Consider the following 56,676-nt stretch of genomic DNA (forward strand, 5'->3'; position numbering starts at 1 on the left):
TCGTGATCACGGCGCCGACTGGGCATGTCTACACCACGGAGGCCCTGGGTGGGCTGCTGTTCCCCGGGTTGGCGGTATCGACCGGCACCGTAACGACGATGACGCCGGTCGAGGGCGCTGGGCGCACCGCGATGATGCCGATGCGCAAGACCACCCGAGAACAGGACCGCCGCGACCGGATCGCACAGGAACGCCGGCGCCGCCTGGAACTCAACGCCGAACAGGAACGCCAACGACAAGCCTGGCTGGCCGCCACCTACGAACCCCCACCGTTCTGAGTCGACGGTCTGGCATGCTTGGGGCATGACCGAGCCGCAGTTCAGTGGCAGTGAGGGTGGCAATCCCTACACGCCTCCGCCGCAGCAACCGGGATACCCGCCGCCCGGCCAGCAGTACGGTCCGCCGCCGGGGCAGTACCCGCCCCCGCTCGGCCAATACCCGCCGGCCTACATGGACCCCGCCGCACCCTACGGTCGGCACCCGCTGACGGGGGAGCCGCTGTCGGAGAAGTCGAAAGTGGTCGCGGGACTCCTGCAGCTGCTCGGCCTCCTGGGACTGGTCGGCATCGGCCGCATCTACCTCGGCTACACAGGCCTCGGCATCGCTCAGCTCGTCGTCGGGCTCATCACCTGCGGCATCGGCGCCGTCATCTGGGGCATCATCGACGCCGTCCTGATCCTCACCGACAAGGTGCGCGACCCCGAGGGGCGTCCTCTGCGCGATGGCACCTAGCCCGACGTCCACCCGCCGCAACCGGCTGCTCATCGGCCTCGGCACCGGGGCCGCACTGGTGGGCAGCCTTGCCTACATCGGCATCGGCGATCCGCACAATCCCCGCTTCCTGTTCCCGGCCTGTCCCTTCAAAGCCCTCACCGGCTGGAACTGCCCGGCCTGCGGCGGACTTCGCATGACGCACGACCTTCTCCACGGTGATCTGGCGGCGGCGTTCGTCGACAACGCCTTCCTGCTCATCGGCCTGCCCCTGCTGCTCGTCTTCGTGATCGTGCAACGCTCCCGCGGGAAACGGGTGTCCAGCATGCCTGTGCTCACCGTCATCGTCGCGGCTGCCGTCGTATGGACCGTCGCCCGGAATCTGCCCGGATTCCCGCTGGTACCGACCGTTCTCAGCGGGTAGCCGCGCACCCCCGCTGATACACTCGCGCGACGGGCCGGTGCAGTCCCTGACATCGAATTTCAGGACTGCGAGGAGCATCGTCCATGCTGTTCTCGGCATTGCCCGAACCCCAAGGCCTCTACGATCCCGCCAACGAGGCGGACTCCTGCGGTGTGGCCATGGTGACCGACATCCAGGGCCGGCGCTCGCATGGGATCGTCACCGACGGTCTCATCGCCCTGGAACACCTCGAGCACCGCGGCGCGGCGGGTGCGGAACCCAACAGCGGCGACGGGGCCGGCATCCTGATCCAGCTTCCCGTCGAGCTCCTGCGCGAGGTCGTCGACTTCGACCTGCCCGCACCCCACGCCGACGGCACGAACACCTTCGCCGCCGGGATCTGTTACCTCCCGCAGGATCCGAGCGCCCGCGACGAGGCGTGCGCCGCCATCGCCGCCATCGCCGCCGAGGAAGGCCTCGAGATCCTCGGCTGGCGTGAGCTTCCCGTCGACCCCGAGGGCGCCGAGGTCGGTCAGACCGCGCTCGGCTGTATGCCCTACATGGCGCAGTTGTTCGTCGCGGCACCGGAACACCACGGCGTCCGTTCCGGCGGCATCGATCTCGACCGCCGGGTGTACCCCCTGCGCAAGCGTGCCGAGCGCGGCGACGTGTACTTCCCGTCGCTGTCCAGCCGCACCATGGTCTACAAGGGTATGCTGACCACACTGCAACTGCCGCAATACTTTCCGGATCTGCGCGACGAACGCTGCCTGAGCGCGATCGCCATCGTGCACAGCCGCTTCTCCACGAACACGTTCCCGTCCTGGCCGCTGGCCCACCCGTTCCGGTTCGTCGCCCACAACGGCGAGATCAACACCGTGCGCGGCAACCGCAACCGCATGCACGCCCGTGAGGCCATGCTGACCAGCAGCAAGATCCCCGGTGAACTCGACCGGCTGTCGCCCATCTGCACGCCCGGCGCGTCGGACTCCGCGTCCTTCGACGAGGTCCTCGAACTGCTCCACCTCGGCGGCCGCAGCCTGCCCCACGCCGTGCTGATGATGATCCCGGAGGCCTGGGAGAACAGTGCCACGATGGATGCCGCCGAGCGCGCGTTCTGGCAGTTCCACGCCTCGCTGATGGAACCCTGGGACGGTCCGGCGTGCGTCACCTTCACCGACGGCGTCCTCGTCGGAGCGGTGTTGGACCGCAACGGATTACGGCCCGGACGGTGGTGGCGCACGATCGACGACCGCGTCATCCTCGCCAGCGAGAGCGGCGTCCTCGACGTGCCATCGGCGCAGATCGTCGCCAAGGGCCGCCTGCAGCCGGGCAAGATGTTCCTGATCGACACCGCCGCGGGCCGCATCATCTCCGACGACGAGGTGAAAGAGGAACTGGCGCAAGCCGAACCCTACGGCGAGTGGCTGCACGCCGGCCTGCTCGACCTCAAGACACTGCCCGAGCGCGCCCGCGTTCAGCCCAATCACGAGTCCGTCGTCCGCCGACAGATCAGCTTCGGCTACACCGAGGAGGACCTGCGGATCCTGCTCACCCCCATGGCCGCATCCGGTGCCGAACCGCTGGGCTCCATGGGCACCGATACCCCGGCCGCCGTGCTGTCCCAGCGGTCGAAGTTGCTCTACGACTACTTCGTCGAACTCTTCGCCCAGGTCACCAACCCACCGTTGGACGCCATCCGCGAAGAGGTGGTCACCTCGATGTCGCGGGTGATGGGGCCCGAGCAGAATCTGCTCGAACCGTCGGCGGCGTCCTGCCGTCAGATCACGCTGGCGTGGCCCGTCCTCGACAACGACGAACTCAACAAGATCGTCCACATCAACGACGACGGTGAACAACCCGGCCTGCGCACCGCCGTGCTGAAGGCCCTCTACCACGTCGAACGCGGGGGAGAAGGCCTGGCCGACGCCCTCGAGGACCTGCAACTGCGCGCCTGCGACGCGATCGCCAAAGGTGCTCGGACGCTGGTGATCTCGGACCGCGACTCCGACCACACCAAGGCGCCGATCCCGTCTCTGCTGGCCGTGTCCGCCGTGCACCACCATCTCGTGCGGACCAAGCAGCGGACCACCGTGGCGCTGGTCGTCGAGACCGGGGACGCCCGCGAGGTGCACCACATCGCGATGCTCATCGGCTTCGGCGCCGCCGCGGTCAACCCGTATCTGGCCTTCGAGTCGATCGAAGACCTCATCCGCGAAGGCGAACTCACCGGCATCGAGCCCGCCACCGCGGTGCGCAACTACCTCAAGGCGCTGGGCAAGGGCGTCATGAAGGTGATGAGCAAGATGGGCATCTCGACCGTCGCGTCCTACACGGGCGCGCAGGCATTCGAGGCGGTCGGCATCGACAAGAGTGTCATCGACGAGTACTTCACCGGCACCCCCTCCCAACTCGGCGGCATCGGGCTCGACGTCATCGCCGAAGAGGTCAAGTTGCGGCACCGCCGCGCCTACCCGGAGAACCCCACCGAGCGGGTGCACCGTCGCCTCGAAGTCGGCGGCGAGTACGTCTTCCGCCGGGAAGGTGAGTTGCACCTGTTCACCCCGGAAGTGGTTTTCCTGCTGCAACATTCGACCCGGACGGGCCGCTACGAGGTCTTCGAGAAGTACTCCGAGGAGGTCGACCGACTCGCCCGCGAGGGCGGCGCGCTGCGCGGGCTGTTCGAGTTCAAGAAGGGTGTGCGTCCACCGGTGCCGTTGGACGAGGTGGAGTCGGTGGAGTCGATCGTCACCCGGTTCAACACCGGCGCCATGAGCTACGGATCGATCTCGGCCGAAGCCCACGAGACCATGGCCATCGCGATGAACAGGCTCGGTGGCCGGTCCAACAGCGGCGAGGGCGGTGAGGACGCGGACCGGCTGTACGACCCGCTGCGTCGCAGCGCCGTCAAGCAGGTGGCCTCCGGCCGTTTCGGGGTCACCAGCGACTACCTGGTCAACGCCACCGACATTCAGATCAAGATGGCCCAGGGTGCCAAACCCGGTGAAGGCGGCCAACTCCCGGGCTACAAGGTTTATCCGAACATCGCCAAGACGCGGCACTCGACGCCGGGCGTCGGGCTGATCTCTCCGCCGCCGCACCACGACATCTACTCCATCGAGGACCTTGCCCAGCTGATCCACGACCTCAAGAACGCCAACGCCGACGCACGCATCCACGTCAAGCTCGTCAGCTCGGTCGGGGTCGGCACCGTCGCCGCGGGGGTGTCCAAGGCGCATGCCGACGTCGTGCTGATCTCCGGCTACGACGGCGGCACCGGAGCGGCACCGCTGACCAGCCTCAAGCACGCCGGCGCGCCGTGGGAGATCGGCCTGGCCGACACCCAGCAGACTCTGGTGCTCAACGGGTTACGCGACCGCATCACGGTGCAGTGTGACGGCGGGATGCGCACCGCACGGGATGTGATGGTGGCGATGCTGCTGGGCGCCGAGGAGTTCGGTTTCGCCACGGCGCCGCTGGTGGTGTCGGGCTGCATCATGATGCGGGTCTGTCATCTCGACACCTGCCCGGTGGGGGTCGCCACGCAGAACCCGGAGCTGCGCGCCCGCTTCACCGGCAAACCGGAGTTCGTGGAAACCTTCTTCCGGTTCATCGCCGAGGACATCCGCCGGCACCTGGCCGAACTCGGATTCCGCAGCGTGGACGAGGCCGTCGGGCACGCCGAGCTGCTCGACACCGACCCCGGTGTCGCACATTGGAAGAGCAAGGGCCTGGACCTCAGCCCGATCTTCGCCGTGCCCGCGAACACCGAGCAGCGCCGGCGTGTGCGCGGCCAGGAACACGGCCTGGACCAGGCGCTCGACCGAACGCTGATCCAGCTGTGCGAGGGTGCACTCGAGGACGCCCATCCCGTCCGGCTCGAGCTGCCCGTGCGCAACGTGAACCGTACCGTCGGAACACTGCTCGGCAGCGAGGTCACCCGCCGCTATGGCGCCGACGGCCTGCCGGACGACACCATCCACGTCACATTGACGGGCTCGGCAGGCCAGTCGATCGGCGCGTTCCTGCCGCCGGGCATCACCCTCGAGCTCATCGGCGACGCGAACGACTATGTCGGCAAGGGGCTTTCGGGTGGCCGGGTGATCGTCAAACCGCAGGACGACGTTCTCTTCCTGCCGGAGGACAACGTCATCGCCGGCAACACCCTGCTCTACGGGGCCACCTCCGGCGAGGTGTTCCTCCGCGGCCGCGTCGGGGAGCGGTTCGCCGCGCGGAACTCCGGCGCCCTGGCGGTCACCGAAGGGGTCGGTGACCACGCCTGCGAGTACATGACCGGGGGACGTGTCGTCGTGCTCGGTCCGGTCGGCCGCAACATGGCCGCCGGAATGTCGGGTGGCATCGCCTACGTGCTCGGGCTGAATCCGAGGCGCGTCAACACCGACATGGTGGAGTTGCAGGCCCTCGATCCCGAGGACCTGTTGTGGCTGCGCGAGGTGATCGGCCGGCACGCCCACCACACCGGGAGCACCGTCGCGACGTCGGTGCTGTCGGACTGGCCGCGCCGCAGCGCCCAGTTCACCAAGGTCATGCCCCGCGACTACCAGCGGGTGCTGCAGGCCACCCGGATGGCCAAGGCGGAGGGCCGAGACGTCGACGCAGCGATCATGGAGGCAAGTCGTGGCTGATCCGCACGGTTTTCTGGAGGTGGCGAAGGTCGATGCCGCCAAACGCCCCGTCGACGAACGCGTCGGTGACTGGCGCGAGGTCTACGAACAGCAGGATGCGCACCAGCGGGCCGGTGAGGTCTCGCAGCAGGCACGCCGCTGTATGGACTGCGGAATCCCGTTCTGTCACAGCGGAAGTGCGGGTTGCCCGCTGGGGAACCTGATCCCGGAGTGGAACGACCTGGTGCGCCGGGGCCGCTGGGGCGCGGCCAGCGAGCGGCTGCACGCCACCAACAACTTCCCGGAGTTCACGGGCCGGCTCTGTCCGGCCCCGTGTGAAGCCGCCTGTGTGCTGTCGATCGCCGAGGAGCAGACCGGCGGCAGCGTGACGATCAAGCGCATCGAGCAGACCATCGCCGACCAGGCCTGGATGGACGGCATCGTCGAACCCCAGCCCGCCGCGATCGCCACCGGCAAGCGTGTCGCGGTGGTGGGATCCGGACCCGCCGGATTGGCCGCGGCCCAGCAGCTCACCCGTGCCGGCCACGACGTGACGGTCTACGAGCGCGACGACCGCATAGGCGGCCTGATGCGCTACGGCATCCCGGAGTACAAGCTGGAGAAGGCGACGCTCAACCAGCGGCTGGCTCAGATGCGCGCGGAGGGAACACGTTTCGTCACCGAGTGCGAGGTCGGCGTCGACGTGACGATCGACGCGCTACGGGCCCAGTATGACGCCGTGGTGCTCGCGGTCGGCGCGCTGCGCGCCCGGGACAACGAGGTCGAGGGCCGGCACCTGGCCGGCGTGCACCTCGCGATGGAGCACCTCGTGCCCGCCAACAAGGAGTGCGAGGGCGACGGTCCCAGTCCCATCTCGGCCGAGGGCAGGCACGTCGTGATCATCGGCGGCGGTGACACCGGCGCGGACTGCCTGGGCACCGCGCACCGGCAGGGCGCCGCATCGGTGACCCAGCTGGACTACAACCCCGAACCGCCCGAGTACCGCGACGACGCGCAATCGCCGTGGCCGATGTGGCCCGTCGTGCTGCGGACCCGGCTCTCGCCCGCGCACGCCGAGGGCGGCGCGCGCCGCTACCAGGTCGCGGTGCAGCGGTTCCTCGGCGACGATCAGGGCAATCTGCGTGCGCTGGAGATCGCGGAGGTCAAGGTCGAACGCGACGAGACGGGCCGGCGCCGGATCACGCCGGTGGGGGAGTCGCTGGAGATTCCGTGCGATCTGGCCCTGCTCGCGATCGGCTTCGACGGGGTCGAGCACATGCCGCTGCTCGACGGTCTCGGGCTGACCCTGACGGGGCGCGGCACGCTGCGCTGCGGTCAGGACTGGCAGACCGACGCGCCCGGCGTGTTCGTCTGTGGCGACGCTCACCGTGGCGCCTCGTTGATCGTCTGGGCCATCGCCGAGGGCCGCAGTGCGGCCCATGCGGTGGACACCTACCTGATGGGCGAGTCGGACCTTCCCGCGCCGGTCAGGCCGGGTGCGCTACCGCTGGCCGTCATCTGAATCGATTAACGACTATGCTCGGCATCCGTGAGTAGACGCGGAAAGATCGTCTGTACGTTGGGTCCGGCGACCGCCTCCGAGGAGGCGGTCCGCAAACTCGTCGAGGCGGGGATGGACGTCGCCCGGCTCAATTTCAGCCACGGCGACTACCCCGATCACGAGGCCAATTACAAGCGTGTCCGGATGGCGTCGGACAGCACCGGACACGCTGTCGGCATCCTCGCCGACCTGCAGGGACCGAAGATCCGGCTCGGCCGTTTCGCCGACGGACCGACCGTCTGGGAGAACGGCGAGACGGTCCGGATCACGGTCGAGGACGTGGAGGGCACCCACGACCGGGTGTCGACGACGTACAAGCGGCTGGCGCAGGACGCGCGCCCCGGTGACCGTGTCCTCGTCGACGACGGCAACGTCGGGCTGGTCGTCGAGCACATCGACGGCAGCGACGTGGTGTGCACCGTCACCGAGGGCGGCAAGGTCAGCAACAACAAGGGCATGTCGCTGCCCGGCATGAACGTGTCGGCGCCCGCGCTGTCGGAGAAGGACATCGACGACCTGGAGTTCGCGCTGCGCCTGGGTGTCGACCTGGTGGCGCTGTCGTTCGTCCGGTCACCCGCCGACGTCGAACTCGTGCACGAGATCATGGACCGCGTCGGCCGGCGGGTGCCTGTCATCGCCAAGCTGGAGAAGCCGGAGGCGATCGACAACCTCGAGGCCATCGTGCTCGCGTTCGACGCGATCATGGTCGCGCGCGGCGATCTCGGCGTGGAGCTGCCGCTGGAGGAAGTGCCGCTGGTGCAGAAGCGGGCCATCCAGATGGCAAGGGAGAACGCCAAACCCGTCATCGTGGCCACCCAGATGCTGGAGTCGATGATCGAGAACTCCCGGCCCACCCGGGCCGAGGCCTCCGATGTGGCCAACGCCGTGCTCGACGGCGCCGACGCCGTGATGCTCTCCGGTGAGACGTCGGTCGGCAAGTGGCCTTTCGAGACCGTCCGGACGATGGCCCGGATCATCTCGGCGGTCGAGGAGAACTCGGTGGCCGCCCCGCCGCTGACCCACGTGCCGCGCACCAAGCGCGGCGTCATCTCCTACGCCGCCCGCGACATCGGGGAGCGGCTCGACGCCAAGGCGCTGGTCGCGTTCACCCAGTCCGGTGACACGGTGCGCCGGCTGGCGCGCCTGCACACCCCGCTGCCCGTGCTCGCGTTCACCGCGCTGCCCGAGGTGCGCAGTCAGCTCGCGCTGACCTGGGGTACCGAGACGTTCATCGTCCCGCACATCCAGACCACCGACGGCATGATCCGGCAGGTCGACAAGTCGATGCTCGAACTCGGCCGCTACAAGCGCGGCGATCTGGTGGTCATCGTCGCGGGCGCACCTCCGGGCACAGTAGGGTCGACGAATCTCATCCACGTCCACCGCATCGGGGAGGACGACGTCTAGACCCAGGGGGTTGTGTGTCGGCGGACTTCGACGAGCTGCTGGCCATCCTCGACCTGGACCGTGTCGACGACGACACGTTCCGCGGCGCCCACCCGAGCAAGAACCCGGTGCGCACATTCGGCGGTCAGATGATGGCCCAGGCGTTCGTCGCGGCGGGCCGCTCGCTCGCGCATCCGGTGCCGCCCAGTGCGATGTCGGTGCACTTCATCGCCGGCGGCGACCCGGCGCAGGACCTCGAGTTCCATGTGGTGCGGTTGCGCGACGAGCGCCGCTTCGCCAACCGCCGGGTCGACGTGATGCAGAACGGGCAGCTGCTGACCACGGCGCTGGTGTCGTATCTGGCCGGCGGCAAGGGGCTCGAGCACGGCGTGGAGCCGCCTGAGCTTGCCGATCCGCTCACGATCCCGCCGATCGACGACCTGCTGCAGGGTTACGAGGACGTGGTGCCGCACTTCGTCAACGCCCTGCGGCCCATCGAATGGCGCTACACCAACGACCCCGCCTGGATCATGCGGGACAAAGGCGACCGCCTCGCCCACAACCGGGTGTGGATGACGGCGCGGGGGGCGATGCCCGACGATCCGGTCCTGCACGGCGCCGCCCTGGTGTACTCGTCGGACACCACGGTGCTGGACTCGATCATCACCACGCACGGCCTGTCCTGGGGCCACGACCGGATCTTCGCGGTGACCACCAACCACTCGGTGTGGTTCCACCGGCCGGTGCGCTTCGACGAGTGGGTGCTCTACTCGACGTCGTCGCCGGTCGCGGCGGAGTCGCGCGGCCTGGGCTCCGGGCACTTCTTCGACCGGTCGGGAAGGCTGCTGGCCACCGTCGTGCAGGAGGGGATCGTGAAGTACTTCCCGGCCCGCACTACGGCGTCGGCGTGACCGTGATCGAGAACTGGTCTTCGACGCGCTGGGTGAACTCGTCGGCGCACTGCTGCGCGGCCTCGGTGTCGTTGCCGGCGCGGCTCAGGCAGTCCACGTAGTCGGTCCCGCCGACCTGATCGAACAGACCGATGTAGATCGGGATGAACACCAGCGCGGCGACGATCGCGACGGCGCCGAGCACGATGCCCGCGATCGCGACACCGCCGTTGGTCGCCTCGCCGCGCTTGACGCGGCCGCGGGCGACGAACCCGATGATGACCGCGCACAGGCCCAGGATGATGCCGCCGGCGATCGACCAGCACAGCACGAGGCCGACGATCGCGAGGATCAGCGCCGCGGTGCCCAGGCCATTACGCGGCGCGGACGCCGGGGGCGGAACAGGGTAGCCACCGTAGCCGCCGTACTGCGGCGGCGGGGGTGGGTAGCTGCCCGGAGTCGGCCCGTACGGGGGCGGCGGCGGTTCGCTCATGCCGGTGAGATTACTCGCACGCCCGCCGTTTCCGGCAGGTGATGCGTGGCGACGACGACGGTCCGATCCGGGCCGAACAGACCGCCGGGGGTGAGGAGGTCGATGAGCATCGCGTCGGCGTCGGAGGCGTCGAGATGCTCGGTCGGTTCGTCGAGAAGCACGGTCGGCGCGGTCGAGATCAACGCGCGCGCGAGCAGCAGTCGACGCCGCTGTCCCGCCGACACCGAGGCGGCACCGCCGGTGAGCACGGTCGACAACCCGTCGGGCAGGTGGTCGAGCCAGCGGCTCAACCCCACCCGGTGCAACGCGTCGGTCAGTTCGGCGTCGGAGGCGTCGCCGCGGGCGACGAGCAGGTTGTCCCGCACGGTCGTGGCGAACAGGTGCGCGTCCTCGGCGAAGAACGTGCCCTCGGTGCGCATCAGCAGAGTCGTCTTCCCGCAGCCGCTGGGCCCGACGACGGCGACGCGCTCGCCGCGCGAAAGGTGCAGGGGCGCGACGTCGGGTCGGCGGCCGTCGTCGTCGACCGGCTCGGTGAGAGCGCGCAACCGCCGGGCGGCGATGCGGGCCCGAGTCAGCGTGACGGCGGCACCGGGCAGCGCGGTCATGGCCTCGAAGGCGGACAGCGGCAACAACATCAGCACCGCGACGGTGGTCGGTGCGACCGCATTCGACAGCGCGATGCCGGCGATCAGCGCACCGAGGACGCTCACCCCGATCGCCGCCGTCGGAGCAGCGGCAGCCACGGCCGCCGGGGCCGCCGCGCGATCCATCGCGCGTCCCCAGCGGCGCTGCTCATCGCCGGCGTCGGCGATGATGCCGGCCAGCCGGCCGCTGACCCGGAGTTCGGGTGCGTGCTCGAGCGCCAGCATGGCCGCGGTGTCACGCTGCGCATGATGCTGTGCGGCAACCTCTTCGGCGTTCGCGGCGGCGCGCGCGGCAAGCGCGGGCGCCAGCACACCCGCGACGACCATGCACACCGCGAGCACCGCCGCCGCGACGGGCGAGATCACCGCGACCGCGCCGACGGCGGCCACCCCGAGCACGGCGGCGACGCAGATCGGCACGACGGCGCGCACCACGACATCGGACAGTTCGTCGACACCGGCGCCGGCCTGTGCGACGAGTTCGCCGCTGTGCCTGCGCAACACGGTGTCGGCCGGAGCGGCCGCGAGCCGGGAGAACAGCTGCTCGCGGGCCGAACCGGCGGCCCGCAGCGCGGTGTCATGGGAGGCCAGCCGTTCGCAGTAACCGAGCACGCCCCGCGAGATGCCGAACGCCCGCACGGCGACCACCGCGATCGTGAGGTCGAGCACCGGCGGCATCTGCCATGCGCGGGTGATCAGCCACGCCGCCACTCCGGCCAGAGCCAGGGCGCTGCCCAGCGACAGCACCCCGAACGTGACCGCGAGCGCCACCCGCGACACCCGGGGACGCAGCAGCTCATACGCCCACATGGACACCTCCCATGTCGACCACGACGTCGCCGATCGCGAGCACCGGATCCCGGTGGCCGACCACGATCACGGTCGCGCCGTGGGCGGCACGCTGCGCGATCGCGCGCAGCACTCGTGCCTCCGTCGGCGCATCGAGGTGGGCGGTCGGTTCGTCGAACAGCAGCACCCGCGCCGGCGAGCCGAGCACCCGGGCCAACCCGAGGCGCTGCCGCTGTCCCAGCGACAGCCCGAGCCCGCCGCGTCCGATCACGGTGTCCAGTCCCTCCGGCAAGCCGGCCAGCACGTCGTCGAAACACGCTGCGGCACAGGCGCCGGGGAGATCGGGCAGGGCGCCGAACAGGTCCAGGTTCTCCCGGACCGTGCCGGGGATCAGCACGGGGCGCTGCGCGAGCCACGCCACCTCGGCCCACCATCGCTGCGGATCGAGATTGGCGACGTCCACACCGCCGATGCGAATGCGTCCCCCCCGGGGCGGGTCGAGTCCGAGAATCGCCTGCAGCAGCGTGGACTTCCCGATGCCGTTGGGGCCGGTGAGCACCGTGACCCGGCCCGGTTCGGCCACCATCTCGGGGGCGTCCACCTCGATGGTCAGTGCGTGGTCCGGCAGCGCGGACGTTCCCGTCGGCGGCGGCGGTGCGGTGTCGAGGAAGCGGAACGCCGCAGCCACCGCGGTCTTCCCGTCCTGGGCGGAGTGGAACGCGGCACCGACTCGGCGCAGCGGCCAGAACACCTCGGGGGCCAACAGCAGCGCGGTCAGCGCGGCGGTCAGCGGAATGTGTCCGTACACCAGGCGCATTCCGACGCTGACCGCGACCAGCGCGACGCCGAGGGTGGCCAGTAGCTCGAGCACCAGCGCGGACAGGAACGCGATGCGCATCGTCGCCATCGCCGAGCGCCGGTGCGCGGCATTGAGTTCGGCGATCCGGGCCACGGATCCTTCGGCCCGTCCGAGAGCCCGCAGGGTGGGCAGGCCCGCCACGAGGTCGAGCAGGCGCGCCTGCAGCGTGGTCATCGCGGCCAGTGCGGCCACCGAGCGCTCCTCGGTGGCCAGCCCGATGAGCACCATGAAGATCGGGATGAGCGGCAACGCGATCAGCACGATCACCGCCGACTGCCAGTCGAAGAGCGCGATCACCGCGGCGGTGGCGGGGGTGAGGATCGCCGCCAGGAACAGCGACGGCAGATAGGTGGTGAAGTAGACGCGCAGGCCGTCCAGGCCGCGGGTCACGACGGCCGCGGCGTCATCGCGGCGCCGGTTGAGCTCACGCGGGGGCAGCGAGGTGGCCGTCTTCAGCACCTGATCGGTGAGGTCGGCGATCACCGCGCTGGCGCCGCGCTGGGCGAGCCGGCCCTGCAGCCACTGCGCCAGGGTGCGAACACCCCACAGCGCCACCAGGATCGCGATCGGCCCGGCCAGCACGCCCACCGACCGGGACGCCGGATCGGTGATGACGCGGGCGACGATCGCCGCGAGCGCCACCGACGAGCCGATCGTCGCGGCCGCGATGACCACGCCGCACACCGTGGTGGCGGCCAGGAAGCGGCGCATCGCCGTCGAGACCCGCCACAGCCGCGGGTCGACAGGGCCGCGGGAGTTCTCGGTCAGGAGGGGTGCCTCGACAATCCGACGGAGGCCGGGATCGCGTCGGCCGTGATGCGTTTGCGGAACACCCAGTACGTCCAGGCCTGGTAGCCGATCACCAACGGCAGCAACGTCAACGACGCCCAGGTCATGATCTTCAGCGTGTACGGCGTCGACGACCCGTTGTAGATGGTGACGCTCCACTCGGGATTCAGCGTGGAGGGCAACAGGTTCGGGTACAGCGACCCGAACAGCAGGACCGCGACGGCCGCGACGACGAGGATCGTCGAGAAGAACGCGACTCCCTCCCGCTCGTGATTCCACATCAGCCGGACGGCGGTCAGCAGCGCGACGACCGCGACCGCCAGGGCCAGCCACGTCCAGGTCTTTCCGTGGGCCAGTTGCGTCCACAGTCCGAAGCCGCCGGCGAGCACGACCACCGGGGCGGACAGGATCCGGGCGAACCGGAACGCGTCCTCGCGCACCGGCCCCGCGGTCTTGAGGGCGACGAACACCGAGCCGTAGAACGCGAACAGCGAGGCGGTCGCGAGGCCACCGAGCAGGGTGTAGACGTTGACGACGTCGGTCAGCGTGGCCTGGGAGCGTCCGTCGGCGTCGATCGGAAGGCCCTGCACCAGCACGGCGAAGGCGACACCCCACAGGATCGCGGGAAGCCAGGAGCCGACGGCGATGCCCAGATCTGCCCAGCCGCGCCAGCGCGGATCGTCCACCTTGCCGCGCCACTCGATGCCGACGATGCGCACGATCATGCCGACCAGGATCGCCAGCAGGGGCAGGTACAGCGACGAGAACACCGTGGCATACCAGTTCGGGAACGCCGCGAACATCGCTGCGCCGGCGGTGATCAACCACACCTCGTTGGCGTCCCACACCGGCCCGATGGTGTTCAGCGCCGCCCGCCGGTGCTGTTCCCGATCGCCCACCCCGACGGCTCCGAACGGGATCATCAGCATGCCGACGCCGAAGTCGAAACCCTCGAGCACGAGGAATCCGAGGAACAGCGCTGCGATGAGGAAGAACCAGAGTTCCTGCAGTCCCATGGTTTCGCGTCCTCTCAGTAGGCGAAGGACAGGGGAGCGACGTCGTCGTCGCTGGGCGCTTTCGGCGGGGCCGGTTCGGAGTCGTGCTCCTGGGGGCCCTCGACGACGTAGCGGCGCATCAGCCAGAACCAGATCACCGCCAGCACCCCGTAGAGGAGCGTGAAGGTGGCCAGCGAGAACAGCACCAGCCCGGCGGAGTGCCCGGACACGCCGTCCTGCACCGTCATTCGCACCAGCTGATCACCGGTCGGGTTGGGCACCACCACCCACGGCTGCCGTCCCATCTCGGTGAAGACCCAGCCGGCCGAGTTCGCGAGGAACGGGGCGGGAATGGTGAGGATGCCGAACCGCCCGTACCAGCGTTGGTCGGGGATGCGTCCACCGCGGGTGAGCCACAGGGTGGCCAGGGCGAAGGCGACCGGCACCAGCAGCAGGCCGATCATCGCGCGGAACGCCCAGTAGGTGACGAACAGGTTGGGCCGGTAGTCGCCGGGCCCGAACTTCTCCTGATACTGCTGCTGAAGATCCTGGACCCCCTGCAGCGTCACGCCGCTGAACTTGCTCTCAGCGAGGAACGGGAGCACGTAGGGCACCTCGATGAGGTGGGTGACGCTGTCGCAGTTGTTGTGGGTGCCCACGGTGAGGACGGAGAACATCGGGTCGGTTTCGGTGTGGCACAACGATTCCGCCGAGGCCATCTTCATCGGCTGCTGGACGAACATCAGCTTGCCCTGGATGTCACCGGTGAAGAACAGGCCGAGTGCGGCGACGAGGGCCACCAGACTGCCGAGAATCGCGGCGGGCCGGTACATCGCGCGACTGTCGGCCGCACCGGAGGACCGGGCGTCGCGCACCATCAACCACGCCGAGATGCCGGCGACGAACGCGCCCGCAGTGAGGAACGCCCCGGTGACCGCGTGCAGGAACGCCCAGATCGCCGTGTTGTTGGTGAGCAGCGCACCGAAGTCCGTCAGTTCGGCGCGTCCGCTCTCCGGGTTGAAGCGGGCCCCGACGGGGTGCTGCATGAACGAGTTCGCCGCGATGATGAAGTACGCCGAGGCGTTCACGCCGAACGCGACGATCCAGATGCACACCAGGTGCACGGCCTTCGGCAGCCGGTTCCAGCCGAAGATCCACAGGCCGATGAACGTCGACTCGAAGAAGAACGCGATCAGTCCCTCGAACGCCAGTGGCGCACCGAAGATGTCGCCGACGAACTTCGAGTACTCGCTCCAGTTCATGCCGAACTGGAACTCCTGCACGATGCCCGTGGCGACACCGAGGGCGAAATTGATCAGGAACAGTTTGCCGAAGAAGCGGGTCAGTCGATACCACGACGGGTTGCCGGTGACGTGCCACACCGTCTGCATGACCGCGATCAACGGTGCCAGGCCGATGGTCAGCGGGACGAAGATGAAGTGGTAGACGGTGGTGATCCCGAACTGCCACCGCGACACGTCCAAGGCATTCATGGGCCCACTCCCAAGGTCTACGCGGTCAGTCTACGACCAATCTACGACAGAGTGTAGTAGCGAAGTGGGCGGGAATTCCTAGGGGCTTTCGGCCCTCATTCCGGGGACGGTGCGGTGACCTTCTCCCGCCATTCGGCCATGTTCTTGCTGGCCTTGCGGATCCCGAAGGCCGACACGGTCTCGAAGACGCCGATCACGACCAGCCAGATGCCGACGACCAACGACAGCGTGGCCAGTGACTCGAACGGCGAGGCCAGCATCACGACACCCGCGATCAGGCTGATCACGCCGATGAAGATCTCCCAGCCCCGGCCGGGCAGCGTGGGATCGCTGATCGCCGACACCGCCGTGGCGACGCCGCGGAAGATGAATCCGACGCCGATCCAGATGGCCAGCAGCAGGATCGAGTCCTGCAGGCTGCGGAAACACAGCACCGCAAGGATCAGTGCTGCCGCGCCGCTGAGGAACAGCAGCACCCGGCCGCCGGCGGAAACGTGCAGGCTGAAGGCGAAGACGACCTGCGAGATGCCCGAGATCAGCAGGTAGGCGCCGAAGAAGATCGCCGCGACGACGATGGTGATGGCCGGCCAGACGAGCACCATGACGCCGAGGACCACCGCGAGAATGCCCGACAGCAATGCGGACTTCCACAGATGCTGCAACATGCTTGGGGGAGCAGGGGTTTCCATGCGCGCAGTGTGGCACACCGGTGCCCGCCACCTTCCAGTTTCGCGGTACCGCTGTGATGTCTCTACACGGTCGTTAATGTTCCGTTACCGGCGCTGCGCGTCGGGTCATCGGTCGTTAACGTCCTTGGCTGGACATGCCGCAGAGAAAGTAGAGGCAACTGTGTTGGGTGGAAAGCAAGACCGCCGGGCCAAGATCTGGCGGGTCGCGGCCGTGTTCGTCGCAACGGGTGCCCTGGCGTTGTCAGGGTGCGCAAGTGGCTCAAACTCCGGAGGCGGCAGCGGCGGAGGAGGTGAATCCTCGACGAGCTCGGCCCCGGCCGAGAAGGTCGAGGCGATCGCCAACACCGTGCCCGAGGCCATCAAGTCCTCCGGCAAGCTCGTCATCGGGGTGAACATTCCGTACGCGCCGAACGAATTCAAGGATCCCGAGGGCAAGATCGTCGGCTTCGACGTCGACCTGATGAACGCGATCGCCGGCACGCTCGGCCTGACCCCGGAGTACCGGGAGGCCGACTTCGCCAAGATCATCCCGTCCATCCAGGGCGGCACCTTCAACGTCGGGATGTCGTCGTTCACCGACAGCAAGGAGCGCGAGCAGTCGGTCGACTTCGTGACCTACTTCTCGGCCGGCACGCTGTGGGCGCAGAAGCCCGGCGCCGGGATCGATCCCGAGAATGCCTGCGGCAAGAAGGTCGCGGTCCAGGCCACCACCGTGCAGGAGACCGACGAGCTGCCCGCCCGCAGCAAGAAATGCACCGACGCGGGCAAGCCGGCGATCGAGATCGTGCCCTTCGACAGCCAGGACGCGGCCACCAACGCCGTGGTGCTCGGTCAGGCCGACGCGATGTCGGCCGACTCGCCGGTGACGCTGTACGCCATCAAGCAGACCAACGGCAAGCTCGAGCAGGCCGGCGAGACGTTCGATTCGGCGCCCTACGGCTGGCCCGTCGCGAAGGGGTCCCCGCTGGCCCAGTCGCTGCTGCAGGCGCTCGAGCATCTGATCGAGACCGGCAAATACAAGGAGATCGCCGCGAACTGGGGTCTGGAAGCGGGCATGATCGACAAGCCGGTGATCAACGGCGCGGTCTCCTAACCGAAAGCGGGATTCATGAGTGATGCCGGCGCGCCGCCACAGACCATCGACGCTGTACCGCTGAAACACCCCTGGCGGTGGGTGGCGGCGGCCGTCATCCTCATCATGGCCTTCCTGTTCATCTACGGGGCGGCCACCAATCAGGCCTACCGGTGGTCGGTCTTCGCCGAGTACGTCTTCGACAAGAGGGTGCTGACCGTCGGGTTGGTCAACACCCTGCAGTTGACGGTGTACTCGATGGCCCTGGCGATCGCGCTCGGGGTGCTGCTCGCGGTGATGCGCCTGTCGCCCAACCCGGTGTTCCGCTGGGTGTCGTGGGTGTACCTGTGGATCTTCCGCGGCACCCCGATCTACGTGCAGCTGGTGTTCTGGGGCCTGATCCCGACGATCTACCAGCAGTTACGCGTGGGCGTGCCGTTCGGCCCGACGTTCACCGTGATCGATCTGCAGAGCTTGTCCATCCCGTTCCTGCTGGCGACGCTCGGTCTGGCGCTCAACGAGGCGGCCTACATGGCCGAGATCATCCGCGCCGGCATCAGCTCCGTTCCCGAGGGCCAGCTGGAGGCGTCGACGGCCCTGGGCATGTCCTGGGGGCTCGCGATGCGGCGCACGGTGCTCCCGCAGGCGATGCGCGTGATCATCCCGCCGACCGGCAACGAGGTGATCAGCATGCTGAAGACCACCTCACTGGTGACCGCGGTGCCGTTCACCCTCGACCTGTTCGGCATCACCGCCAGGGAGATCGCCGCCCGTACCTTCGAACCTGTGCCGCTGCTCATGGTCGCCGCGTTCTGGTACCTGATCGTGACCAGCATCCTGATGGTGGGCCAGTTCTACCTCGAGCGGTACTTCTCCCGGGGCGCGTCGCGGAAGCTGACGACCAAGCAACTCGAGGCGCTGGCGAAGGCGCAGGCAGGCACAGGTGCGATGTGACTCGATCGGAGAAGGCCGCTGGGCCCATGGTGAAGGCCGAGCTGGTGTGCAAGGACTTCGGCGCGCTGAAGGTGCTCAAGGGCATCACGCTGGAGGTGCAGCAGGGGGAGGTGCTGGTTCTGGTCGGACCGTCCGGGTCGGGCAAGTCCACGTTCCTGCGGTGCATCAACCACCTTGAGACGGTGAGCGCGGGCCGGCTCTACGTCGACGGGAAGCTGGTCGGCTACACCGAGCGCGGCGGCAAACTGCACGAGATGAAGCCCGGTGACGTGGCCAAGCAGCGCCGCGAGGTCGGCATGGTGTTCCAGCACTTCAACCTGTTCCCGCACCGCACCGCCCTGGGCAACATCGTCGAGGCGCCGATCAAGGTCAAGGGCGTCAACAAGAAAGAGGCGATCGCGCGCGGCAAGGATCTGCTCGAGCAGGTCGGCCTGGCCGAGAAGGCCAACGCCTACCCCGCCCAGCTGTCGGGCGGGCAGCAGCAGCGCGTCGCGATCGCCCGCGCGCTGGCGATGGATCCCAAGCTCATGCTGTTCGACGAACCCACCTCCGCGCTGGACCCCGAGCTCGTCGGCGAGGTGCTGGGGGTGATGAAGACGCTGGCCTCGGAGGGCATGACGATGGTCGTGGTCACCCACGAGATGGGCTTCGCCCGCGAGGTCGCCGATGAGGTGGCGTTCATGGATGCCGGCGTCGTCGTCGAGCGGGGCAACCCGCGCGAGATCATGGCCAACCCGCAGCACGAACGGACCAAACTGTTTCTCTCCAAGGTGATGTAGCGCCCGACCCCGCCACGCCGCTGTGGCGGGCGGCCCAGGTGTTCCGCCTGCTCAGCTGCCTGTACGCGCTGGGCTTCGGGTTCGCCGTCAACGCCGACCTGGAGCGGCCCGTCGGCGGCTGGCTGGTGTTCGCGCTCCTGATCGGGTGGAGCATCGCCTGCGCGGTGGCCTATCTGCAGGGTTTCGGGCGCCGGCCGGCCTGGGTGCTGACCGAGATCGCCGTCGTGGTGGCACTGGTGCTGTCCACCGAACTCGTCGCGTCCGACCGGTGGATCGCCGACAACCAGTCGCTGCCGACCACCCTGTGGGCCACGAACGCCACCATCTCCGCGGCCATCCTGTTCGGTCCGATCGGCGGCATGCTGACCGGCGTGGTGGTGATGTCGCTGGGCGCGGTGCTCAAGGGGTACGTCAGCGTCGACCTCGGCCGCAACGCGACCATCGTCATCGAACTGGCGGTCGGCCTCGCCGTCGGCATGGCCGCGCAGACCGCCCGCCGCGCGCACGCCGAACTCGAGCGGGCGGCCCGGTTGTCGGCGTCGGTCGAGGAACGGGAGCGGCTGTCCCGGCACGTGCACGACGGGGTCCTGCAGGTGCTCGCGCTGGTGGCCCGGCGAGGGCGCGAGATCGGCGGGGAGACAGAACAATTGGCCGAACTCGCGAGCGAGCAGGAGCGTGCACTGCGCCGTCTGGTGGTCGCGGGTGAGGAAGCGGCCGGGGACGGGGCCCGGGCCGACCTCGGCGCGATGCTGCGCCGCCGCGCCGCCGACCGGGTGTCGGTGAGCGTGCCCGCGCACCCGGTGGTGCTCGACGCCGCCGTCGCCGACCAACTCTGCGCCGCCGTCGGCAACGCACTGGACAACGTCGAGGCGCACGCAGGGGCCGGGGCGCGGGCGTATGTTCTGCTCGAGGATCTCGGCGAGTCGGTGACGGTCAGTGTGCGCGACGACGGCGTCGGGATTCCCGACGGACGGCTCGCCGAGGCGGTCCGGGAAGGCCGGATCGGTGTCGCGAAATCGATTGTGGGACGGATGGATTGGTTGGGCGGGCAAGCGACGCTGCACACCGGCCCGGGGTTGGGGGTGGAATGGGAGCTGACGGTACCGCGATCACGGTGATGGTCGTCGACGACCATCCCATCTGGCGCGACGCGGTCGCGCGCGATCTGGCCGACGACGGTTTCCAGGTGGTGGCGACAGCCGACGGCGTCGGCGCGGCCGCCCGGCGAGCGGCGGTGGTGCGGCCCGCGGTGGTGGTGATGGACATGCGGCTGGCCGACGGCGACGGGGCGCAGGCCACCGCGCAGGTGCTCGCGGTGTCCCCGTCGTCGCGTGTCCTGGTGCTCTCGGCGTCCGACGAACGCGACGACGTGCTCGAGGCCGTCAAGGCCGGCGCGTCGGGGTATCTGGTGAAGAGCGCGTCCAAGCAGGAACTCGCCGAGGCGGTGCGGGCCACCGCGCAGGGCCGCGCCGTGTTCACCCCCGGGCTCGCGGGTCTGGTGCTCGGGGAGTACCGGCGCATCGCGCGGGACGAGACCGGCCCCGCGCAGCCCAGCCTGACCGAACGGGAGACCGAGATCCTGCGCCATGTCGCGAAGGGGCTGACCGCCAAACAGATCGCCGCCCGCCTGTCGCTGAGCCATCGGACGGTCGAGAACCACGTGCAGGCCACGTTCCGCAAGTTACAGGTCGGCAATCGGGTCGAGCTGGCGCGCTACGCGATCGAGCACGGTCTCGACGAGTAGTTGTACTCATCCGCCGGGCGGGTGCGAGTTGTCACGCTGGGTCCATGACCGAACCGCACACCGCTGTCGTCGCCCGGCTCTCGGCGGATTTCGCCGCGCTGTCGCATCAGCTCGCCCGGGCCTCGGCCGATCTCGCCGAACTCGATCGTGTTCTCGGGCCGCGGCCGCCGTGGCCGTACCCGGTGCCCCCGCCGCCGCTCCCGCCGGCGCTCCCGCCGCAGTACGCGCCACCTCCGCCGCCGCGGCCCGTGCCGCCGCCCCCGCCGCCGAAGGCCCCGCGGGAGCGGTCCGATGGCTGGATCGGCAAGCTGCTGGCCGTCGCGGGCGTCGCGGTCACGCTGATCGGGGTGGTGCTGCTGCTCGTGCTGGCCGCGCAGGCCGGGATCCTGCGGCCCGAGTTCCGGGTGGCCGCCGGTGCGGTGCTCGCCGCGGCGCTGGTGGGCGCGGCCTGGTGGATGAACGGCAGGCCCGGCGGGCGGGTGGGCTCGATCGCGCTCGCCGCCACCGGTGTCGCCGCCGCCTACATCGACGTCGTCGCCGTCACCGCGATCTACGACTGGGTGCCTGCGCCGCCGGCGTTGATCCTCGCCTCGCTCGTCGGTGGGGCCGGGCTGACGCTGGCGCGGCGCTGGGACTCCCAGCAGCTGGGGCTGCTGGTGCTGGTTCCGCTGGTGGTGCTCGCGCCGATCGTGACCGACGGCATCACCCTTCTCCTCGTCGGTTTCATGCTGGCGCTGTCTGCGGCGTCGCTTCCCGTGCAGATCGGCAAGGACTGGGTGTGGTTGCACGCCGCCCGCGTCGCGGCCGCATCGCTGCCTCTGCTGGTGGGGTTGGTGGTCCGCCATGTCGACGGACGCCACGACCTCTGGCTCGCCGGTGGCTGCGGCATCGCGGCGCTGCTGGCGCTGGTCGGCGCGATCGTGGTGCTGCCCGGCACGGCGAACCGGACGGCGGTGGCGCTGCTGACCGCGGCCGGTGTGAGTCCGCTGCTCTGCGTCGGGCTGGCCGTGGACCAGGTGGTCGCGGCGTTGATGATCGCCGCCCTGGCCGCCGCACTGCTGGCCCTCGTCCTCCTCGGGGACCGGTTGCCGGGGGTACCCGGCATCGCCCGGCAGGTGTTCTCCGCGACGTCGGCGGTGGCGGCCCTGATCGCCGTGACCGTCGCGTTCGACGGGCCGGTCGCCGGACCGCTGCTGCTGGCGATGGCCGCCGTCACGGCCGTCGGGGGGCGGCGCGACACCGTCGCACGCTGGGCAGCCATCGGATTCGCGGTCGTGGGGGCGGGGGTCCATCTCGGGGAGGCGCCGCTGGACGCTCTGTTCGTGCCGACCGGGGTCAGCGCCGCGGCCGGGGCATCGACGCTGGTGTCCAGCGTGCTGCTGGCGCTGGCCGCCGTCGCGATCGCCTGGTCGGTGTCCGGCGCGGACCGGACCGTGTGGGCCGGGGCCGCCGCGGTGGTCGCCTACGCGGTCACCTCGTTCACCGTGACGGCGGGTGTGCTGATCGGCGGGACGAGTCGCGGGTTCTACGGCGGGCACATGACCGCGACCATCTGCTGGATCGCCATGGCCGCCGCCGTCTTCGGGTATGCCGTCCGCCTGCCGCGCGCCGACCGCTCGGTGCCCATCGCGGGTGGCCTCGGACTGGTCGCCGCGGCAGTGACGAAGTTGTTCCTGTTCGACCTCGGAACCCTCGACGGGATGTTCCGCGTTGCGGTGTTCATCGTCGTCGGCCTGATCCTGTTGGGGATGGGCTCGGGCTACGCCCGGTTGCTGGACCGCCAGGACAGGCAGGTTGTGACAACGGATACCCGCTAAACTGGACTCATTCCAGACTAGGAGGCGTTGACACCATCATGGGTACTGCATCACCGTCACGAAAGACCGAAGCCGAGGTCACCGGATTCCAGGCCTCGCCGGCGCTGCGCGAAGCGCTGCAGCGAGTCCTCGTCGATCTGATCGAGCTCCACCTGCAGGGCAAGCAGGCGCACTGGAACGTCGTCGGCACCAACTTCCGCGACCTGCACCTGCAGCTCGACGAGGTCGTCGACTTCGCCCGCGAGGGCAGCGACACCATCGCCGAACGCATGCGCGCGCTCGACGCCGTTCCCGACGGCCGGTCCGACACCGTCGCCGGCAGCACCTCGCTGCCCGAGTTCCCCGCCTTCGAGCACAGCACCGGCGAGGTCGTCGACCTGATCGCCGCCCGCATCTACGCGGCCGTGGCCACCCTCCGGGAGGTGCACGACACCGTCGACGCCGAGGACGCGAGCACCGCCGACATCCTCCACCAGCTGATCGACGGCCTGGAGAAGCTCGCCTGGCTGATCAAGTCGGAGAACCGGAAGGTGTGACGGCCTGGGCCCGGTGGCCCACCAGATACCAGGTGTGCATCGGGCCCTTGCCCTTGACCTCCACGTAGCCGCGCTCCTCCAGCACGAAGCTGTCGCGCAACCGCTCGTACACGTCGTCGGGAACCTGGATCCTGCCCTCGACGTCGGTGGTCTCCATCCGGGAGGCGACGTTGACCGCGTCGCCCCACACGTCGTAGAAGAACTTCTTGGCGCCGACGACACCGGCCACGACGGGCCCGCACGCCATGCCGATGCGCAGGGGAACCGCACGGCCCTGCGGGTCGGTGAGCCCGGTGACCGTGTCGGCCATGTCGAGGGCGAGCGCCGCCAGGGCTTCGAGGTGGTCGGAGCGGGGTGTGGGCACACCGCTGACCACCATGTAGGAGTCCCCGCTCGTCTTCACCTTCTCGAGGCCGTGCCGGTCCACCAACGCATCGAGATCGGTGTAGAGGCGGTCCAGGAAACGCACCAGTTCGGCAGGTGAGGTGTCGCTGGCGCGCTTGGTGTACCCGGCGATGTCGGCGAACAGGATCGACGCGTCGTCGTACTTGTCGGCGATCACCGAGCGTGCCGGATCCTTGAGCCGGTCGGCGATCGTCTCGGGAAGGATGTTGGCCAGCAGTCGCTCGGAGCGTTCGTACTCGGCTTCCATGGCCTGTTCGGCCCGTTCGGTCTCGCGCAGGGTGTACCAGAGAGTCGCGAGGATCATCACCACCGATGACACCACCGAGCTGATGAATCCGACCGTCAGCATCCAGGGCGGTCCGATGCCTCGATCGTTGGGCACCGTCAGCTCCAGCGCGATGATCAGGACGACGCCGATGGCCGCGATCACCGCGGCCAGCGCGATGCGCTCGATCCCGAGGACCAGGACCACCAGGGACGCCGACACCAGGAAGTAGAACTGCAGTCCCGAACCGGTGCCCATCGTGTAGCAGAAGAAGCCCACCGACAGGTAGGCGAAGACGACGAACGTCACCGGCGCGACGATCTCCCCGAGCGGGCACAGCCGCGGGATGCTGAGGAACGCCAGCCCGCACAGGATGTTGATGACGCCCAGCCACCACAGCGAGCCGCCGATCGTCAATTGGAAGGTGCCGAAGGTGACCGAGACGGCGGCGGCGATCCACCCGGCGATCGTCAGCACGCGGATACGCCGGGAGACGGCTTCGGCGCGGTGGCGGTTCAGCGAGGTCGCGCGGCCCTGCAGTGCCACCTCGGGCACGCAGACGGGCCGAACGTTCAGCACGGCCGGAGCTTATCGCTCCGGCGAGGGATAACCTGCTGGAATGACGCGTATCGCGTGCTGTCAGATCGATCCCGTGATCGTCGACCTCGACGGGAACTCCGATCGCATCGCCGCCGCGGTGGCCGATGCGTCCGCGGCGGGTGCCGACGTCATCGTGCTGCCGGAGTTGGTGACGTCGGGGTACATGCTCGCCGACGACGCCGAGGCCCGCGCCGCGGCGCTGGCGGCCGGCGATCCTCGGTTCTCGAAATGGGCTGCAGCGGCAGGGGATTCATGGGTGGTGCTCGGCTTCTGCGAACTGGGTGACGACGGGTTGCTGTACAACAGTGCGGCGGTGCTCGACGGGGGCTCGGTGGCGGCGGTGTACCGAAAGACCCATCTCTGGGATCGCGAGAAGTTGATCTTCACCCCGGGCAACGCCTTACCGCCGGTGATGCAGACGCCACACGGTGCGATCGCCGTGATGCTCTGCTACGACCTCGAATTCGGGGAACTGACGCGGCGCGCGGTGGTCGACGGCGCCGACCTGATCGTCGCGCCGGTGAACTGGCCGCTGTTCCCGCGGCCCGAGGGCGAGCATCCCGGGGAGGTCATCACCGCGATGTCGACGGCGCGTACCAATCACGTCGCTGTCGCGGCATGCGACCGTGCCGGTGTGGAGCGCGGTCAGCGGTGGACGGAGGGGACGGCGATCGTGAGCGCCGACGGCTGGGTGGTGGCCGAGGCCGGACCGGGGGAGCGCACGGTGATGGCCGATCTCGACCTGTCGCTGAGTCGGGACAAGATGCTCACCGAGTACGTCCACCTGCTCGAGGATCGCCGGCTCGATCTGTACTGAGCGGCCGCGCCGTCAGGACCGCCACGGCGGCCAGCAGCTGCCACGCGATGATCGGGTAGATCGCGCCGCGTTCGCAGACGCCGGTTGGCAGGTCCGCCGCGACCAGCAATGCCCCCGACAGCAGCCCGATGGCGCCCAGCCCGTAGCCGGTCCGGCGCAGGGCGTGCGACCCGTGCGGTAGGCCGGCCCACGCGGCGATGAGCACGGCGAGATTGCCGCCGACGATGGCGGCCGCCGCGCCACCGACGTGCAATCCCTGTGCGGCCCCGGTGCCCCCGCTGGGGAACAGCCCGACGACGACGGAGCCGGCCCCGTAGGCGCATGCCGCCACCACGAACGCCAGAGCGCCCCGGCGCGGCGGACCCGTGCGGACCGTCAACGCGCCGGCGACCACGAACGCCATTCCCTGCACGCGGAACGCCGCGTTCATCCACCAGGACAGGGGGGACTCGGGGCGACCGAGGTCGCTGATGTAGTCGGCGAGGTAGCTGTACTCCGGCATCCGCGACGCCGCGACCGCTTCCGTGGCCAGGTAACCGACACCGGCGGCGATCCACAGCGCGGCCGCCATCCGGCGGACCGTCGTCGTCGTCGGAGCGTGCACTCGACCAGCGTGCCAGGCGATTGCTGATCGATGCCCGCCCATGTCGCTTTCCCCGACCGAAGGGTGGAACCCGATTTGCTTGCTGAAACAACTACTTTTTGTTGCGTTCGGTGACGGTGATTCCGTCCCGCACCGCGGACCGTGTCCGGGAGCAGCGACGTCACAGCTCTCCCTGAGAATTTGCTGAATACGTGTAGACATACTTTTTTCGCTGCTAGTCTGCTTAGAAGAAGTTGGGAGACAACTTCCTAGTTCTGATCCGGGGGAGGGATCTGATGGGAAATCACCACTGTCCAAAGCGTGCCCGCAGGCAGTCTTTGGGACTCGCCGGAGCGACGATGGTCGGTGCGCTGATCTTTGCTCCGATCACACATGCGGCTGATCCCGGCGGATCGACGTGCCCTGGAGGTCCCGCTAGTACCAACGGAGTCACTGCGCTACTGGTCGGCGGACAGGGGTCGTACGCCGTGCTGACGCCGGAGCAGATGTGCACGGCGTTCGGCGGCTACTTCGCGCCGTACGACGACCGGATCAGCGTCCCGTTTCCGGGGGATGCGGAGTTCAACGACTCCATCCCCGAGGGTGCCACCAACCTGTACAACGCGGTTCTGGCCCAACCCGCAGGCGCGGTGCTGACGATCGGCGGGGTCAGCAAAGGTGCCCCGTCGGTGATCGAGGCGCTCCGGCAGTTGGAAGCGGCTCGCGAGAACACCACCGATGGCATCGACGTGCCCGACGCCGATCACATGAACGTGATGATCTACGGCGCGCCGAGCCGCATCTACTACTCCGGGGTGAAGTACCGTCCCAACCTTCCGGTCACGCCGTACGACGTGTACATGGTGTCGGCCGAGTACGACGGCGTGGCGGACATGCCCGACAACCTGTTCAACATCCTCGCCGTGCTCAATGCGGCGCAGGGTGCGGACATGCTGCATGTGGACGCGGCGTTCAACACCGATTTCGCGAACGATCCCATGCACTACAAGGTCGAGACCAACGCCGACGGCGGGACGGTCACGACGATCCTCATCCCCTATACGGATCCCATTGTGCCGCTGCTGCATCCGATGCTGGAAGCCGGTGCGGACCCCGTGCAGCTGGCCAAGTTGAGCGCGATCCTCAAGCCGATCATCGACCGCGGCTACACGCGGAACAACGTCTTCGAGAAGAAGAAGTGGATCGACGGGGTGGTGAACATTCCGCTCCCGGCGGCCGCGACACAGACTCCGGGCGGCACGACCGTATTCACCACCGCTGCCACCGTCGCGAAGGATCAGAGCGAGGTGACCACCGCGGCCCCGCCGGCCGCACCGGCCCCGCCGGCGCAGCAGACGGAATACGTCGGCAAGCACCGGGCCGTCGAGCCAACGGATGACGACACCGCGGCCAAGGACACCAAGAAGGTCGCGCGTGACTTCGTCAAGCAACTGAAGGACGACTTCACGAAGCTCACGACGAAGAAGGACAAGTCGGACTCGTCCTCGTCATCCAAGGCCGACGACAAGGCCGAGGCGAAGTCCGAGGAGAAGAAGGAAACCACGGCCCACGAGACGTCGTCCTCGACGTCGTCGTCCAGTGCCGGCAGCAGCGACACCGGATCGGAGAGCTGACCGCCCCTACGGCTCTCCCGGGACGCCCCGCCTTCGTCACGAGGGCGGGGCTTCTTGCTGGACCGGCGCCTTCTTGGTGCCCTCGGTGAGATTCGAACTCACACTGGACGGGTTTTGAATCCGTTTCCTCTGCCAGTTGGGATACGAGGGCTTCCCGGGGCAGTGCGTACACCGCCGTGCGGCCTCCCACCATAGAGGATGGCCCCGCGGTCGCTCATCCCGGCTTCGCCGGACACAATGTTGTTCATGACTGCGTCCCCGACAGATGCCGCCCCGCCGCGCCGAGTGCTCGTCGCCGAGGACGAGGCGCTCATCCGGCTCGACCTCGCCGAGATGCTGCGCGAAGAGGGCTACGAGATCGTCGGCGAGGCCGGCGACGGGCAGGAGGCCGTGGATCTCGCCGAGTCGCTGCGCCCGGATCTGGTGATCATGGACGTCAAGATGCCCCGCCGCGACGGCATCGACGCCGCGGCCGAGATCGCCAGCAAGCGCATCGCCCCCATCGTCATCCTCACCGCGTTCAGCCAGCGCGACCTCGTCGAGCGCGCCCGCGACGCCGGCGCGATGGCCTACCTGGTCAAGCCGTTCAACATCACCGACCTGATCCCGGCCATCGAGGTGGCGGTCAGCCGGTTCAGCGAGATCTCCGAGCTGGAGAAGGAAGTGGCCAACCTGTCCGACCGGTTGGAGACCCGCAAGCTCGTCGAGCGCGCCAAGGGTTTGCTGCAAACCAAGCAGAACATGACCGAGCCCGAGGCCTTCAAGTGGATCCAGCGGGCCGCGATGGACCGCCGCACCACCATGAAGCGGGTTGCCGAGGTGGTCCTCGAGACCCTCGATCCCCCCGCGGACGAGGCGCCCCCGGCAGCGCAGTGACGGCCTGTCCAGGCACAGTCCGTTAAGTCTGCGTTTCCGAAATCGACATTTGACGGATCCGGACACCCGATCGGCGCCACGCGTTCCTCAACATCACGCACCACGGCGGCGCGTTGGTTATGGTCGTCGCGAAGCACCGCCGCCTCCGCCGTCCGGGGTAGGCACGACGGTGTCGATCAACACATGAACCGGAGGTGGGACGTGCGCGGTCGCATGGCACGCAATGCATTTGCTCTCGGTAGCGCGGGACTGATTGTGCTGGCCCTTGCCGGCTGCAATCAGAGCGCGCCCGAGGAGGAGGCGTCGCAAGCGAATCTGAAGATCGTCGAGAAGGTCCAGATCGACGAGAACGGCGCCGAGGTCAAGGCCGCCGAAGGCGCCTCACCGGCCGATCCGGCAGGTGACGGCAAGGCCACCTGCCCGCCCGTGTCGATCGCCATGGCCGGCGCGCTCAACGGCCCCGACGCGGCGCTGGGCATCAACATCAAGAACGGTGTGCAGCTGGCCATCGACAAGCACAACGCGGCCAACCCCGGCTGCCAGGTGCAGCTCAAGCCGTTCGACACCGAGGGCGACCCGCAGAAGGCCACCGCCATCGCCCCGCAGATCGTCGACGACCAGTACACGATCGGCCTTGTCGGCCCGGCGTTCTCCGGTGAGACCAAGGCCACCGGCGGCGTGTTCGACCAGGCCGGCCTGGTCGCGACCACCGCCTCGGCGACGAACGTGACGCTGTCGGAGAACGGGTGGAAGACCTTCTTCCGTGGCCTCGCCAACGACGGCGTCCAGGGACCCGCGGTGGCGAACTACCTGAAGAACACGCTCTCCAACAAGAAGGTGTGCGTCGTCGACGACAGCACGGACTACGGTCTCGGTCTGGCCCAGGCGGTGCGCGACACCCTCGGGCCGGTCGCGGATTCGGCGTGCAACATCTCGGTCAAGAAGGGCGACAAGGACTTCTCGGCGGCCGTGACCCAGGTCAAGGGTGCGGCGCCGGACTCGGTGTTCTACAGCGGCTATTACGCCGAGGCGGCACCGTTCGTCCAGCAGCTCAAGGACGGCGGCTTCGAGGGCACGTTCGTCAGCGCCGACGGCACCAAGGACCCCGAGTTCGTCAAGCAGGCGGGTGAGTCCTCGAAGGGCGCGCTGCTGTCCTGCCCGTGCGGGCCGGCGACGGGCGCCTTCGCCGACGAGTACACCAAGAAGTTCAACCAGGCCCCCGGCACCTACAGCACCGAGGGTTACGACCTGGGCACCATCCTGCTCAAGGGCATCGACTCCGGGGCCATCACCCGGCCGGCGCTGCTCGACTTCGTGCGCAACTACGACGGTCAGGGCGTGGCGCGTAAGTACCAGTGGACCCCCACCGGTGAGCTCACCACCACCCTGATCTGGATGTACGAAGTTCAATAACCGCTGACGCGAAACGCGTCCGGGCTCGACGGCTCGGACGCGTTTTGCACTCATCGAGGAGCCGCCACACCGATGATCCTGGCCGCCAACATCAACTTCAACGTCGGAGCGCTGTTCGACAGCTTCTGGCAGTTGACGATCGACGGGTTGTCCTGGGGCGCGATCTACGCCCTGGTGGCGGTCGGGTACACGCTGGTGTTCGGCGTGCTGCGGCTGATCAACTTCGCGCACTCGGAGATCTTCATGCTGGGCATGTTCGGCGCCTACTTCGCGCTGGACATGATCCTGGGGTTCACCCCGAGCGGCAACGCCTACAACAAGGGTGTCGTGCTGACGATCGTCTACCTCGGGGTGGCGATGTTGTTCGCGATGCTGGTCTCGGGCGGGGCAGCGGTCGGATTGGAGTTCGTCGCCTACCGGCCGCTGCGCAGACGGAACGCCCGGTCGTTGACGTTCCTGATCACGGCGATCGGCATGTCGTTCGTCCTGCAGCAGTTCGTGCTGTTCATCCTGCCCAAGCTCATTCCGGGCTACGGCGGGCCGAACGCTCAGCAGCCGATCGTGCTGGTGCAGCCCAAGACCCAGTTCACGTTCTTCGGGGTGGCGATCTCCAACGTCACGATCGTCATCATCGTCGCCGCGCTGGTGCTGGCGGTGCTCACCGATCTGGCGATCAACCGCACCAAGTTCGGCCGCGGAATCCGCGCCGTGGCGCAGGATCCGACTACCGCGACGTTGATGGGGGTGTCGCGGGAGCGCATCATCATGACGACGTTCCTCATCGGCGGCGTGCTGGCCGGCGCCGCCGCGCTGCTCTACACGCTCAAGGTGCCGCAGGGCATCATCTACTCCGGCGGATTCCTGCTCGGCATCAAGGCGTTCTCGGCGGCCGTGCTCGGCGGCATCGGCAACCTGCGCGGCGCCCTGCTGGGCGGTCTGATCCTGGGCATCATGGAGAACTACGGGCAGGCCGTGTTCGGTACGCAGTGGCGTGATGTCGTCGCGTTCGTCCTGCTGGTGCTGGTGCTGCTGGTGCGCCCGACGGGCATACTCGGCGAGAGCCTCGGGAAGGCGCGGGCATGACGGCAACGTGGGCGCGGGTGACCGACTGGTGGGACGGGCTGTCCCGCGCGCAGAAGTGGGTGTTCGGCATCATCCTGTTCGCCGGGGTGGCGCTGTCGCCGTTGTTCACCCCGCCGTTCATCGACACCCCGGGCATCAGCTTCGGCGGCACCATGGCACAGTTCGCCATGGTCGCGATCATCGCGATCGGCCTGAATGTCGTTGTCGGACAGGCGGGCCTGCTCGATCTCGGTTATGTGGGGTTCTACGCGGTCGGCGCCTACACGGTGGCACTGCTCACCAGCCCGGAGAGTCCGTGGAACCAGGTCGGCCCCGAGGGCTTCTTCAGCACGCCGTGGGCCTGGCTGTCGTGCGTTCCGCTGGCGATGGCGTTCACGGCCTTGACCGGTCTGATCCTCGGCTTTCCGACGCTGCGGCTGCGCGGCGACTACCTCGCGATCGTGACGTTGGGTTTCGGCGAGATCATCCGGCTGATGGCCGACAACCTCGCCGACATCACCAACGGCCCGCGCGGCCTCAACGAGGTGGCCTTCCCGCACTTCCTCGAGAGCGAGAAGAACCCGCAAGGCGTGTTCTCGGTGTCGAATTCGTCGGGCGACGCGAACTACGGCACGTGGTGGTTCTGGCTCGGCCTGATCCTGATCGTCGTCATCCTGCTGCTCGTGGGCAATCTCGAACGCAGCCGGGTCGGCCGGGCCTGGATCGCGGTGCGCGAGGACGAGGACGCCGCAGAGGTCATGGGCGTCAACACGTTCCGATTCAAGCTGTGGGCGTTCACCATCGGCGCCGCGATCGGCGGTCTGTCCGGTGCGCTGTACGCCGGCCAGGTGCAGTACGTCGCCCCGCCGACGTTCAACATCATCAACTCGATGCTGTTCCTGTGCGCGGTCGTGCTCGGCGGTCAGGGCAACAAGCTGGGCGTCATCCTCGGCGCGTTCATCATCGTGTACCTGCCCAATCGCCTTCTGGGCGTGCACTTCCTGGGTATCGACATGGGCAACCTGAAGTACCTGTTCTTCGGGCTGGCGCTGGTGGTGCTGATGATCTTCCGGCCGCAGGGTCTGTTCCCCGCCCGCCAGCAGCTGCTCGCGTACGGCAAGGCGGCGCGGAATCTGTTGCGTGCCGGGCCGAAGGACACGCCGACGGTGAAGGAGCCGGCGCAATGAGCATCGAAGATCTCGCCGGCGTGCACCGCGAGATCGCGGCCGACGAGGGGGAGGTGCTGTTGCAGACCACGGATCTGACCGTGAAGTTCGGCGGCCTCACCGCGCTGGACTCGGTGACCTTCGACATCCGTCGCGGCGAGATCCTCGGCCTGATCGGCCCCAACGGCGCCGGCAAGACCACCTGCTTCAACGCGATCACCGGGGTCTACCGGCCGAGCGGGGGATCGGTGGTGTTCGACGGCGAGCCCATCGGCCGGATCAAGCGGCACCAGATCACCCGGCGCGGCATCGCCCGCACGTTCCAGAACATCCGGCTCTTCGGGGAGATGACCGCGCTGGAGAACGTCATGGTCGGCACCGACGCGCGGCACCACACCTCGGTGCCCGGCGCGCTGTTCCGCTCACCGCGGCACCGCCGCGAGGAACGCTCGGCCATCGAGAGATCGGCGGCACTGCTCCACTTCGTGGGGATCGCACACCGCGGGGAGGAGAAGGCCAAGAACCTGTCCTACGGTGATCAGCGCCGTCTCGAGATCGCCCGCGCTCTGGCCACCGAACCCAAGCTGCTGTGCCTGGACGAGCCGGCGGCCGGCTTCAACCCGAGCGAGAAGTCCGCGCTCATCGACCTGATCCGCAAGATCCGCGACGACGGCTACACCGTGCTGCTGATCGAACACGACATGCGGTTGGTGATGGGGGTGACCGACCGGATCGTGGTACTGGAGTTCGGTCGCAAGATCGCCGACGGCCTGCCCGCCGAGATCCGCGAGGACCCCAAGGTCATCGCCGCGTACCTGGGGGTTCCCGATGACGACATCAGCTGACGCTCGGCCCGTGCTGCTGGAGGCACGTGACCTGGTGGTGCACTACGGCCGGATCAAGGCCCTGCACTCGGTGTCGCTGACCGTGCACGAGGGGGAACTGGTCACGCTGCTCGGCTCCAACGGCGCGGGCAAGACCACGATGATGCGGGCCATCTCGGGTCTGCTGCCGCTGACCTCGGGTTCGGTGTGGTTCGACGGTCGCGACATCAGCCGTGTCAAAGCGCACCGCCGGGTCGCCGACGGGCTGATCCAGGCGCCCGAGGGCCGTGGCGTCTTCCCGGGTATGACGATCGTCGAGAACCTCGAAATGGGCTGCTACGGGCGGAAATTCGCGTCGAAAGCCGAACACGACGAGCGGCTCGACTGGATCCTCGAGACCTTCCCGCGGCTTGCCGAGCGCCGAACCCAGGTGGGCGGCACGCTGTCCGGCGGGGAGCAGCAGATGCTGGCGATCGGCCGCGCCCTGATGGCGCGGCCCAAGGTGTTGCTCCTCGACGAGCCCTCGATGGGGCTTGCGCCGATGGTCATCTCGCAGATCTTCAAGATCATCGCGGAGATCAACGCGACCGGGACCACGGTGCTGCTGGTCGAGCAGAACGCCCAGCAGGCGTTGAGCCGGTCCGACCGCGCGTACATTCTCGAGACCGGTGAAGTCACCCACACCGGCAACGCGCGTGACCTGTTGGCCGACGACAGCATTCGCGCGGCGTACCTCGGCGTCGCCTGAACCTGTTCCTCCTTGCCGCGGTCCACGCCGCCACGATGAACCCGATGGCCCTCTCCATCGTCATCACTGTGAAGGGGTGCCGATGCTGAGGCGCCCGGAAACGGAGTGGACCCATGATGCTCAAACTCATCGCCGCGAGTGGTCTCGCCGGCATGGCGGCCGTCGGCGCCATCACCCTGACAGTCGCGCCGGGCCAGACGCCCTCTGGGCCCTATCTGACCAACCAGTCGACGGTGATCACCACGACGTCCAGCCCGCCGACATACACCGGCCGCCCGGGCTACTGACGCTCACTCGATCCGGAAGCGCTTCAGTCTGGACGTGGCCCCCGAGACCAGTCGGATGCGGCTGCGCGGCGCGCCGACATGCTCGGCGAGCACGCGGATGACGGCCTCGTTGGCCTTGCCGTCGACGGCCCGCTCGCGCACGTAGATCGTCAACGCCCCGTCCGGTGCCGTCTCGACCAGGGGACCCTTCGCGCTGCCGGGCTTGACGTGCACGGAGACGAACTCGGCCACCTCTACCGGGCGACGACGACCGAGGAGCCGTGGCCGAACAGGCCCTGGTTGGCGGTGACGCCGACCGTGGCGCCGTCCACCTGACGGCCGGTGGCCCGCCCGCGCAGCTGCCAGCTCAACTCGCAGACCTGCGCGATGGCTTGCGCCGGAATGGCTTCGCCGAAGCTCGCGAGGCCGCCGGAGGCGTTGACCGGGACGCGGCCGCCGATGGTGGTCGCTCCGCTGCGCAGCAGATGCTCGGCCTCACCCTTGGCGCACAGCCCGAGATGCTCGTACCAGTCGAGTTCCAGCGCGGTGGACAGGTCGTAGACCTCGGCCAGACTCAGGTCCTCCGGCCCGATGCCTGCCTCGGCGTAGGCGGCGTCGAGGATCTGATCCTTGAACACCCGCTCGGGGCCCGGTACCACGGCGGTGGAATCCGTTGCGATGTCCGGCAATTCGGGCAAATGCTGCGGGTACTGCGGCGACTGCAGGCTCACCGCGCGCACCGACGGCACACCCTCGACCGAGCCGAGGTGCTTCTCGGCGAAGGCCTTGCTCGCCACGATCAGCGCGGCAGCGCCATCCGAGGTCGCGCAGATGTCCAGCAGCCGCAACGGATCCGACACCACGGGGCTGGCCAGCACGTCGTCGACGGTGGCTTCTTTGCGGTAGCGGGCGTTCGGGTTGTTCAGACCGTGCCGCGCGTTCTTGACCTTCACCGTGGCGAAGTCCTCGAGAGTGGCGCCGTAGAGATCCATGCGGCGCCTCGCCAGCAGGGCGAAGTACACGGTGTTGGTCGCGCCGATGAGATGGAAGCGCTGCCAGTCGGGATCGTTCTTGCGCTCCCCGCCGACGGGCGCGAAGAAGCCCTTGGGGGTGGTGTCGGCTCCGATCACGAGGGCGACGTCGCAGAAGCCGGCCAGGATCTGCGCCCGTGCGCTCTGCAGTGCCTGGGATCCGCTGGCGCATGCCGCGTAGCTCGACGTGACGGGAATGCCGTTCCATCCCAGCTTCTGGGCGAAGGTCGCGCCGGCGACGAAGCCGGGGTAGCCGTTGCGGATCGTGTCCGCGCCGGCCACGAGCTGGATCTGGCGCCAGTCCAGACCGGCCTCGGCCAGCGCCGCGCGGGCGGCGACGACGCCGTACTCGGTGAAGTCGCGCCCCCACTTGCCCCACGGGTGCATGCCGGCGCCGAGGATGTAGACGGGATCGGGTGTGCTCATCGGGCGATCCTCCACGCGTGCACGATGCGCTCGACTCCGTCGTCGTCGACGTAGAGCGGCATCGTGGTCAGTTCCATCTCCATGCCGACCTTCAGGTCGGCGGCCAGCGTGCCCTCGACGACCTTGCCGAGCACGATCAACCCTTCTTCGGCCAACTCGACCGCCGCGACCGCAAAGGGCTCGAACGGATCCGGCGACGGGTACGGCGGCGGTGGCGCGTAGCGGTTCTCCGTGTAGCTCCACAGCGTGCCCCGCCGGGACAGCGGCACCTGCGCGAGGTCGTCGCCATCGCAGCCGGGGTTGGGGCAGTTGTTGGTGCGCGGCGGGAACACGTAGGTCCCGCACTGGTGACACTTGGCGCCGATCAGATAGGCCTGACCCGACCCGTCGGTGGCGAACCAGCCGTCGACTGCAGGTTGTGTGGATGCTGACACGCGGTCAGCGTACCCAGTCGGGCCCGAAAACTGAAACGTGTTCCAGTTTGGAAGTTGGGATCGGTAGCGATCGGCTCCGGATGCACTGATGCCGGAGTAGCGTCCCCGCCACAGCCGGGGGCCGGAGCGATCGGAGACACCCATGGGACTGTTCAAGAAGGCCAAAGAGGCGGCGCAGCAGGGCATGGTGCACGTGCACGGCGCCGGGCCGGTCGATCCTGCCGTATCCGGCGGACCGTCGACGCGTTCAGTCGCTGCCGACGACCCGATCTGGGAGCCGATCAACGGGGTGTCGCTGCAGGACTACGCCAGCCTCGCCCGCGACGCGCAGGCCCGCGGAGTCACCGATGAGGCCGGCATGATCGCTCTCGCATCGGAGCGGGGCTGGAACCCCGCCGACACCAAAGCCGCTCTGGACGGCTGGGTGCAGCGGATGGGCGAGTCGATGGCGGTGGGTCAGCAGTTCCGGAGACTCCTCGGCTACTGAGGGCTGACCTCGAGCAGGATGCGCAGCAGATCCTCGGGCTTGTCCCGCATCAGGTTGTGCTTGCCGTCCAGTTCGTGGACCACCCAGGACGGGTCGTGCCGCACCCGCTCGTAGGAGGGGCGTAGCGGCGAGTCGCCCGGCCAGTCCAGCGCATAGACGAAGACGCGGCTGCGGAACCGGCTCAGTTCGCCGCGCAGGCGCAGTGGTTGCAGCACCGTCGCCAGGGGATGCGACGTGGCCCGGTCGTCGAAGAACGGCATCGGCGGGACGCCGAATCCGGTGTCGTCGACAGCGACGTACCACTGCCGCTCCTCGTCGTTGACCAGGTCCCAGCATGCGTCGCCGTCGCGGGGTACCAAGGCGTCGAGAAACACCAGCGAGTCGACCCGATCGGGGATTCGGTCGGCGGCTCCGGTGATCACCATGCCGCCGTAGCTGTGCCCGACGAGGATCAGGTGGTCGTCTGCGGCGGAGTCGTTGTCGATGGCGGCGAGGACATCGGCGATGTGGGTGTCGAGGTTGACTCCGCCGGGCAGCAGGTGCGCGCGTTCGGCGACGCCGGTGAGGGTGATCGCCAGCACACGGTGACCGGCGTCCCGCAGGGACGTTGACAGCTCGTCGAAACACCAAGCACCGTGGCACATTCCGGGCACGAGGATGTAGGTGGACATCGGGTCCTCCTTCCTCCTTAGAGGGTGCGCCGGCCGCCATCGATACGTCCAATACATGTTGATGCGCATGGCGATAAGCTGAAGTTATGGAGCTACGTCAGCTCGAGTATTTCGTCGCCGTCGTCGAGGAAGGCAGTTTCACCCGGGCCGCCCAGCGCGAGCGCGTCGCCCAGCCTGCGGTGAGTGCGCAGATCCAGCGCCTCGAGCGGCAGGTGGGCCAGCCTCTGCTGACGCGGTCGAGCCGCGAGGTCCGCCTCACCCAGGCCGGTGCCGCGATGCTGCCGCACGCGCGGGCCGCACTCGCCGCCGTCCGCGACGCCCGGCAGGCGGTCGACGAGGTGGCGAACCTGGTGCGGGGCACGGTGGCGATCGGCACGGTGACATTGCATCCGGTCGACGTGGCGCACCTGATGGCCGATTTTCACCGCGCCCATCCCGGCGTCGAGATCAGCCTGCGCACCGACAACTCCGACGTCCTGCTGGCCGAACTCGCCGACGGGAGACTCGACGCGGCCATCGTGTCCATCGCTGTCGACGAGGCGCCGGCGGATCTGGACTGTGCGGTGATCACCGACGAGAGCATCGAGCCCGCCGTCGCGTCGAGTCATCCGCTGCGCGCGCGGAAGACGTTGTCGCTCAGTCAGTTGTGTGAGCACCCGCTGATCTCGCTCCCGGTCGGGACGGGGCTGCGATCGCGGCTCGACGCGGCCTGCGCGGCGGCAGGGCTGCGGCCCCGTATCGCGTTCGAGGCCTCCAGCCCCGACGAACTCGCGCAGCTGGCGCGCCACGGGCTCGGTGTGGCGATACTGCCGCGATCGATGGCGCGCGGCACCGCCGGACTGCACTCGATGCGGCTCACCCCGCACCTGCGCGGCCGGCTGGTGTGGGCATGGCGCCGGGAGACGACCAGCCCGGCGGCGCGAGCGTTCTGCACGCTCGCGCGGCGGGCGATCAGCCCCGCGTAGCCTGCAGTCCGCGGATGAGGGCGTCGATCGTCTGATCGAAAGTCGCTGCGGCGTCGGGTGTCTGGAGAACGCCGGCGAGTTCGAGGGTGACGGCGCCGTGCTGGCCGTTCCACATGGCCTGTGCTGCGTGGACCGGGTCGAGCCCGCGGCGCAGGGTCAGGCCCCTGACCATCTCGACCAGGGTCTCGAACACCTCGCGCCCGCGTGTCGTCACGGGTGACGTGGGGTCGGCTGCCGGGGATCCGACGTCGAAGATCAACGTGTACCGGGCGGGGTGTGACAGGGCGTATCGGCGGTATCCGCGGCTGGCCCGGCGCAACCTGTCGGCGGGTCCATCGTCCGGTCCGACGTCGATGGCCGCGGCGAGATCGTCGAACGCCCGGATCGCGAGCGCGGCGAGCAGCCCGTCCTTGTTCGAGAACCTGTTGTAGACGCCCATCGGCGCGACGCCCGCTTGGCGGGCGACGGCTCGCACCGTGACGGCCGCGACGCCATCCCGATCGAGCACGATCTCGGCCGCGTCGAGCAACGCGGCCGAGACCTGTTCACTGGCGGTCCGATGTCGGGGCACCGTCAGGCCACCTCGACCACGCCCCGGCGCGCCAGCCAGGCCAACGTCTCGTCGGCGACGTCCCGCCAGCCGTGATCGATGGTCAGGGAGTGTCCGCGGCCGTCGAACTCGTGGAAGTCCGTCACGGCCTCGGAGTCCCGGTAGAGCCGGTGCGCGGCCTTCGTCGACACCAGCGGCACGGTGTGGTCGGCGGTGCCTCCGGTGATGAGCAGCGGTCCTCGGGTGGCGTTGGCGGTGTCGACGCGAGCCGGCGAATGCGGAGCGAAGTTGGCCGTCGCCGCCTCGAACAGCGGCTTGCCGGGCGAGGGGATCGACCACTGCTCCCACAGCGCATCGGATTCGGCGGAGCTCAGCGCATTGCCGAATCCGTAGCGCCACTGCGACGGCGTCAGCGCCGTGGCGCGCCCCCGGTTGAGCGGGTTGCCCAGCACCGGCAGGGCCGATCGGAGTTGGGTGAGCGGCAGCGGCTTCACCCCTTTGACGGGTGCGGGGTCGATGGCCACGGCGGCCGCGGCCTTGTTCTCGCCGAGCAGCTTCTGGGCGATCAGCCCGCCGAAGGAATGTCCGATCACCACGGGCGGCGTGTCGAACTGCTCGAGAACCCGCGCGTAGTGGGCGGTGAGCTCGTCGATGCCGAATCCGGCCTGGGCGGAGGCGTGGTGGCGGGTCTCCTCGACGGTGGGCAGTTCGCCCGGCCAGGCCGGGGCGATCGCGTGATGGCCGTGTTCGGCGAAGTAGGTGATCCAGGGCTCCCAGGAGGTGTGGGCGACCCAGAGTCCGTGGATGAAGACGATGTTCGTCATGGCGGTGCGCTCCTGATCCTTATAGAACAGTGTTACATAAGATCGACATGGGCTGTAACCGCCCGCCCCCTGCGTTCATTCCCGATGAATCGGGTGTCGGCCCCGGTGCTTAGAGTGAAGGCCGTGAGCCCAGCCAAGACCGCATCGGCGACCGACGAGAAGCCCACCTTGATGCTGCTGGACGGCAACTCCCTGGCGTTTCGCGCGTTCTACGCGCTGCCGGCCGAGAACTTCAAGACCCAGGGCGGGCTGACCACCAACGCGGTCTACGGATTCACCGCCATGCTCATCAACCTGCTACGTGACGAGCAGCCGAGTCACATCGCCGCGGCCTTCGACGTCTCGCGGCAGACCTTCCGGAAAGAGAAGTACCCGGAGTACAAGGAGGGCCGGTCGGCCACCCCCGACGAATTCCGCGGCCAGATCGACATCACCAAGGAGGTGCTCGGGGCGCTGGGCATCACGGTGCTGGCCGAGGTGGGCTTCGAGGCCGACGACATCATCGCCACCCTGGCCACGCAGGCCGAGAACGAGGGCTACCGGGTGCTGGTGGTCACCGGAGACCGGGACTCGCTGCAGCTGGTCAGCGACGACGTCACCGTGCTGTACCCGCGCAAGGGGGTCAGCGAACTGACCCGGTTCACCCCGGAGGCCGTGGTCGAGAAGTACGGGCTGACACCGTCGCAGTACCCCGACTTCGCGGCGCTGCGCGGCGACCCCAGTGACAACCTGCCGGGCATCCCGGGGGTGGGGGAGAAGACGGCCACCAAGTGGATCGCCGAGTACGGCTCGCTGCAGGCGCTGGTCGACAACGTGGACAAGGTGAAAGGCAAGGTCGGCGATGCGCTGCGCGCCCACCTGTCCAGCGTGGTGCTCAACCGGGAGCTCACCGACCTGGTCAAGGAGGTGCCGCTGGCCCAGACGCCGGACACGCTGCGGATGCAGCCGTGGAACCGGGACCAGATCCACCGGTTGTTCGACGACCTGGAGTTCCGGGTGCTGCGCGACCGGCTGTTCGACACCCTGGCCTCGGCCGATCCCGAGGTCGAGGAGGGCTTCGACGTCCGCGGTGAGGCGTTGCAGCCCGGGACGCTGGCGGGCTGGCTCGACGAGCACAGCGACGGGCGCCGCTCCGGGCTGGCCGTGGTTGGCAATCACCTCGCCTTCGACAGCGACACCACCGCGATCGCCATCGTCGCGCCCGACGGCGAGGGCCGTTACCTCGACACCACCACGCTGGACCCGGCCGACGAGGCCGCGCTGGTGTCGTGGCTCGCCGATCCCACCCAGCCCAAGGCGCTGCACGAGGCGAAGCTCGCGATGCACGACCTGGAAGGTCGGGGCTGGCCGGTGGCCGGCATCACCTCCGACACCGCGCTGGCCGCCTACCTGGTCCGGCCCGGTCAGCGCAGTTTCACCCTCGACGACCTGTCCCTGCGCTACCTGAAGCGGGAGCTGCGTGCGGACAACCCTGAGCAACAACAGCTTTCGCTGCTCGACGACTCCGACGGCGTGGACGACCAGGCCGTGCAGACGCTGCTGCTGCGTGCCAGCGCGGTGATGGACCTCGCCGACGCGCTCGACGAGGAGCTCGCCCGTATCGACTCCTCGGCGCTGCTGGGCAGCATGGAGCTGCCCGTCCAGCGGGTGCTGGCCGACCTCGAGACCGCCGGCATCGCCGTCGACCTGGACACCCTCACCGAACTGCAGGGCGAGTTCGCCGGTCAGATCCGCGACGCCGCCGAGGCCGCGTACGCGGTGATCGGCAAGCAGATCAATCTCGGCTCACCGAAGCAGCTGCAGGTGGTGCTCTTCGACGAGCTCGAGATGCCGAAGACCAAACGCACCAAGACCGGCTACACCACGGATGCCGACGCCGTGCAGAGCCTCTTCGAGAAGACCGGCCACCCGTTCCTGCAGCATCTGCTCGCCCATCGGGACGCCACCCGGCTGAAGGTCACCGTCGACGGGCTGCTCAACTCGATCGCCTCCGACGGCCGGATCCATACCACGTTCAACCAGACGATCGCCGCCACCGGGCGGCTGTCCTCGACGGAACCGAACCTGCAGAACATCCCGATCCGCACCGAAGCCGGACGACGGATCCGGGACGCATTCGTCGTCGGCGCCGGCTACGCGGAGCTGATGACCGCCGACTACAGCCAGATCGAGATGCGCATCATGGCGCACCTCTCGCAGGACGCAGGCCTGATCGAGGCGTTCAACACCGGCGAGGATCTGCACTCCTTCGTCGCGTCCCGGGCGTTCGACGTCCCGATCGACGAGGTGACGCCGGATCTGCGACGGCGGGTGAAGGCCATGTCCTACGGGCTGGCCTACGGGCTGAGTGCCTACGGGCTCGCGGCGCAGTTGAAGATCTCCACCGAAGAGGCCAAGGTCCAGATGGACCAGTACTTCGCGCGTTTCGGCGGGATCCGCGACTACCTGCGCGACGTCGTCGACCAGGCTCGCAAGGACGGCTACACCTCGACGGTGTTCGGACGCAGGCGCTACCTCCCCGAACTCGACAGCAGCAATCGCAACGTGCGCGAGGCTGCCGAGCGGGCCGCGCTGAACGCACCGATCCAGGGCAGCGCGGCCGACCTCATCAAGGTCGCGATGATCAATGTCGACGCCGCGATCAAAGAGGCGGGGTTGTCGTCGCGCATGTTGTTGCAGGTGCACGACGAACTCCTCTTCGAGGTCGTCGACGGCGAACGGGACGCCCTGGAGGTGCTGGTGCGTGAGCACATGGGCAACGCCTACCCGCTGAACGTGCCGCTCGAGGTGTCGGTGGGCTACGGCCGCAGCTGGGATGCGGCGGCGCACTGATGACGGGTCACTCCTTCGACGATGCGGTCGCGCTGCAGCACACCGCGCCCGGCCGGATGCGCGCCAAGACCAGCACCGACTGGGCGAACATGGTGGGGCCGTTCGGCGGCCTGACCGCGGCGCTCATGCTGCGCGCGGTGGAGGAGCAACCGGACCGGATCGGTGAGCCTCTGTCGTTGACCGTGAACTTCGCCGCGCCGATCACCGACGGCGACCTCGACATCACCGCGACCGCCGTGCGGACCAACCGCACCAACCAGCACTGGCTGGTCGAGCTGTCCCAGGACGGCGTCGTGACGACCACGGCGACAACGGTTTTCGGCATCCGCAGGGACACGTGGTCGGAGACCGAGGCCTCGCCGTGGCAGGTGCCCGCGCCCGAGGGGATCGCTCCGACGGGTCTGCACCCGACGATCGCGTGGGCGCGCAACTTCGAGATGCGCTTCGTCGAGGGTGCGGTCCCCGGCGCCGATGCTGAACCGTCGCCGTCGTCGGTGTCCACGCTGTGGGTGCGCGACGTGCACGGACGTGGTCTCGACTTCGCCTCGCTCACCGCGGTCAGCGACGTCTTCTACCCGCGGGTGTACCTGCGCCGCGGCGCGGTGTCCCCGGCGGGAACGATCTCGCTGACCACGTACTTCCACGCCGACAGCGGCGACCTCGCCGCGATCGGCGGGGACTTCGTGCTCGCCCGCGCGCACGCGAGTCGCTTCTCGCGCGGCTACTTCGATCAGTCCGCGCAGCTGTGGAGCCGGGCCGGCGAACTGCTGGTGTCCACCCATCAGATGGTCTATTTCAAGACCTAGGGGCCGGGGTGGGGCGGGTGCGCGCGCATGATCAGTTCGCGGGGCCCCGTCGGCAGTCGCCAGTGGAATGTGATCGCCGCGAGCCGCAGCAGCGTCGCGACCAGCGATCCGACCGCCACCCCGACCCACTGCGGGCCGTAATAGTCGATGACGACGTAGATGACCGACCCGAGCATGGCGGGCACGGCATACATGTCGTCGGGTCCCATCACCACGGGCACGTCGCGGGCCACGACGTCGCGGATGATCGTGCCGGCCAGCGCCGAGACCATGCCCAGCAGCGCGGCGGCGAACCAGCCGGCGCCGTGGTCGACGGCCAGCGCGGCGCCCGACGTGGCGAAGAAACCCATCCCGACGGCGTCGAGCATCGTCACCGGCTGGTGCAGTCGGATGACCGTCCGGGCGAACAGCGTCGCCAGGGCGGCGGCGGCCAGGCACACCGTGATGTCCTGCCAACGCTGCAGCGATTGCGGGGGATCGATGGCGAGCAGGACGTCGCGCAGGACGCCGCCGCCCACCCCTGTGACCACCGCCATCGCCGCGATGCCGAACAGGTCGAACCCCTTGCGGACACCGAGCACCGCCCCGGAGGCCGCGGCGGCGCCGATCCCGAGGTAGTTGAGGATGTGCTGGATCACGAGCCGAGTATGGCGGTCAGGATGTCCGGAAACCGGCCAGCTGGTACAGCGCGGGGGACGACGCTCGGCTGGCATACAGCGCGTAGGTCTCCTCGTGCAGCAGCGCAAGGACCCGCGGGTCACCGAAGCCGCGGTCGATCCGGTCGCGCACGAAGGCCAACTCGACCACCTGGTGCGAGAAGCGCTTCACCGCGGCGCCGGCGGGCTTGCCGCCGAACCGCGTCGCCTCGGCGATCGCGAGCTTTCGGGTCCGGATCGAGCCGAGCCAGGTCGCCTCGTTGGGGCTGACGACGCCGGCGGCCACCATGCCGGGCAGCGTCGCCGCGACGACGCGCTGCTCCCGACGGCGGCTCCGCACCGCGAGAGTGATCGCCAGCGCGAACACCGGCACCATCCAGAACGCGTACACCGCGAAGTACGCCCCGGCCCCGAACAGGGACGAGCCGTTCCACATGGCGTGCAGGAGGACCGCCCCGGCGTAGCCGAGCACGATCGCGCCCGCCTTGCCGGCGGCCGACCGCCGCTGCAGCGCGTACCAGACGCCGATCGCGGTCATCGTGGTGAACAGCGAGTGGGCGAACGGGGACATGATGAGCCGCAGGGCCGCGGTGAACAGCGAGTCGGCCACCGAATCCGCGTTGGCGATGTAGAGGATGTCCTCCAACCAGGCGAAACCGGCTCCGACCAGGCCGGCGTAGACCAGGCAGTCGGTCAGCGAGTTGAGCTCGTTGCGGCGCACTCCGGTCATCATCAGCAGCAGGAACGCGCCCTTGGCCGCCTCCTCGGTCAGCGGCGCTCCGACGACCAGGGTGAACGGGCTGATATCGCCGGAGCCGCCGGGGTTCACCCAGGCCTCGAGCACGATCTGCAGGATCGAGGAGATGACGACGGCGGCCGACGTCCCCCAGATGAACGCGAAGATCAGCAGGCGGGGCGGCTCGGGCTCCCACCGATCCAGCCACAGGTAACACAGCACGACGACGGTCATCGCGATGCTCGACAGCACGAACCCGATCGACGTGCCGACGGGGTTCACCGCCGTCAGTACGATGACGATGAGCCCGGCGAGCGTGCCCAACGCGATGAGCACGCCCAGAGGAGCGCCGACCCGGCGAACGCGTATCACGTCCAGCAGGGTAGCCGCTCGACGGGGCGGGTTTGTCCTGCGTGGACCCTGTCGAGTAGCCTTGTCAGGTACCTGTGTGCGCACCCGTGGGTGCTCACGATCGCAGGCACATCAAGAACACCAGATCTGTCCTTTTCTGTCCCTACGATTGAACCTGTCCGGAGCAACCCACCACATGCCAAGTCCCTCCGTCACGTCTCCGCAAGTAGCCCTCAACGACATCGGCTCCGCGGAGGATTTCCTCGCCGCCATCGACAAGACCATCAAGTACTTCAACGATGGCGACATCGTCGAAGGGACGATCGTCAAGGTCGACCGCGACGAAGTTCTGCTCGACATCGGTTACAAGACCGAAGGTGTCATTCCTTCCCGTGAGCTCTCCATCAAGCACGACGTCGACCCCAATGAGGTTGTGTCCGTCGGCGACGAGGTCGAAGCTCTGGTCCTCACCAAGGAGGACAAGGAAGGCCGTCTGATCCTGTCCAAGAAGCGCGCTCAGTACGAGCGTGCCTGGGGCACCATCGAGGAACTCAAAGAGAAGGACGAGGCCGTCAAGGGCACCGTCATCGAGGTCGTCAAGGGCGGCCTGATCCTCGACATCGGGCTGCGCGGCTTCCTGCCCGCGTCGCTGGTGGAGATGCGTCGTGTCCGCGATCTGCAGCCGTACATCGGCAAGGAGATCGAGGCCAAGATCATCGAGCTCGACAAGAACCGCAACAACGTGGTGCTTTCGCGCCGCGCGTGGCTGGAGCAGACCCAGTCCGAGGTGCGCAGCGAGTTCCTCAACCAGCTCACCAAGGGCGCGATCCGCAAGGGTGTCGTCTCCTCGATCGTCAACTTCGGCGCGTTCGTCGATCTCGGCGGCGTCGACGGTCTGGTGCACGTCTCCGAGCTGTCCTGGAAGCACATCGATCATCCGTCCGAGGTCGTTCAGGTCGGCGACGAGGTCACCGTCGAGGTGCTCGACGTCGACATGGACCGCGAGCGGGTCTCGCTGTCGCTCAAGGCGACTCAGGAAGATCCGTGGCGTCACTTCGCCCGCACCCACGCCATCGGCCAGATCGTGCCCGGCAAGGTCACCAAGCTGGTGCCGTTCGGTGCGTTCGTCCGCGTCGAGGAGGGCATCGAGGGCCTGGTGCACATCTCCGAGCTCTCCGAGCGCCACGTCGAGGTTCCCGACCAGGTGGTCCAGGTCGGCGACGACGCGATGGTCAAGGTCATCGACATCGACCTGGAGCGCCGCCGCATCTCGCTGAGCCTCAAGCAGGCCAACGAGGACTACAACAGCGAAGAGTTCGAGGCCTGGAAGTACGGCATGGCCGACAGCTACGACGACCAGGGCAACTACATCTTCCCCGAGGGCTTCGACGCCGAGACCAACGAGTGGCTCGAAGGCTTCGAGAAGCAGCGGGACGAGTGGGAAGCCCGGTACGCCGAGGCGGAGCGTCGCTACAAGATGCACACCGCGCAGATGGAGAAGTTCGCCGCTGCCGAGGCCGAAGAGGCCGCGCGTCCGGCGACGTCGAACGGTTCCTCGCGGTCCGAGGAATCGGCCGGCGGCTCGCTCGCCAGCGACGCGCAGCTCGCCGCGCTGCGCGAGAAGTTGGCAGGCAACGCCTAGTCAGTTCGTCACGATCGAAGGCCCCGACTCACCGAGTCGGGGCCTTCGTCGTTCCGGTCACCCTCCGCACTCGTCGATGCGGCGCTGCAGGAACCGACGGGCGGGTTCGGATCCGTTGCGTCCCAGTGCCTCTCGATACCACTGCACCGCCTCGGCGGGCCGGCCCGCCCGGCGCAGCAGATCCGCGCGGATGGTGGCGGGCAGGGCGGAGTGGACCAACCGCGCGTGGTCGGCCACCTGGTCGAGGGCGGCCAGTCCGGCGTCCGGTCCGTCCCGGAATCCGACGGCGAGCGCGCGGTTGACCCGCACCACCGGTGACTCGGTGATGGCCAGCAGACGATCGTAGGCGGCGCAGATCGTCGTCCAGTCGGTCTGCTCCCAGGACGGCGCGGTCGCGTGGACCGCGGCGATCACGGCCTGCGGCAGGTACGGGCCCGTCGAGCCGCCGGCGCGGCGGGCGTAGTCCAGCCCGCGGGCGATCTTGTGACGATCCCAGCGCCGCCGGTCCTGTTCCTCGAGCGGGATCAGCGCGCCCTGCGCATCGACGCGGGTGGCTCGGCGCGAATCGTGCAGCAGGACAAGCGCTGTCAACGCGGCGGCCTCGGTGTCCCCGGGCAGCAGCCCGCTCAGCTCACGGGCGAGGCGAACCCCTTCGTCGCAGAGTTCGTCCCGCACGGCCGAGGGCCCGGCAGTCGACCAGTACCCCTCGGTGAACACCGAGTAGACGCAGGCCAGGACATGCGGCGTCCGTGCGGGCAACATGTCCGCCGGTGGCACGCGCAGCGGGATGTTCGCATGGCGGATCTTGGCCTTCGCGCGGGTGATCCGGGCACCGACGGCGGAGTCGCTCTGCAGCAGCGCCCGCGCGATCTCCGGGACCGTCAGACCCGAGACGAGCCGCAGGGTCAGCGCGAACTGAGAAGGCCGATCCAGGGCCGGATGCGCGCAGGTGAACATCATCCGTAGTTCATCGTCGCGGATGCGGTGCGGTGCCTCGGACCGATCGGTACGGGCAATGATGTCGTCGACCACCGCGGCCAATTCCTTTCCCGGACGGATCGATTCGCGCCGCAGACGGTCGCGGGCCCGATTCCGTGCCGTGGTGATGAGCCAGGCTCCGGGCGCGTCGGGCATCCCGTCCCGGGGCCACGCGCGCAGGGCGTCGGCGCAGGCTTCCTGGACGGCGTCCTCGGCGACGGTCAGGTCGCCGCACCACCGCGCGACCGCGGCCACCGCGCCGCCCCATTCGCGCCGGAAGACGCCGTCCAGGGGCTGCATCGTGGCTAGAGCCCGGACACACCCGCGAGGCGGCGCACCTGCACCGCGGCCGCCGGGATCATCCCGGCGATCTTCGCTGCTTCCTCCCGGTCGCCGGCCCGCAGCAGGTAGAAGCCGCTCGCCACTTCGGCGCCCTCGGCGAACGGTCCGTCGGTCAGCAGCACCTCGGATCCGCGCACCCGCACCGTCGTCGCGGTCGCCGGGAGGTGCAGAGGCGCTCCGCCCAGCACGTGCTCACCCGCCGCGGCGTAGAAGTCGACGTGACGGCGCGCGCCGTCCTCCCACTCCGGGGTGCCCGGCTCGGCCAGCTGGTCGGCGGGATGCAGCAGCAGCGCGAGCCAGTCGTTGCCGGTGGTCGGCTGGTCCGGGGCGCTCCAATGCACCATCGGCCACACCTCCACGGCGCCGTAGGAGGCTGCGGGGATCTGCCGAGCGAGCTCCAGCGCCTCGTCGAGGTTCTCGGCCTCGAACACGTAGAAGCCGCCGGCCACCTCGGCGCCCTCGGCGAAGGGACCGTCGGTGATCACCGGGCGGTCCGGGCCGCCGTCGATGCGCACCGCCTCGGCCACCGGCGCCAACGCGTCACCGGCCCGGATGGCCTCGGCGGCCCGCGCATGGAAGTCGGTGTAGGCCTGCATCTCCGCCTGGAGATCCGCCTGGTTGAGTTCGCGCTCCGGTGTCTGCAGCACTGCGAAGTAATACATCGTGATGTCCTCCGGGTCGGGAGTGGAACCCTGTTGTCCACTCTCTACCTGACCGACGAACGGCGCCGACCGAATCCGACAGCCCACGCGCAGAGTCTTCGAAAAAAACTGTCCGGTACGCCGCGGTGTCGGCTCTTAACGGTGACGACGACCAACCTGGTCGCCACAGCTGAAGGAGTACGAGATGAAGACCACGAGACGCATCCTGACCGCATCGGTGTTGGTGCTGGCTCTGCCGTGGATCACGATCGCCGCCGCGGAGGCGAGACCGACGGTCGACCTGACCCAGTTCGAAAGGTGCATGAGCGCACCGAGCATCAAAGATTCCGACGGTGTGCGTGAGTCGTCGTATGCGAAGCGACAACGATGCTGCGCGTCAGCCGGCGGGATCCTCGTGATCAGCACGCAGGGGCCGCCCAACTGCGTGCAGCCCGGCGCGGAGGGGCCGAGAGCGGTCATCGACATACCGTCGGTCGGCGTGCTGACGCCGGCGTGAGGGAACCAGGCATGGCCGGTGGTCGGCGAAGCTAGGATGACGGGGTCAACGGGGGCAGTTCATGACCTTCCCACCAGATGCCGATCCCACCGACGCCGAGCTCGCCCTGGCGGCTGCGGCAGGAGACCCCCACGCGCTGGCGGCGATCTACGACCGCTACGCCGATCGGCTCCACGACTTCTGCATCGGGATGCTCAGGGACCGAGACGCGGCGGCCGACTGTGTCCAGGACACGTTCTGCACGGCGGCAGCGCGCCTGGCGCAGTTGCGCGAACCCGACAAACTCCGCAGCTGGCTCTACGCCGTCGCACGCAACGAGGCGTTGCGCCGGATCCGCGCGCGTCGCCGGGAACGATCCGTCGATGCGGTGCCTGAGGTGGCTTCCAGCGAGGCAGGACCCGAGGTCCTGGCTGCCCGCTCCGCGTTGGCCGATCTGGTCACCGAGGCTGCCGGCGGGTTGTCCGACCGCGACCGCGTTGTCCTGGAGTTGAGCTACTACCACGGCCTGGACGGTCCCGAACTGGCCGAGGCCCTGGAGGCCAGCCCGGCCGCGGCCACGAAAATGGTGCAGCGGCTGCGCGACACCGTCGAACGGTCACTCGGCGCCCTGCTCGTGGCAGGGAATGCCGGTCGTGGGCCGAACGCGTGTGCCGGCCTGGCGGCAGTGCTCGACGGGTGGGACGGGCGTTTCACCGTCCTGATGCGCAAGCGCGTCGCCCGGCATATCGAGGCATGCGGGCAGTGCGACGACGAACGCCGTCGTCGAGTCAGTCCCCAGGCTCTCCTCGGCGCCACCCCGGTGTTTGTCCCCGCGCCGCCTGAGTTGCGGGAGCGCACTTTGAGTGCTATTCAATTGACCTCTGCTGCAACAGAACTCACTCATTCACGATCGAACACCGCTCGGCTGCTGGCCGTGGTGGGTGCGGCGATGCTGGCTTTGAGTGTGATCGTCTTCGTCGCTGTCGGCCGCGCACCGCAGACGACGCCGGTGAGTCCGGTCGACATGGAGGCGACCACGACGAAGGCGGGCCGCCCGCCCGCCGGCTTTGTGCCGCCGCCGGCCACCACCGGCCCGGCCGTCGCACCCCGGATCGCCGAGCCGGTCACCTCGGTGCCGACGATGACCGCGCCCGCCAGTCCCGAGCGCCCCGCCGGCACGGATCCGGCCACCGCGACAGTGCGCCAACCGCGCCCGACGGACGATCCCGACCCGACCTCGCCGGTGACCACAGCAGCGCAGGACTCCGCGGTGCCGACGACGCCCCGGACGACGGCGCCGAAGACGACACAGCCTAGGGAGACAGCACCCGAAACCACGGCGGCGGACACCACGCCGATGACGACGCCCCCGCGAACCGCGCCGGCGCGGACCGTGCCGCCGGGACCGCTCCAGACCTTCACCCCTGACGAGCCTGTCGTCACCACGGTGCCGCCCATCGGCTGACCACCGGCGCCGACAAAAGTGTCCGGATTTCTGCCGCTCGTGCTCCTACCCATGACGGCGGCCCGCCGGGCCGCCGACGAGACGACAGGAGTACGACATGTCCCACTTCATCGAGCGCGCAACGACATCGGCGCTGATCGCGGTCGCCGCCGGAACGGCGGCTCTGGGAATCGCCCTCGGGTCCGCGACCGTCGCCGACGCGAAGCCCTTCACGCAGGACCCCGACAGCCTCAAGATGATGTGCGACCGCTACGGCGGCAGCTACATCGGGAAGACGAAAGGCTCGGGGGCGTGGTGCGCCTGGAAGGACGGCTCCGTCACGGTTTGCGACAAGAACGACTCCTGCACCATCGTCGAACCCGCCAAGGCGGTGCGGCAGGACCCAGGGTGGACGGTGCAGCAGCCCGGCGGGGTGCTGGTGCCGGTCGGCTGAACCCGCGGCACGTGCTGACAGACTGTGGGCGTGCTGCGAATCGGATTGACCGGAGGAATCGGGGCGGGCAAGTCCACGGTGTCGGCCACGTTCAGCGAGCTCGGCGGCGTCGTCGTCGACGGTGATGTCATCGCCCGCGAGGTCGTGGAACCGGGCACCCCGGGGCTGAAGAGTCTGGTGGAGGCGTTCGGGGAAGAGATCCTGCAGCCCGACGGGGCCTTGAACCGGCCCGCGCTGGCGGCGATCGCGTTCAGCGACGACGAGAAGCGCGCCACCTTGAACGGCATCGTGCATCCGCTTGTGGCGCAACGCCGTTCGGAGTTGATCGCGGCCGCGGCCGAGGACGCCGTCATCGTCGAGGACATCCCGCTGCTGGTGGAGTCACAGATGGCGCCGATGTTCCCGCTCGTCATCGTGGTGCACGCCGACGCCGACCTGCGGGTCAAGCGGTTGATCGAGTACCGGGGGTTCAGCGAGGAGGACGCCCGCGCGCGCATCGCGGCCCAGGCCACCGAGGAGCAGCGCCGCGCGGTCGCCGACGTGTGGCTCGACAACGCCGGGAGTGCCGAGGAACTCGTCGCGGCCGCCCGAGCGCTCTGGCACGACCGCATCGAGCCGTTCGCGGCCAACATCGCGGCGCGCCGCCCCGCGCAGGCCCCGCCGCAACTGGTGCCGCCCGACCCGCAGTGGCCGGCCCAAGCCCAGCGGATCGTGGCCCGGCTGCGAACCGCGTGCGGACACCGAGCGGTCCGCGTCGATCACATCGGGTCGACCGCTGTCGCGGGCATGGCCGCCAAGGACGTCATCAACGTGCAGGTCACCGTCGACGCTCTCGGCACGGCCGAGGAGATCGCCGAGGCGATGCTCGGAGCCGGCTACGTCGCGACACCGATCACCGAAGACGCCGCCAAACCCGATGCGCGCAGCACCGTGGCCGATTTCGACCACGTCGACGATCCCGCGCTGTGGCGCAAGCGGCTCTACCGTTCCGCCGACCCCGGGCGCCCCACCAACGTCCACGTGCGGGTGCAGGGCTGGCCCGGGCAGCAGTTCGCGCTGCTGTTCGTCGACTGGCTCCGGGCCGACCCCGGTGAGCAGGCCGCCTACCTGGATCTCAAGCACCGCGTCGCCGCGCGGGGGCACGCCACCATGGGCGACTACGCCGAGGACAAGGAGCCGTGGTTCTCCGACGCCTACCGGAGGGCGTGGCAATGGGCCGACGCCACCGGCTGGCGACCCGGAGACTGAGTCACTGACCCGCCCGGTCGGCGTTCGCGTGGATCGCGTCGCGGCAGTAGGCCGCGAGACCGGGAAGCCCAAATGACTCGTCGTATGTCTCCACATATCTGGGGTCGCTCACGTACATGTCGCCCAGATTGCGGTGGAAGGCCGGCGGGCAGTCGTAGAACCAGCGATTCACGTGGAGCCGGTGCTGCTCTGCAGCGTTCATCGCCTCGTCGGAGTCGGCGGGGAGGCCCGCGCGGAACGCGTCGGACAGGGCTTTCTCAACGGCTTCTCCCTCGGCCTTGATCTGAACCCACTCGTCCTTTCCGTAGGACTTCGTCCGGCGCTGCGATTCCTTCCACTCCGCGGTCTCGCCCCACTTCTGCTCGGCCTCCGCTTGGTAGTCGTCGAAGCCGTCACCGAAGAGTTCGCGCATGTCGTCGTCGGTCATGGGCGTGTTCGTCATTGCTTTCTCCAATGCCTGATCGATTGCCTCGACGAGGTCCTTCATCTCGTCGAGCCGGGACATGACGCGTTCGCGCTGTCGAACCAGGTGGCTGATCTCGTTGCCCTCGTCCAAGAGGCTTGCGATCTCGTCGAGAGGCAACTCGAGCCGGCGGTACACGATGATATGGGACAACCGCGTCAGATCGGCCGACGTGTACACCCGGTAGCCCGAGGCGCTACGCCTACTCGGAATCAACAACCCGATGTCGTCGTAGTGGTGAAGCGTCCGGACCGTGATGCCGAATCGCTCCGCGACTTCACCGACGGTGAGTTCGCCCACCTGCATCTCCCGCGTCACGTCGATCAGGTTGGTACCTCACGCCGCGTGAGGGTCAAGCTCAGGTCGCGGGAGCCTCGGCCTGCACGGCTTCCGCGGTGGGCGCCGAGCCGTCCGTCCCGGGTACCGGGATGTCGAGCGGGGCGCCGCACTGCAGGGTGCCGTACAGCGGATCGTCCTTGACGCGGAAGAACCTGGGCGCGATGAACTGATCGGCCTGCGCCACGATCTGGTCGTCGACCAGGATCTCGCAGTGCAGGTTGGACCCGTACGGCCACTGGATCGAGATCTGCATGCCGGCCAGCTTGGGGTCGGTCAGCACGGTGTTCACCTCGAACGTCTGACCCGGCAGCATCGTCGGCTGGGCGCTGTTGACGTTCTGGTCGTCCTGTTTGTACGCGACCACCGCACCGCGGGAGGTGCCGTCGGCGCGGGCGCGGTACAGGACGTTGTGCTGGACGGGCGGGGCCGGGGTCTCGACCACCGGAGGCGGCTCCGGATCCGCGGCCGCGGTGGTCATCGGCGACACGGATCCACTGGCCAGCATGACCGCGGCGGCGCCGACCGCCCACACACCTCGCGTCCGTCTGCTCGAACTCACACCGCGGAGTCTATGCTGCGCGCCACGTCAGGGTGATCCCGATGGTGTTCAGCCAGCTGTCGAGGTGGTAGCCGTGGCGGGCCAGCGCCTCGACGGTCGTCACCGCGGTCCGGATGGCGCGGTCGGCGTCGTCGGGGCTGAGCAGGCCGTCGCGGACGGCCAGCACGAGCTCGTCGACGTCGGCCACCGTCACCTGACGGCCGGTGCGCAGCACCAGATCGAGGTAGTGATCCTCGCTGTGCCAGACGCGCGGCCCGGCGGTGTAGACGCCCACGTCGAGGTAGAAGTCCTGGTCGCGCTCGTAGCCGGGGTTGAAGTGGAAGACCGTCACCCGCAGGTTCAGCGCGGGCAGCAACCACGATTCGAGGTAGTGGAACTGCGCCCGGCCCGGAGCCGGCCGGGCCAGGTAGAGGCCCCACGGCTCGACGGTGTAGACGTCGACGTCCCGCACGACACCCTTCGGGTCGGTGTTGGTGCGGGTCGCCAGATCGAAGGTCTCGCGCTTGGGAGGGTGGATGCCGACCAGGATAAACACCGTCGGGTGCCCGCGGAACAGAAGATGTCGGTGCCGGGTTCTACCCTGGTGAACATGGCTTTCGCGACTGAACATCCCGTACTCGCGCATTCCGAGTACCGCCCCGTGGATCAGGTCGTGCGCGCCGGTGCCCGCTTCGAGGTCGTCAGCGAGTATCAGCCGGCCGGCGATCAGCCTGCCGCCATCGAGGAGCTGGAGCGCCGGATCCGGGCAGGGGAGCGCGATGTGGTGCTGCTCGGCGCCACCGGTACCGGTAAATCGGCGACCACGGCGTGGCTGATCGAGCGGCTGCAGCGGCCCACGCTGGTGATGGCGCCGAACAAGACGCTCGCTGCGCAGCTGGCCAACGAGCTGCGAGAGATGTTGCCGCACAACTCGGTTGAGTACTTCGTCTCGTACTACGACTACTACCAGCCCGAGGCGTACATCGCCCAGACCGACACCTACATCGAGAAGGACAGCTCGATCAACGACGACGTCGAGCGGCTGCGGCACTCCGCGACGTCCAGCCTGCTGTCCCGCCGCGACGTCGTGGTGGTGGCCTCGGTGTCCTGCATCTACGGCCTGGGCACCCCGCAGTCCTACATGGACCGCTCCGTCGAGCTGAAGGTCGGCGACGAGGTGCCGCGGGACGCGCTGCTCCGGCTGCTGGTCGACGTGCAGTACACCCGCAACGACATGTCGTTCACCCGCGGCACGTTCCGGGTGCGCGGCGACACCGTCGAGATCATCCCGTCCTACGAAGAGCTGGCGGTCCGCATCGAGTTCTTCGGCGACGAGGTCGAGGCGCTGTACTACATGCACCCCCTGACGGGCGACGTCATCCGCCAGGTCGACTCGCTGCGGGTTTTTCCCGCGACGCACTACGTGGCTGGACCGGAACGGATGGCGCACGCGATCTCCACCATCGAGGCCGAACTCGAAGACCGCCTCAAGGAGCTGGAAGGGCAGGGCAAGCTGCTCGAGGCCCAGCGGCTGCGGATGCGCACCAACTACGACGTCGAGATGATGCGCCAGGTCGGGTTCTGCTCCGGCATCGAGAACTACTCGCGGCACATCGACGGCCGCCCCGCCGGGTCGGCGCCCGCCACGCTGCTGGACTACTTCCCGGAGGACTTCCTGCTCGTCATCGACGAGTCGCACGTGACGGTGCCGCAGATCGGCGGCATGTACGAGGGCGACATGTCGCGTAAGCGCAACCTCGTCGAGTTCGGGTTCCGGTTGCCGTCGGCCGTCGACAACCGGCCGCTGACGTGGGAGGAGTTCGCCGACCGGATCGGGCAGACGGTGTACCTGTCGGCGACGCCGGGCCCGTACGAGCTCAGCCAGACCGGCGGGGAGTTCGTCGAGCAGGTCATCCGGCCCACCGGTCTGGTCGATCCGCAGGTCATCGTCAAGCCGACCAAGGGGCAGATCGACGACCTGATCGGGGAGATCCGCAAGCGCACCGAGCGCGACGAGCGGGTGCTCGTCACCACGCTGACCAAGAAGATGGCCGAGGACCTCACGGACTATCTGCTCGAGATGGGCATCCGGGTGCGGTATCTGCACTCCGAGGTCGACACGCTGCGCCGTGTCGAACTGCTGCGGCAGCTGCGGCTGGGGGAGTACGACGTGCTCATCGGCATCAACCTGCTGCGGGAGGGCCTCGATCTGCCCGAGGTGTCGCTGGTCGCGATCCTGGACGCCGACAAGGAGGGCTTCCTGCGCTCGCCGCGGAGCCTGATCCAGACCATCGGTCGCGCGGCACGCAACGTCTCCGGCGAGGTCCACATGTACGCGGACACGATGACGGACTCGATGAAGCAGGCCATCGACGAGACCGAGCGACGCCGCGCCAAACAGATCGCCTACAACGAAGAGCACGGGATCGATCCGCAGCCGTTGCGCAAGAAGATCGCCGACATCCTCGATCAGGTGTACCGGGAAGCCGACGACACCGATGCCGCGGTCGAGGTGGGCGGTTCGGGCCGCAACGCGTCCCGGGGCCGACGCGCGCCCGGCGAACCGGGTCGGGCGGTCAGCGCCGGTGTGTTCGAGGGCCGCGACACCCGCAACATGCCGCGCGCGGAGCTGGCCGATCTGATCAAGGACATGACCGCGCAGATGATGGCCGCCGCACGGGATCTGCAGTTCGAGCTGGCCGCCCGGATCCGCGACGAGATCTCCGATTTGAAGAAGGAACTCCGTGGCATGGACGCGGCCGGCCTCAAATGAGTTGATCTCAACCGCCGTTGAGGTCCTACGGTCGACGGCGTGACTGATACCGAGGCGCCCGCCGGCCATCCCGCGGGATCGTGGCGTGACCTGCTGGGCCCGCGACATCTCGGCGCCTCCACGGTGCTCGCGGGCGGCGTCGCGCTGTACGCGACCAACGAGTTCCTGACCATCAGTCTGATGCCCAGCGCCGTCGCCGAGATCGGTGGGCAACGCTTCTACGCCTGGGTGACCACGGTGTACCTGGTCGGGTCGGTGATGGCGGCCACCACGGTGCACGCGGTGCTGATGCGGTGGGGGCCCCGGTGGTCCTACCTCCTCGGGCTGACGCTGTTCGGTGCGGGCAGCCTCGGCTGTGCGATGGCGCCGAGTATGGAGTTCCTGCTCGCCGGCCGGACGGTGCAGGGCGCGGCCGGCGGACTGCTGGCCGGGCTCGGGTACGCCGTCATCAACACCGCGCTGCCGAGCGCGCTGTGGACCAAGGCGTCGGCACTGGTGTCGGCGATGTGGGGCGTCGGGACGCTGGTGGGCCCGGCCGCCGGTGGGCTGTTCGCCCAATACGGTTCGTGGCGTTGGGCTTTCGGTGTGCTCGTGGTGATGACGGCCGCGATGTCGGTGCTGGTGCCGCTCGCGCTGCCTGGCACCCGCGACGCGACGGTGC

54 protein-coding genes, 1 tRNA gene and 1 pseudogene (1 of these 56 only partly in view) are annotated in these 56,676 nt (G+C 68.7%); 34 read left to right on the top strand and 22 right to left on the bottom strand.

All coding sequences use genetic code 11. The features are described from left to right. The 7 genes and pseudogenes from MCHLDSM_RS27975 to MCHLDSM_RS28005 form a co-directional block, all read left to right on the top strand. Nucleotides 1-278 (top strand): annotated as a pseudogene (locus MCHLDSM_RS27975) (HNH endonuclease); the annotation flags it as partial. 25 nt (nt 279-303) lie between these two features. After that, on the top strand, nt 304-732 hold the full coding sequence (locus tag MCHLDSM_RS27980; RefSeq protein ID WP_048473096.1) for an NINE protein: 429 nt from the start codon (nt 304-306) through the stop codon (nt 730-732). Next, complete coding sequence (locus MCHLDSM_RS27985) at nt 722-1,135, top strand: DUF2752 domain-containing protein (RefSeq protein WP_048473097.1); 414 nt, start codon at nt 722-724, stop codon at nt 1,133-1,135. Before MCHLDSM_RS27980 ends, MCHLDSM_RS27985 begins: the two co-directional genes overlap by 11 nt. Before the next feature lie 83 nt (nt 1,136-1,218). Further along, a complete protein-coding gene (gene gltB / locus MCHLDSM_RS27990) occupies nt 1,219-5,760 on the top strand; it encodes a glutamate synthase large subunit (RefSeq protein WP_048473098.1) in 4,542 nt (1,513 codons plus the stop codon). Beyond that, on the top strand, nt 5,753-7,261 hold the full coding sequence (locus tag MCHLDSM_RS27995; RefSeq protein ID WP_048473099.1) for a glutamate synthase subunit beta: 1,509 nt from the start codon (nt 5,753-5,755) through the stop codon (nt 7,259-7,261). The genes gltB and MCHLDSM_RS27995 overlap by 8 nt, the downstream gene beginning before the upstream one ends. Nucleotides 7,262-7,288: 27 nt before the next feature. Next, nucleotides 7,289-8,707, top strand: coding sequence for a pyruvate kinase (pyk, locus tag MCHLDSM_RS28000; RefSeq protein ID WP_043408821.1), 1,419 nt, complete (start codon nt 7,289-7,291; stop codon nt 8,705-8,707). 14 nt (nt 8,708-8,721) lie between these two features. Continuing rightward, nucleotides 8,722-9,597: an acyl-CoA thioesterase II gene (locus MCHLDSM_RS28005; RefSeq protein ID WP_048473100.1), complete on the top strand. Its 876-nt coding sequence runs from the start codon at nt 8,722-8,724 to the stop codon at nt 9,595-9,597. Here the strand turns inward: MCHLDSM_RS28005 and MCHLDSM_RS28010 are convergent. The 6 genes from MCHLDSM_RS28010 to MCHLDSM_RS28035 all read right to left on the bottom strand — a co-directional run bounded on the left by MCHLDSM_RS28010 (nt 9,581) and on the right by MCHLDSM_RS28035 (nt 16,327). After that, nucleotides 9,581-10,069, bottom strand: coding sequence for a DUF4190 domain-containing protein (locus MCHLDSM_RS28010; protein ID WP_048473101.1), 489 nt, complete (start codon nt 10,067-10,069; stop codon nt 9,581-9,583). The genes MCHLDSM_RS28005 and MCHLDSM_RS28010 overlap by 17 nt on opposite strands. Further along, a complete protein-coding gene (locus MCHLDSM_RS28015; protein WP_048473102.1) occupies nt 10,066-11,523 on the bottom strand; it encodes an ATP-binding cassette domain-containing protein in 1,458 nt (485 codons plus the stop codon). Before MCHLDSM_RS28015 ends, MCHLDSM_RS28010 begins: the two co-directional genes overlap by 4 nt. Next, nucleotides 11,510-13,072, bottom strand: coding sequence for a thiol reductant ABC exporter subunit CydD (gene cydD, locus MCHLDSM_RS28020; protein ID WP_048473103.1), 1,563 nt, complete (start codon nt 13,070-13,072; stop codon nt 11,510-11,512). Before cydD ends, MCHLDSM_RS28015 begins: the two co-directional genes overlap by 14 nt. Nucleotides 13,073-13,125: 53 nt before the next feature. Then, nucleotides 13,126-14,166: a cytochrome d ubiquinol oxidase subunit II gene (gene cydB / locus MCHLDSM_RS28025; RefSeq protein WP_048417949.1), complete on the bottom strand. Its 1,041-nt coding sequence runs from the start codon at nt 14,164-14,166 to the stop codon at nt 13,126-13,128. A gap of 14 nt (nt 14,167-14,180) precedes the next feature. Then, complete coding sequence (locus MCHLDSM_RS28030) at nt 14,181-15,638, bottom strand: cytochrome ubiquinol oxidase subunit I (RefSeq protein WP_048473104.1); 1,458 nt, start codon at nt 15,636-15,638, stop codon at nt 14,181-14,183. A 95-nt stretch (nt 15,639-15,733) separates the two neighbouring features. Continuing rightward, nucleotides 15,734-16,327 (bottom strand): HdeD family acid-resistance protein, encoded by a 594-nt coding sequence (locus MCHLDSM_RS28035; protein ID WP_048417951.1) that lies wholly within the window; start codon nt 16,325-16,327, stop codon nt 15,734-15,736. Between the two features lie 160 nt (nt 16,328-16,487). On the opposite strand from MCHLDSM_RS28035, the gene MCHLDSM_RS28040 reads away from it, so the two are divergent. The 7 genes from MCHLDSM_RS28040 to MCHLDSM_RS28070 are packed head-to-tail and all read left to right on the top strand — an operon-like array spanning nt 16,488 to nt 23,229. After that, the gene (locus tag MCHLDSM_RS28040) at nt 16,488-17,420 is read left to right on the top strand and encodes an ABC transporter substrate-binding protein (protein WP_048473105.1); all 933 of its coding nucleotides are present in this window, start codon (nt 16,488-16,490) and stop codon (nt 17,418-17,420) included. Between the two features lie 15 nt (nt 17,421-17,435). Then, nucleotides 17,436-18,353, top strand: a complete 918-nt coding sequence (locus MCHLDSM_RS28045) for an amino acid ABC transporter permease (protein ID WP_048473106.1) — start codon at nt 17,436-17,438, stop codon at nt 18,351-18,353. A gap of 26 nt (nt 18,354-18,379) precedes the next feature. Next, nucleotides 18,380-19,132: an amino acid ABC transporter ATP-binding protein gene (locus MCHLDSM_RS28050; RefSeq protein WP_048473107.1), complete on the top strand. Its 753-nt coding sequence runs from the start codon at nt 18,380-18,382 to the stop codon at nt 19,130-19,132. 38 nt (nt 19,133-19,170) lie between these two features. Beyond that, nucleotides 19,171-20,250 (top strand): MacS family sensor histidine kinase, encoded by a 1,080-nt coding sequence (gene macS / locus MCHLDSM_RS28055; RefSeq protein ID WP_407661953.1) that lies wholly within the window; start codon nt 19,171-19,173, stop codon nt 20,248-20,250. Beyond that, nucleotides 20,220-20,876 carry a response regulator gene (locus MCHLDSM_RS28060; RefSeq protein ID WP_048473134.1) on the top strand — a complete coding sequence of 219 codons (657 nt, stop codon included), beginning with the start codon at nt 20,220-20,222 and terminating at the stop codon, nt 20,874-20,876. The genes macS and MCHLDSM_RS28060 overlap by 31 nt, the downstream gene beginning before the upstream one ends. 44 nt (nt 20,877-20,920) lie before the next feature. Further along, the gene (locus MCHLDSM_RS28065) at nt 20,921-22,693 is read left to right on the top strand and encodes a DUF2339 domain-containing protein (protein ID WP_048473109.1); all 1,773 of its coding nucleotides are present in this window, start codon (nt 20,921-20,923) and stop codon (nt 22,691-22,693) included. 38 nt (nt 22,694-22,731) lie between these two features. Further along, a complete protein-coding gene (locus MCHLDSM_RS28070) occupies nt 22,732-23,229 on the top strand; it encodes a Dps family protein (protein ID WP_048473110.1) in 498 nt (165 codons plus the stop codon). On the opposite strand, the gene MCHLDSM_RS28075 is transcribed toward MCHLDSM_RS28070, so the two are convergent. Next, on the bottom strand, nt 23,204-24,478 hold the full coding sequence (locus MCHLDSM_RS28075; protein WP_234714226.1) for an adenylate/guanylate cyclase domain-containing protein: 1,275 nt from the start codon (nt 24,476-24,478) through the stop codon (nt 23,204-23,206). The genes MCHLDSM_RS28070 and MCHLDSM_RS28075 overlap by 26 nt on opposite strands. 40 nt (nt 24,479-24,518) lie before the next feature. Between MCHLDSM_RS28075 and MCHLDSM_RS28080 the strand changes: the two genes are divergently transcribed. Next, the gene (locus MCHLDSM_RS28080; protein WP_048473112.1) at nt 24,519-25,316 is read left to right on the top strand and encodes a nitrilase-related carbon-nitrogen hydrolase; all 798 of its coding nucleotides are present in this window, start codon (nt 24,519-24,521) and stop codon (nt 25,314-25,316) included. Here the strand turns inward: MCHLDSM_RS28080 and MCHLDSM_RS28085 are convergent. Further along, entirely contained in the window at nt 25,267-25,920 is a 654-nt protein-coding gene (locus MCHLDSM_RS28085) for a DUF998 domain-containing protein (protein ID WP_158023743.1), read from the bottom strand. The two genes, MCHLDSM_RS28080 and MCHLDSM_RS28085, sit on opposite strands and share 50 nt — an antisense overlap. A gap of 467 nt (nt 25,921-26,387) precedes the next feature. On the opposite strand from MCHLDSM_RS28085, the gene MCHLDSM_RS28090 reads away from it, so the two are divergent. Then, nucleotides 26,388-27,533: a PE-PPE domain-containing protein gene (locus MCHLDSM_RS28090; protein ID WP_048473114.1), complete on the top strand. Its 1,146-nt coding sequence runs from the start codon at nt 26,388-26,390 to the stop codon at nt 27,531-27,533. A 74-nt stretch (nt 27,534-27,607) separates the two neighbouring features. On the opposite strand, the gene MCHLDSM_RS28095 is transcribed toward MCHLDSM_RS28090, so the two are convergent. Further along, a tRNA-Leu gene (locus MCHLDSM_RS28095) sits at nt 27,608-27,684 on the bottom strand. A gap of 95 nt (nt 27,685-27,779) precedes the next feature. On the opposite strand from MCHLDSM_RS28095, the gene MCHLDSM_RS28100 reads away from it, so the two are divergent. The 7 genes from MCHLDSM_RS28100 to MCHLDSM_RS38260 all read left to right on the top strand — a co-directional run bounded on the left by MCHLDSM_RS28100 (nt 27,780) and on the right by MCHLDSM_RS38260 (nt 33,909). Further along, nucleotides 27,780-28,409 (top strand): two-component system response regulator PdtaR, encoded by a 630-nt coding sequence (locus MCHLDSM_RS28100; RefSeq protein WP_176579640.1) that lies wholly within the window; start codon nt 27,780-27,782, stop codon nt 28,407-28,409. 201 nt (nt 28,410-28,610) lie between these two features. Next, a complete protein-coding gene (locus MCHLDSM_RS28105; RefSeq protein WP_048418016.1) occupies nt 28,611-29,822 on the top strand; it encodes a branched-chain amino acid ABC transporter substrate-binding protein in 1,212 nt (403 codons plus the stop codon). 72 nt (nt 29,823-29,894) lie between these two features. Beyond that, nucleotides 29,895-30,905, top strand: coding sequence for a branched-chain amino acid ABC transporter permease (locus MCHLDSM_RS28110; RefSeq protein ID WP_048473116.1), 1,011 nt, complete (start codon nt 29,895-29,897; stop codon nt 30,903-30,905). Further along, the gene (locus tag MCHLDSM_RS28115) at nt 30,902-32,071 is read left to right on the top strand and encodes a branched-chain amino acid ABC transporter permease (RefSeq protein ID WP_048417963.1); all 1,170 of its coding nucleotides are present in this window, start codon (nt 30,902-30,904) and stop codon (nt 32,069-32,071) included. Before MCHLDSM_RS28110 ends, MCHLDSM_RS28115 begins: the two co-directional genes overlap by 4 nt. After that, nucleotides 32,068-32,895, top strand: a complete 828-nt coding sequence (locus MCHLDSM_RS28120; protein ID WP_048473117.1) for an ABC transporter ATP-binding protein — start codon at nt 32,068-32,070, stop codon at nt 32,893-32,895. The genes MCHLDSM_RS28115 and MCHLDSM_RS28120 overlap by 4 nt, the downstream gene beginning before the upstream one ends. Beyond that, nucleotides 32,879-33,622, top strand: a complete 744-nt coding sequence (locus MCHLDSM_RS28125) for an ABC transporter ATP-binding protein (protein ID WP_048473118.1) — start codon at nt 32,879-32,881, stop codon at nt 33,620-33,622. The genes MCHLDSM_RS28120 and MCHLDSM_RS28125 overlap by 17 nt, the downstream gene beginning before the upstream one ends. Nucleotides 33,623-33,735: 113 nt before the next feature. Beyond that, nucleotides 33,736-33,909, top strand: coding sequence for a hypothetical protein (locus MCHLDSM_RS38260; protein ID WP_156455058.1), 174 nt, complete (start codon nt 33,736-33,738; stop codon nt 33,907-33,909). Between the two features lie 3 nt (nt 33,910-33,912). Here MCHLDSM_RS38260 and MCHLDSM_RS28130 read toward each other — a convergent pair whose 3' ends face one another. Genes MCHLDSM_RS28130 through MCHLDSM_RS28140 form a run of 3 tightly spaced genes read right to left on the bottom strand, consistent with a single transcriptional unit; the run spans nt 33,913 to nt 35,779 of the window. Next, nucleotides 33,913-34,140, bottom strand: a complete 228-nt coding sequence (locus MCHLDSM_RS28130) for a DUF167 domain-containing protein (RefSeq protein WP_048473119.1) — start codon at nt 34,138-34,140, stop codon at nt 33,913-33,915. Nucleotides 34,141-34,142: 2 nt separating this feature from the next. Next, a complete protein-coding gene (locus MCHLDSM_RS28135) occupies nt 34,143-35,345 on the bottom strand; it encodes a lipid-transfer protein (protein ID WP_048473135.1) in 1,203 nt (400 codons plus the stop codon). Beyond that, nucleotides 35,342-35,779 carry a Zn-ribbon domain-containing OB-fold protein gene (locus MCHLDSM_RS28140; RefSeq protein WP_048473120.1) on the bottom strand — a complete coding sequence of 146 codons (438 nt, stop codon included), beginning with the start codon at nt 35,777-35,779 and terminating at the stop codon, nt 35,342-35,344. Before MCHLDSM_RS28140 ends, MCHLDSM_RS28135 begins: the two co-directional genes overlap by 4 nt. 142 nt (nt 35,780-35,921) lie before the next feature. Here MCHLDSM_RS28140 and MCHLDSM_RS28145 point away from each other — a divergent pair, with 142 nt between their 5' ends. After that, nucleotides 35,922-36,266 (top strand): hypothetical protein, encoded by a 345-nt coding sequence (locus MCHLDSM_RS28145; RefSeq protein ID WP_048473121.1) that lies wholly within the window; start codon nt 35,922-35,924, stop codon nt 36,264-36,266. On the opposite strand, the gene MCHLDSM_RS28150 is transcribed toward MCHLDSM_RS28145, so the two are convergent. After that, entirely contained in the window at nt 36,260-36,937 is a 678-nt protein-coding gene (locus tag MCHLDSM_RS28150; protein WP_048473122.1) for an alpha/beta fold hydrolase, read from the bottom strand. The genes MCHLDSM_RS28145 and MCHLDSM_RS28150 overlap by 7 nt on opposite strands. 86 nt (nt 36,938-37,023) lie before the next feature. Between MCHLDSM_RS28150 and MCHLDSM_RS28155 the strand changes: the two genes are divergently transcribed. Beyond that, on the top strand, nt 37,024-37,902 hold the full coding sequence (locus MCHLDSM_RS28155) for a LysR family transcriptional regulator (RefSeq protein WP_048473123.1): 879 nt from the start codon (nt 37,024-37,026) through the stop codon (nt 37,900-37,902). Here MCHLDSM_RS28155 and MCHLDSM_RS38630 read toward each other — a convergent pair. After that, nucleotides 37,889-38,473, bottom strand: a complete 585-nt coding sequence (locus MCHLDSM_RS38630; protein WP_053083115.1) for a TetR/AcrR family transcriptional regulator — start codon at nt 38,471-38,473, stop codon at nt 37,889-37,891. The two genes, MCHLDSM_RS28155 and MCHLDSM_RS38630, sit on opposite strands and share 14 nt — an antisense overlap. A gap of 2 nt (nt 38,474-38,475) precedes the next feature. After that, a complete protein-coding gene (locus tag MCHLDSM_RS28165; protein ID WP_048473124.1) occupies nt 38,476-39,276 on the bottom strand; it encodes an alpha/beta hydrolase in 801 nt (266 codons plus the stop codon). A gap of 123 nt (nt 39,277-39,399) precedes the next feature. Between MCHLDSM_RS28165 and polA the strand changes: the two genes are divergently transcribed. Together polA and MCHLDSM_RS28175 are read left to right on the top strand one after the other, a co-directional pair. Then, nucleotides 39,400-42,108, top strand: coding sequence for a DNA polymerase I (gene polA, locus MCHLDSM_RS28170; protein WP_048473137.1), 2,709 nt, complete (start codon nt 39,400-39,402; stop codon nt 42,106-42,108). Further along, entirely contained in the window at nt 42,108-42,914 is an 807-nt protein-coding gene (locus tag MCHLDSM_RS28175) for an acyl-CoA thioesterase (protein ID WP_048473125.1), read from the top strand. The genes polA and MCHLDSM_RS28175 overlap by 1 nt, the downstream gene beginning before the upstream one ends. On the opposite strand, the gene MCHLDSM_RS28180 is transcribed toward MCHLDSM_RS28175, so the two are convergent. Further along, nucleotides 42,911-43,552 carry a trimeric intracellular cation channel family protein gene (locus MCHLDSM_RS28180; RefSeq protein ID WP_048473126.1) on the bottom strand — a complete coding sequence of 214 codons (642 nt, stop codon included), beginning with the start codon at nt 43,550-43,552 and terminating at the stop codon, nt 42,911-42,913. The two genes, MCHLDSM_RS28175 and MCHLDSM_RS28180, sit on opposite strands and share 4 nt — an antisense overlap. 16 nt (nt 43,553-43,568) lie before the next feature. Further along, nucleotides 43,569-44,678 (bottom strand): PrsW family intramembrane metalloprotease, encoded by a 1,110-nt coding sequence (locus MCHLDSM_RS28185; RefSeq protein ID WP_234714227.1) that lies wholly within the window; start codon nt 44,676-44,678, stop codon nt 43,569-43,571. Nucleotides 44,679-44,853: 175 nt separating this feature from the next. Between MCHLDSM_RS28185 and rpsA the strand changes: the two genes are divergently transcribed. Continuing rightward, nucleotides 44,854-46,299, top strand: coding sequence for a 30S ribosomal protein S1 (rpsA, locus tag MCHLDSM_RS28190; RefSeq protein WP_043408891.1), 1,446 nt, complete (start codon nt 44,854-44,856; stop codon nt 46,297-46,299). Nucleotides 46,300-46,356: 57 nt separating this feature from the next. Here rpsA and MCHLDSM_RS28195 read toward each other — a convergent pair whose 3' ends face one another. Both MCHLDSM_RS28195 and MCHLDSM_RS28200 read right to left on the bottom strand, forming a co-directional pair. Then, a complete protein-coding gene (locus MCHLDSM_RS28195) occupies nt 46,357-47,577 on the bottom strand; it encodes an RNA polymerase sigma factor (protein ID WP_048473127.1) in 1,221 nt (406 codons plus the stop codon). A 5-nt stretch (nt 47,578-47,582) separates the two neighbouring features. Further along, nucleotides 47,583-48,281 (bottom strand): YciI family protein, encoded by a 699-nt coding sequence (locus tag MCHLDSM_RS28200; RefSeq protein WP_048473128.1) that lies wholly within the window; start codon nt 48,279-48,281, stop codon nt 47,583-47,585. A 184-nt stretch (nt 48,282-48,465) separates the two neighbouring features. Here MCHLDSM_RS28200 and MCHLDSM_RS28205 point away from each other — a divergent pair, with 184 nt between their 5' ends. From MCHLDSM_RS28205 to coaE, 4 genes are all read left to right on the top strand, one after another. Continuing rightward, nucleotides 48,466-48,777, top strand: coding sequence for a hypothetical protein (locus MCHLDSM_RS28205; protein ID WP_048473129.1), 312 nt, complete (start codon nt 48,466-48,468; stop codon nt 48,775-48,777). Between the two features lie 61 nt (nt 48,778-48,838). After that, a complete protein-coding gene (locus MCHLDSM_RS37885; RefSeq protein ID WP_048473130.1) occupies nt 48,839-50,221 on the top strand; it encodes an RNA polymerase sigma factor in 1,383 nt (460 codons plus the stop codon). Between the two features lie 97 nt (nt 50,222-50,318). Continuing rightward, nucleotides 50,319-50,654, top strand: coding sequence for a hypothetical protein (locus tag MCHLDSM_RS28215; RefSeq protein ID WP_048473131.1), 336 nt, complete (start codon nt 50,319-50,321; stop codon nt 50,652-50,654). Between the two features lie 30 nt (nt 50,655-50,684). Next, nucleotides 50,685-51,902, top strand: a complete 1,218-nt coding sequence (coaE, locus tag MCHLDSM_RS28220) for a dephospho-CoA kinase (protein ID WP_048473139.1) — start codon at nt 50,685-50,687, stop codon at nt 51,900-51,902. 1 nt (nt 51,903) lies between these two features. Here the strand turns inward: coaE and MCHLDSM_RS28225 are convergent, their stop codons facing one another. From MCHLDSM_RS28225 to MCHLDSM_RS28235, 3 genes are read right to left on the bottom strand one after another with little or no spacing between them, the layout of a single operon-like run. Continuing rightward, entirely contained in the window at nt 51,904-52,671 is a 768-nt protein-coding gene (locus MCHLDSM_RS28225; protein ID WP_082169127.1) for a MerR family transcriptional regulator, read from the bottom strand. Nucleotides 52,672-52,723: 52 nt separating this feature from the next. Then, complete coding sequence (locus MCHLDSM_RS28230) at nt 52,724-53,263, bottom strand: Rv2576c family protein (protein ID WP_048473132.1); 540 nt, start codon at nt 53,261-53,263, stop codon at nt 52,724-52,726. A gap of 10 nt (nt 53,264-53,273) precedes the next feature. After that, entirely contained in the window at nt 53,274-53,780 is a 507-nt protein-coding gene (locus MCHLDSM_RS28235; protein ID WP_048473141.1) for a ribonuclease FAU-1 family protein, read from the bottom strand. A 72-nt stretch (nt 53,781-53,852) separates the two neighbouring features. Here MCHLDSM_RS28235 and uvrB point away from each other — a divergent pair, with 72 nt between their 5' ends. Together uvrB and MCHLDSM_RS28245 are read left to right on the top strand one after the other, a co-directional pair. After that, nucleotides 53,853-56,015, top strand: coding sequence for an excinuclease ABC subunit UvrB (uvrB, locus tag MCHLDSM_RS28240; protein ID WP_048473142.1), 2,163 nt, complete (start codon nt 53,853-53,855; stop codon nt 56,013-56,015). A gap of 39 nt (nt 56,016-56,054) precedes the next feature. Continuing rightward, nucleotides 56,055-56,676: the 5' portion of an MFS transporter gene (locus MCHLDSM_RS28245; RefSeq protein ID WP_048473133.1), read on the top strand. 800 nt of this gene lie beyond the right edge of the window; only the first 622 of its 1,422 coding nucleotides appear in the window; it begins with the start codon at nt 56,055-56,057; its stop codon lies beyond the right edge, outside the window.

This window comes from Mycolicibacterium chlorophenolicum (assembly GCF_001044235.1).
GTDB lineage: Bacteria > Actinomycetota > Actinomycetes > Mycobacteriales > Mycobacteriaceae > Mycobacterium > Mycobacterium chlorophenolicum.

Bases quoted from the DNA above. Each gene is read 5' to 3' on its own strand.
- cydB (WP_048417949.1), bottom strand. From the start codon at position 14,166: ATGGGACTGCAGGAACTCTGGTTCTTCCTCATCGCAGCGCTGTTCCTC.
- MCHLDSM_RS28070 (WP_048473110.1), top strand. From the start codon at position 22,732: ATGGGTACTGCATCACCGTCACGAAAGACCGAAGCCGAGGTCACCGGA.
- MCHLDSM_RS28225 (WP_082169127.1), bottom strand. From the start codon at position 52,671: ATGCAGGTGGGCGAACTCACCGTCGGTGAAGTCGCGGAGCGATTCGGC.
- MCHLDSM_RS28080 (WP_048473112.1), top strand. From the start codon at position 24,519: ATGACGCGTATCGCGTGCTGTCAGATCGATCCCGTGATCGTCGACCTC.
- MCHLDSM_RS28060 (WP_048473134.1), top strand. From the start codon at position 20,220: ATGGGAGCTGACGGTACCGCGATCACGGTGATGGTCGTCGACGACCAT.
- MCHLDSM_RS28030 (WP_048473104.1), bottom strand. From the start codon at position 15,638: ATGAATGCCTTGGACGTGTCGCGGTGGCAGTTCGGGATCACCACCGTC.
- MCHLDSM_RS28015 (WP_048473102.1), bottom strand. From the start codon at position 11,523: ATGTGGGCGTATGAGCTGCTGCGTCCCCGGGTGTCGCGGGTGGCGCTC.
- MCHLDSM_RS28110 (WP_048473116.1), top strand. From the start codon at position 29,895: ATGATCCTGGCCGCCAACATCAACTTCAACGTCGGAGCGCTGTTCGAC.
- MCHLDSM_RS28175 (WP_048473125.1), top strand. From the start codon at position 42,108: ATGACGGGTCACTCCTTCGACGATGCGGTCGCGCTGCAGCACACCGCG.
- gltB (WP_048473098.1), top strand. From the start codon at position 1,219: ATGCTGTTCTCGGCATTGCCCGAACCCCAAGGCCTCTACGATCCCGCC.
- MCHLDSM_RS28035 (WP_048417951.1), bottom strand. From the start codon at position 16,327: ATGGAAACCCCTGCTCCCCCAAGCATGTTGCAGCATCTGTGGAAGTCC.
- MCHLDSM_RS38260 (WP_156455058.1), top strand. From the start codon at position 33,736: ATGATGCTCAAACTCATCGCCGCGAGTGGTCTCGCCGGCATGGCGGCC.
- MCHLDSM_RS37885 (WP_048473130.1), top strand. From the start codon at position 48,839: ATGACCTTCCCACCAGATGCCGATCCCACCGACGCCGAGCTCGCCCTG.
- uvrB (WP_048473142.1), top strand. From the start codon at position 53,853: ATGGCTTTCGCGACTGAACATCCCGTACTCGCGCATTCCGAGTACCGC.
- MCHLDSM_RS28120 (WP_048473117.1), top strand. From the start codon at position 32,068: ATGAGCATCGAAGATCTCGCCGGCGTGCACCGCGAGATCGCGGCCGAC.
- MCHLDSM_RS28165 (WP_048473124.1), bottom strand. From the start codon at position 39,276: ATGACGAACATCGTCTTCATCCACGGACTCTGGGTCGCCCACACCTCC.
- MCHLDSM_RS28215 (WP_048473131.1), top strand. From the start codon at position 50,319: ATGTCCCACTTCATCGAGCGCGCAACGACATCGGCGCTGATCGCGGTC.
- MCHLDSM_RS28200 (WP_048473128.1), bottom strand. From the start codon at position 48,281: ATGTATTACTTCGCAGTGCTGCAGACACCGGAGCGCGAACTCAACCAG.
- MCHLDSM_RS28050 (WP_048473107.1), top strand. From the start codon at position 18,380: ATGGTGAAGGCCGAGCTGGTGTGCAAGGACTTCGGCGCGCTGAAGGTG.
- MCHLDSM_RS28155 (WP_048473123.1), top strand. From the start codon at position 37,024: ATGGAGCTACGTCAGCTCGAGTATTTCGTCGCCGTCGTCGAGGAAGGC.
- MCHLDSM_RS28010 (WP_048473101.1), bottom strand. From the start codon at position 10,069: ATGAGCGAACCGCCGCCGCCCCCGTACGGGCCGACTCCGGGCAGCTAC.
- MCHLDSM_RS28045 (WP_048473106.1), top strand. From the start codon at position 17,436: ATGAGTGATGCCGGCGCGCCGCCACAGACCATCGACGCTGTACCGCTG.
- MCHLDSM_RS28135 (WP_048473135.1), bottom strand. From the start codon at position 35,345: ATGAGCACACCCGATCCCGTCTACATCCTCGGCGCCGGCATGCACCCG.
- MCHLDSM_RS28145 (WP_048473121.1), top strand. From the start codon at position 35,922: ATGGGACTGTTCAAGAAGGCCAAAGAGGCGGCGCAGCAGGGCATGGTG.
- MCHLDSM_RS28205 (WP_048473129.1), top strand. From the start codon at position 48,466: ATGAAGACCACGAGACGCATCCTGACCGCATCGGTGTTGGTGCTGGCT.
- MCHLDSM_RS28100 (WP_176579640.1), top strand. From the start codon at position 27,780: ATGACTGCGTCCCCGACAGATGCCGCCCCGCCGCGCCGAGTGCTCGTC.
- MCHLDSM_RS28150 (WP_048473122.1), bottom strand. From the start codon at position 36,937: ATGTCCACCTACATCCTCGTGCCCGGAATGTGCCACGGTGCTTGGTGT.
- MCHLDSM_RS28115 (WP_048417963.1), top strand. From the start codon at position 30,902: ATGACGGCAACGTGGGCGCGGGTGACCGACTGGTGGGACGGGCTGTCC.
- MCHLDSM_RS28065 (WP_048473109.1), top strand. From the start codon at position 20,921: ATGACCGAACCGCACACCGCTGTCGTCGCCCGGCTCTCGGCGGATTTC.
- rpsA (WP_043408891.1), top strand. From the start codon at position 44,854: ATGCCAAGTCCCTCCGTCACGTCTCCGCAAGTAGCCCTCAACGACATC.
- MCHLDSM_RS28195 (WP_048473127.1), bottom strand. From the start codon at position 47,577: ATGCAGCCCCTGGACGGCGTCTTCCGGCGCGAATGGGGCGGCGCGGTG.
- cydD (WP_048473103.1), bottom strand. From the start codon at position 13,072: ATGCGCCGCTTCCTGGCCGCCACCACGGTGTGCGGCGTGGTCATCGCG.
- MCHLDSM_RS27985 (WP_048473097.1), top strand. From the start codon at position 722: ATGGCACCTAGCCCGACGTCCACCCGCCGCAACCGGCTGCTCATCGGC.
- MCHLDSM_RS28125 (WP_048473118.1), top strand. From the start codon at position 32,879: ATGACGACATCAGCTGACGCTCGGCCCGTGCTGCTGGAGGCACGTGAC.
- MCHLDSM_RS27980 (WP_048473096.1), top strand. From the start codon at position 304: ATGACCGAGCCGCAGTTCAGTGGCAGTGAGGGTGGCAATCCCTACACG.